At 62.1% G+C, this 50,101-nt stretch carries 49 protein-coding genes, 1 tRNA gene and 1 pseudogene (1 of these 51 running past the window's edge); 37 read left to right on the top strand and 14 right to left on the bottom strand.

What is annotated here, in order from left to right:
- The first annotated feature begins 245 nt into the window (after positions 1 to 245).
- From ACK41V_RS06225 to ACK41V_RS06135, 19 genes are all read left to right on the top strand, one after another.
- Positions 246 to 500, top strand: coding sequence for a hypothetical protein (locus tag ACK41V_RS06225; protein ID WP_409779330.1), 255 nt, complete (start codon positions 246 to 248; stop codon positions 498 to 500).
- A 139-nt stretch (positions 501 to 639) separates the two neighbouring features.
- Positions 640 to 948, top strand: coding sequence for a hypothetical protein (locus ACK41V_RS06220; protein WP_409779327.1), 309 nt, complete (start codon positions 640 to 642; stop codon positions 946 to 948).
- A 463-nt stretch (positions 949 to 1,411) separates the two neighbouring features.
- Complete coding sequence (locus ACK41V_RS06215; protein ID WP_409779324.1) at positions 1,412 to 1,690, top strand: hypothetical protein; 279 nt, start codon at positions 1,412 to 1,414, stop codon at positions 1,688 to 1,690.
- 124 nt (positions 1,691 to 1,814) lie between these two features.
- A complete protein-coding gene (locus ACK41V_RS06210) occupies positions 1,815 to 2,282 on the top strand; it encodes a Spy/CpxP family protein refolding chaperone (RefSeq protein ID WP_409779321.1) in 468 nt (155 codons plus the stop codon).
- A gap of 17 nt (positions 2,283 to 2,299) precedes the next feature.
- Positions 2,300 to 2,650 (top strand): hypothetical protein, encoded by a 351-nt coding sequence (locus ACK41V_RS06205; protein WP_409779318.1) that lies wholly within the window; start codon positions 2,300 to 2,302, stop codon positions 2,648 to 2,650.
- 17 nt (positions 2,651 to 2,667) lie between these two features.
- The gene (locus ACK41V_RS06200) at positions 2,668 to 3,354 is read left to right on the top strand and encodes a response regulator transcription factor (protein WP_409779315.1); all 687 of its coding nucleotides are present in this window, start codon (positions 2,668 to 2,670) and stop codon (positions 3,352 to 3,354) included.
- Positions 3,351 to 4,736: an ATP-binding protein gene (locus ACK41V_RS06195; RefSeq protein ID WP_409779312.1), complete on the top strand. Its 1,386-nt coding sequence runs from the start codon at positions 3,351 to 3,353 to the stop codon at positions 4,734 to 4,736. The genes ACK41V_RS06200 and ACK41V_RS06195 overlap by 4 nt, the downstream gene beginning before the upstream one ends.
- Before the next feature lie 448 nt (positions 4,737 to 5,184).
- Positions 5,185 to 6,150 carry an ABC transporter substrate-binding protein gene (locus ACK41V_RS06190; RefSeq protein WP_409779310.1) on the top strand — a complete coding sequence of 322 codons (966 nt, stop codon included), beginning with the start codon at positions 5,185 to 5,187 and terminating at the stop codon, positions 6,148 to 6,150.
- Between the two features lie 141 nt (positions 6,151 to 6,291).
- On the top strand, positions 6,292 to 7,128 hold the full coding sequence (locus ACK41V_RS06185; RefSeq protein WP_409779307.1) for an ABC transporter permease: 837 nt from the start codon (positions 6,292 to 6,294) through the stop codon (positions 7,126 to 7,128).
- A complete protein-coding gene (locus ACK41V_RS06180) occupies positions 7,125 to 7,904 on the top strand; it encodes an ABC transporter ATP-binding protein (RefSeq protein WP_176886225.1) in 780 nt (259 codons plus the stop codon). The genes ACK41V_RS06185 and ACK41V_RS06180 overlap by 4 nt, the downstream gene beginning before the upstream one ends.
- A gap of 6 nt (positions 7,905 to 7,910) precedes the next feature.
- Entirely contained in the window at positions 7,911 to 8,735 is an 825-nt protein-coding gene (hutC, locus tag ACK41V_RS06175; protein ID WP_409779304.1) for a histidine utilization repressor, read from the top strand.
- 53 nt (positions 8,736 to 8,788) lie between these two features.
- Complete coding sequence (gene hutH, locus ACK41V_RS06170) at positions 8,789 to 10,339, top strand: histidine ammonia-lyase (RefSeq protein WP_409779301.1); 1,551 nt, start codon at positions 8,789 to 8,791, stop codon at positions 10,337 to 10,339.
- Positions 10,340 to 10,378: 39 nt separating this feature from the next.
- Positions 10,379 to 12,115: a urocanate hydratase gene (gene hutU / locus ACK41V_RS06165; protein ID WP_409779298.1), complete on the top strand. Its 1,737-nt coding sequence runs from the start codon at positions 10,379 to 10,381 to the stop codon at positions 12,113 to 12,115.
- 47 nt (positions 12,116 to 12,162) lie between these two features.
- Positions 12,163 to 13,038, top strand: coding sequence for a phytanoyl-CoA dioxygenase family protein (locus ACK41V_RS06160; RefSeq protein WP_409779295.1), 876 nt, complete (start codon positions 12,163 to 12,165; stop codon positions 13,036 to 13,038).
- Positions 13,039 to 13,048: 10 nt separating this feature from the next.
- Positions 13,049 to 13,666, top strand: coding sequence for a HutD family protein (locus ACK41V_RS06155; protein ID WP_409779292.1), 618 nt, complete (start codon positions 13,049 to 13,051; stop codon positions 13,664 to 13,666).
- 123 nt (positions 13,667 to 13,789) lie between these two features.
- Positions 13,790 to 15,088, top strand: coding sequence for an imidazolonepropionase (hutI, locus tag ACK41V_RS06150; protein WP_409779289.1), 1,299 nt, complete (start codon positions 13,790 to 13,792; stop codon positions 15,086 to 15,088).
- Positions 15,078 to 16,484, top strand: a complete 1,407-nt coding sequence (locus ACK41V_RS06145; protein WP_409779286.1) for a formimidoylglutamate deiminase — start codon at positions 15,078 to 15,080, stop codon at positions 16,482 to 16,484. Before hutI ends, ACK41V_RS06145 begins: the two co-directional genes overlap by 11 nt.
- Before the next feature lie 32 nt (positions 16,485 to 16,516).
- Positions 16,517 to 17,344 carry an N-formylglutamate deformylase gene (gene hutG, locus ACK41V_RS06140; RefSeq protein WP_409779284.1) on the top strand — a complete coding sequence of 276 codons (828 nt, stop codon included), beginning with the start codon at positions 16,517 to 16,519 and terminating at the stop codon, positions 17,342 to 17,344.
- 130 nt (positions 17,345 to 17,474) lie between these two features.
- Entirely contained in the window at positions 17,475 to 17,684 is a 210-nt protein-coding gene (locus tag ACK41V_RS06135; protein WP_409779281.1) for a hypothetical protein, read from the top strand.
- A gap of 57 nt (positions 17,685 to 17,741) precedes the next feature.
- On the opposite strand, the gene asd is transcribed toward ACK41V_RS06135, so the two are convergent.
- From asd to ACK41V_RS06100, 7 genes and pseudogenes are all read right to left on the bottom strand, one after another.
- Positions 17,742 to 18,608 (bottom strand): archaetidylserine decarboxylase, encoded by an 867-nt coding sequence (asd, locus tag ACK41V_RS06130; RefSeq protein WP_409779278.1) that lies wholly within the window; start codon positions 18,606 to 18,608, stop codon positions 17,742 to 17,744.
- Between the two features lie 65 nt (positions 18,609 to 18,673).
- The gene (locus ACK41V_RS06125; protein ID WP_409779276.1) at positions 18,674 to 19,390 is read right to left on the bottom strand and encodes an ABC transporter ATP-binding protein; all 717 of its coding nucleotides are present in this window, start codon (positions 19,388 to 19,390) and stop codon (positions 18,674 to 18,676) included.
- 1 nt (position 19,391) lies between these two features.
- On the bottom strand, positions 19,392 to 20,165 hold the full coding sequence (locus ACK41V_RS06120; RefSeq protein WP_409779273.1) for an ABC transporter ATP-binding protein: 774 nt from the start codon (positions 20,163 to 20,165) through the stop codon (positions 19,392 to 19,394).
- Positions 20,158 to 21,156, bottom strand: coding sequence for a branched-chain amino acid ABC transporter permease (locus ACK41V_RS06115; RefSeq protein WP_409779270.1), 999 nt, complete (start codon positions 21,154 to 21,156; stop codon positions 20,158 to 20,160). The genes ACK41V_RS06120 and ACK41V_RS06115 overlap by 8 nt, the downstream gene beginning before the upstream one ends.
- Before the next feature lie 82 nt (positions 21,157 to 21,238).
- On the bottom strand, positions 21,239 to 22,102 hold the full coding sequence (locus tag ACK41V_RS06110) for a branched-chain amino acid ABC transporter permease (RefSeq protein WP_409779268.1): 864 nt from the start codon (positions 22,100 to 22,102) through the stop codon (positions 21,239 to 21,241).
- Positions 22,103 to 22,120: 18 nt separating this feature from the next.
- Positions 22,121 to 22,770, bottom strand: a pseudogene (locus ACK41V_RS06105) (LysE family translocator).
- A gap of 163 nt (positions 22,771 to 22,933) precedes the next feature.
- Positions 22,934 to 24,121 carry an ABC transporter substrate-binding protein gene (locus ACK41V_RS06100; protein ID WP_409779265.1) on the bottom strand — a complete coding sequence of 396 codons (1,188 nt, stop codon included), beginning with the start codon at positions 24,119 to 24,121 and terminating at the stop codon, positions 22,934 to 22,936.
- 477 nt (positions 24,122 to 24,598) lie between these two features.
- Between ACK41V_RS06100 and ACK41V_RS06095 the strand changes: the two genes are divergently transcribed.
- The 4 genes from ACK41V_RS06095 (at position 24,599) to ACK41V_RS06080 (ending at position 27,488) form a co-directional block, all read left to right on the top strand.
- A complete protein-coding gene (locus ACK41V_RS06095) occupies positions 24,599 to 25,834 on the top strand; it encodes an HPP family protein (protein ID WP_409779262.1) in 1,236 nt (411 codons plus the stop codon).
- 231 nt (positions 25,835 to 26,065) lie between these two features.
- Complete coding sequence (gene infA / locus ACK41V_RS06090; protein WP_300073985.1) at positions 26,066 to 26,314, top strand: translation initiation factor IF-1; 249 nt, start codon at positions 26,066 to 26,068, stop codon at positions 26,312 to 26,314.
- Between the two features lie 143 nt (positions 26,315 to 26,457).
- Positions 26,458 to 26,534: transfer RNA gene (locus ACK41V_RS06085), tRNA-Pro, on the top strand.
- Between the two features lie 147 nt (positions 26,535 to 26,681).
- Positions 26,682 to 27,488, top strand: coding sequence for a DUF1624 domain-containing protein (locus tag ACK41V_RS06080; protein WP_409779259.1), 807 nt, complete (start codon positions 26,682 to 26,684; stop codon positions 27,486 to 27,488).
- Between the two features lie 100 nt (positions 27,489 to 27,588).
- Here the strand turns inward: ACK41V_RS06080 and ACK41V_RS06075 are convergent, their stop codons facing one another.
- From ACK41V_RS06075 to ACK41V_RS06050, 6 genes are all read right to left on the bottom strand, one after another.
- Positions 27,589 to 28,374 (bottom strand): peptidylprolyl isomerase, encoded by a 786-nt coding sequence (locus tag ACK41V_RS06075; protein WP_409779256.1) that lies wholly within the window; start codon positions 28,372 to 28,374, stop codon positions 27,589 to 27,591.
- 67 nt (positions 28,375 to 28,441) lie between these two features.
- Complete coding sequence (locus ACK41V_RS06070) at positions 28,442 to 28,702, bottom strand: BolA family protein (RefSeq protein WP_409779341.1); 261 nt, start codon at positions 28,700 to 28,702, stop codon at positions 28,442 to 28,444.
- An 11-nt stretch (positions 28,703 to 28,713) separates the two neighbouring features.
- On the bottom strand, positions 28,714 to 29,253 hold the full coding sequence (locus ACK41V_RS06065) for a septation protein A (RefSeq protein WP_409779253.1): 540 nt from the start codon (positions 29,251 to 29,253) through the stop codon (positions 28,714 to 28,716).
- Positions 29,254 to 29,277: 24 nt separating this feature from the next.
- The gene (gene msrB / locus ACK41V_RS06060) at positions 29,278 to 29,691 is read right to left on the bottom strand and encodes a peptide-methionine (R)-S-oxide reductase MsrB (protein WP_409779251.1); all 414 of its coding nucleotides are present in this window, start codon (positions 29,689 to 29,691) and stop codon (positions 29,278 to 29,280) included.
- Positions 29,688 to 31,172, bottom strand: coding sequence for a protein adenylyltransferase SelO (locus tag ACK41V_RS06055; protein WP_409779248.1), 1,485 nt, complete (start codon positions 31,170 to 31,172; stop codon positions 29,688 to 29,690). Before ACK41V_RS06055 ends, msrB begins: the two co-directional genes overlap by 4 nt.
- A gap of 62 nt (positions 31,173 to 31,234) precedes the next feature.
- Positions 31,235 to 32,296: an AraC family transcriptional regulator gene (locus tag ACK41V_RS06050; protein ID WP_409779245.1), complete on the bottom strand. Its 1,062-nt coding sequence runs from the start codon at positions 32,294 to 32,296 to the stop codon at positions 31,235 to 31,237.
- A gap of 180 nt (positions 32,297 to 32,476) precedes the next feature.
- On the opposite strand from ACK41V_RS06050, the gene ACK41V_RS06045 reads away from it, so the two are divergent.
- Complete coding sequence (locus tag ACK41V_RS06045; RefSeq protein ID WP_409779242.1) at positions 32,477 to 34,183, top strand: carboxylesterase/lipase family protein; 1,707 nt, start codon at positions 32,477 to 32,479, stop codon at positions 34,181 to 34,183.
- Positions 34,184 to 34,211: 28 nt separating this feature from the next.
- Here the strand turns inward: ACK41V_RS06045 and ACK41V_RS06040 are convergent, their stop codons facing one another.
- Positions 34,212 to 34,898: a Crp/Fnr family transcriptional regulator gene (locus tag ACK41V_RS06040; protein ID WP_409779240.1), complete on the bottom strand. Its 687-nt coding sequence runs from the start codon at positions 34,896 to 34,898 to the stop codon at positions 34,212 to 34,214.
- 215 nt (positions 34,899 to 35,113) lie between these two features.
- On the opposite strand from ACK41V_RS06040, the gene ACK41V_RS06035 reads away from it, so the two are divergent.
- The 13 genes from ACK41V_RS06035 to ACK41V_RS05975 form a co-directional block, all read left to right on the top strand.
- Positions 35,114 to 36,757, top strand: a complete 1,644-nt coding sequence (locus ACK41V_RS06035) for a 3-(methylthio)propionyl-CoA ligase (RefSeq protein WP_409779237.1) — start codon at positions 35,114 to 35,116, stop codon at positions 36,755 to 36,757.
- A 139-nt stretch (positions 36,758 to 36,896) separates the two neighbouring features.
- On the top strand, positions 36,897 to 38,129 hold the full coding sequence (locus ACK41V_RS06030; protein WP_409779234.1) for a branched-chain amino acid ABC transporter substrate-binding protein: 1,233 nt from the start codon (positions 36,897 to 36,899) through the stop codon (positions 38,127 to 38,129).
- Positions 38,130 to 38,197: 68 nt separating this feature from the next.
- Positions 38,198 to 39,151 carry a branched-chain amino acid ABC transporter permease gene (locus tag ACK41V_RS06025; protein WP_409779231.1) on the top strand — a complete coding sequence of 318 codons (954 nt, stop codon included), beginning with the start codon at positions 38,198 to 38,200 and terminating at the stop codon, positions 39,149 to 39,151.
- Between the two features lie 4 nt (positions 39,152 to 39,155).
- The gene (locus ACK41V_RS06020) at positions 39,156 to 40,484 is read left to right on the top strand and encodes a branched-chain amino acid ABC transporter permease (RefSeq protein ID WP_409779228.1); all 1,329 of its coding nucleotides are present in this window, start codon (positions 39,156 to 39,158) and stop codon (positions 40,482 to 40,484) included.
- A 2-nt stretch (positions 40,485 to 40,486) separates the two neighbouring features.
- The gene (locus ACK41V_RS06015) at positions 40,487 to 41,284 is read left to right on the top strand and encodes an ABC transporter ATP-binding protein (RefSeq protein WP_409779226.1); all 798 of its coding nucleotides are present in this window, start codon (positions 40,487 to 40,489) and stop codon (positions 41,282 to 41,284) included.
- Between the two features lie 3 nt (positions 41,285 to 41,287).
- Positions 41,288 to 41,983, top strand: coding sequence for an ABC transporter ATP-binding protein (locus tag ACK41V_RS06010; RefSeq protein ID WP_409779223.1), 696 nt, complete (start codon positions 41,288 to 41,290; stop codon positions 41,981 to 41,983).
- Between the two features lie 190 nt (positions 41,984 to 42,173).
- A complete protein-coding gene (locus ACK41V_RS06005; protein ID WP_409779221.1) occupies positions 42,174 to 44,273 on the top strand; it encodes a 3-hydroxyacyl-CoA dehydrogenase NAD-binding domain-containing protein in 2,100 nt (699 codons plus the stop codon).
- A 41-nt stretch (positions 44,274 to 44,314) separates the two neighbouring features.
- Positions 44,315 to 45,490 (top strand): acetyl-CoA C-acyltransferase, encoded by a 1,176-nt coding sequence (locus tag ACK41V_RS06000; RefSeq protein ID WP_409779219.1) that lies wholly within the window; start codon positions 44,315 to 44,317, stop codon positions 45,488 to 45,490.
- A 122-nt stretch (positions 45,491 to 45,612) separates the two neighbouring features.
- The gene (locus tag ACK41V_RS05995; RefSeq protein ID WP_409779216.1) at positions 45,613 to 47,475 is read left to right on the top strand and encodes an acyl-CoA dehydrogenase; all 1,863 of its coding nucleotides are present in this window, start codon (positions 45,613 to 45,615) and stop codon (positions 47,473 to 47,475) included.
- Positions 47,475 to 47,684 carry a hypothetical protein gene (locus ACK41V_RS05990; RefSeq protein ID WP_409779213.1) on the top strand — a complete coding sequence of 70 codons (210 nt, stop codon included), beginning with the start codon at positions 47,475 to 47,477 and terminating at the stop codon, positions 47,682 to 47,684. Before ACK41V_RS05995 ends, ACK41V_RS05990 begins: the two co-directional genes overlap by 1 nt.
- Positions 47,685 to 47,871: 187 nt before the next feature.
- Entirely contained in the window at positions 47,872 to 48,663 is a 792-nt protein-coding gene (locus ACK41V_RS05985) for an SDR family oxidoreductase (protein WP_409779210.1), read from the top strand.
- Positions 48,664 to 48,816: 153 nt separating this feature from the next.
- Positions 48,817 to 49,248, top strand: coding sequence for a PaaI family thioesterase (locus ACK41V_RS05980; protein ID WP_409779208.1), 432 nt, complete (start codon positions 48,817 to 48,819; stop codon positions 49,246 to 49,248).
- A gap of 95 nt (positions 49,249 to 49,343) precedes the next feature.
- On the top strand, positions 49,344 to 50,101 hold the 5' portion of the coding sequence (locus ACK41V_RS05975) for an NADP-dependent oxidoreductase (protein ID WP_409779205.1). Its footprint extends 259 nt past the window's final position; the window shows 758 of its 1,017 coding nt (coding positions 1-758); its start codon is at positions 49,344 to 49,346; its stop codon lies off the right edge, out of view.

Below are 50,101 nucleotides of genomic sequence, written 5' to 3'. Positions count from 1 at the left end.
AATCAACAACTTGCGTTGTAAGGACGTGCTCAGTCAACCATGGGCATTCAAGGCAAAGCGGGGGAACAGATGGGGCAAAACCAGAAAATTTTCAACCGCGAGCCTATTGTTTCCGAGTTTTCGCTGGGGAATCGACCTCCCACTTGCTGTCCGGCGACCAGGTTGTACCGCCATGTATCAACTCTTGAGTCTTCCGAAGCAGCGTCTCACAATCCCCCCTCAACTAGCCGGAGGCCGACATGCCAATGGAGTATTTGCAGGGTTTGGAGCGTGATGATCTTCCCCTGATCGAATCAGATGTAGGCAACATCGACAAACTGCGCCTGCTGCGCGCCGCCGGGATGGTAGAAGTTCGATTGCCGCCCGTGGACGCGCAGCAGCCGAAAGCGCATGTGCTTTACATCACGGGATTGGGTTGCGCCACGTTGCGTGCCCATGGCGCAGGCCGGGCGGCGCCGCGGCTGCAAATGCGGTGTGACCTCGAGTCGTCTCTGGATTGAGGCACCGCCTACGGTGTTTGCGTGCGCCAGCGCGAATGCGTCCTACAAATTGATGCGCTGCACAAGAAGCGAAATTTCAGCCCCGCAAAAATACGATAGGCCATCCGTGTTACTGGCTTGGCCAGGTTGAAAGGCGCATATGAGCACTTGGTACAAGTTGGAACTGGGCAATGACGATCAGGCTTTTGAGCCCACGTTGCGCATTCAGCAGATGTTCATGTCGAAGTTTCTGATGTGCCCTCCAGGTTCTGGGCGTGCGTTGTTCTCTTGTTATGACAAGGAAAAAGACAACCTGTGCTTGTATTTCTCTCCCGCAGCTGCGGACATCGCACTGCGCGTGTACGCGGAACCATGTGACCCGCCCACTGCTTTGGACTGCATCGGCCTTTTGGCGGGGGAGGGTGATGCCTTGGGGATCGAGCCCCGGGAGTTTGCCAAAGCGGCTTGATATTCGCTCGGCACATTCTTGCAGTTGCGGCCTGCAATCATGAATTCAGCCGTTGAGAAATGGCTGTTTACCTATTCGCTCGGTTTTTGGCGGCGTGCGTTTGTATTCTTTCTCCTGCACATACGCATTACTGAATCTGACCCTCGGCGAATACGGCGTAAGCCCCAATGGAGTCGCAGCCTGCTCAGGTCAGCACTCACACTGCGAGGGTCATAGTATGTTTTCCTTTGAAAAAATATCGCACCACGTAGACACGTGGACCGACGGGCCATCGTTGCAGATGGGGCAGCCAGCAGCTAATGCAGAACAGCGACAGCTGAGTGATCGTGTGGACTTCTACCCAGGAGATAGCCATGGTGTGGACGGAGAGCTTCAGTTCGCAGACGGCGGTCTCCCGCAAGCGCAGGCTTTGGGCTGATGGACGTCCTGACCTTGTAGTTCCTCATCCAGCAAGGATTCAGTCGTGGTACTGACGCTGCATATCGGACACAAAGGGTCGCACCATTACTTGGCCAGGGTGTTTGACGGTCGAGAATTAGTAGGTGAGCCCACGGACCACGCCCGGATCGACGAAGCCATCGCCTACTACGGAGAACATGGAGCGCATCGTTTTCCAGGGGTTTCAGCGTTTGCCATCTGGTATGACGGGTGGAATGTCGGCGAGGTAGCGTTGGATCAAATGTGCGCCGATGCGCCTGATCTGGCCAATCGTCTGGTTGTGCTTTCAGCGGTTCTTCGCTGACCGATCCGGTGCCGTGTCGCTGGATACAAAGTGAAATAAACCGAAACTGCGTCGAGAAGACGCCTGCCGCTGCACTCGGCACCATCAGGGTCATGTTCAACACCGTCCTCGAAAGGACTGCATCATGAAACCCTGGATCAAGAGAACCCTCACGGGCTTGTTTGGCGCCACCATCGTGTTGGGCGGTTTGACGGCCTGTTCTAGCGGCCACCACCATCGCGGTCCCATGACTGCCGAGAAAATGTCCGAAGTGCGTGGCAAGGTGGTGGATCGGGTCAGCAGCAAGCTGGACCTGAACGACGCGCAAAAGCAAAAGCTCAATGTTTTGGCAGACAAGATGGAAGCGCAGCGCACGGCGTTTGTGGGCAAGGCGGCAGACCCGCGGGCCGAGATGCAGGCGATTGTGTCGGGTGACAAGTTCGACCGGGCGCGTGCGCAGAGCTTGCTGGAAGAGAAAACCCGCGCAGTTCAAACGAACAGTCCTGAAGTCATCACCGCACTGGCAGATTTTTACGACAGTCTGAACGCTGAGCAACAGCAAAAAGTGCGTGATCTCATGCAGCGCCGCAAGGGCTGGATGGCCCGCGGTTAATGTGGGTGGGTCGATCCATGTCTCCCACACTCGCACCGATTCATCAGCTCGCGCAAGGTGTGCGGGCGCATGGCCCCGCTTTGCTGGCGGGCATGGACGACCCCCATGACGAGCTCATGTCGCTGGTTTGGGGCCCGCGCTTTGACCGGGAACACGCGCTCGGTCTTCTGGCGCGGCAACCGCAGACCGCAGCCCACACCTTGCCCGCGTTGCTGGCGGCTGCCGACCACTTTGACGCGCTGCATGCCCCGGCACAAGGCCGGTTGCGTCGGCTGATCGTGCGTCACCGCGCATTGGGTGCGGTTGGCGTGCGTGTTGCAGTGGGCGATTTACACTGCACAGCCACTGAGGTCATCATCAACGCCTGACGGTGTAAGAATTGCTCATGCACCGCATTTTGCTTATTGACGACGACGCACAGCTTGGGCCCCCACTCACTGTTTACTTTCAGCGGTTCGAGCTGGAACTGGTTCATGCCCTCAAACCCAGTGACGGGTTGGCCCGGCTGGGGGCGGGTGGTTTCGATGCCGCCATTTTGGATGTGATGCTGCCCGAGATGGATGGTTTTGAGCTGTGTCGCACCATTCGCAAGCAAGGCGACCTTCCCATCGTGATGCTCACGGCGCGTGGCGAAGTCATGGACCGCGTGGTGGGGCTGGAACTGGGCGCCGACGACTATCTGCCCAAGCCATTTGAGCCGCGTGAGCTGGTGGCCCGGCTGCAGACCGTGCTGCGCCGCCGCCGTGCGCCAGGGCCGGGCGAGGCGCTGGCGTCGCTGCAATTTGAAGGACTGGTGATCGATGCAGCACGCCGCAGCGTGCTGCGACAGGGTGTGGTGGTCGAGCTGACGGGGACCGAGTTTGATCTGTTGCACTTGCTGGCGCGAGAGCCGGGCAAAGTGTTCAGCCGAGACGACATCCTGAACCAACTTCGCGGCCATGAGGCCGAGCTTTATACCCGTGCGGTTGATATCGTGGTCAGCCGCCTGCGCAAAAAGCTGGAACCGCTCGACTGCATCAAGACGCTGCGCAACGCGGGCTACTCGCTGGCGCTGCGAAAGGCCGTGCCATGAGGTTTTGGCACCTCCCAGCGCACCGGCTTGACGAACACGATTGTCCTTGGCACCTGCGTGCCCGCAATGCAGTGGGCTACTCGCTGCGTATTCGGCTGGTGCTTGTTTTTATGGCGCTTGCGGTGACCGTAGCGGTCACCTTCATGGGCGGTGTGCAAAAAGCGGTGTCGGTGGGCTGGCGCGAGGCCGCCCGCCCCCTGTTGATGGACTATGTCGACCGCCTCACGGCAGAGATTGGCAATCCACCCAGTGTCGAGCGTGCGCAGGCGGTTGCCAACCGTCTGCCCCTGACGCTGCGCATAGAGGGGCCCCAGGTCAACTGGGCCTCCCACCCCGACCAACCCCAGCCCGATTGGATGAGCGACAAGATTCGCAAAGACGATCACTGGGTAGGAGACGAGAACGGCAAGCGGCTTTTACAACGCACCACCGCCGATGGCCACACCATCGAGTTCGGGCTCAACGCGCTCTCCTGGGACCGGCGCCCGCGCATCGCATGGGGCACGCTCACCGTTTTGCTGCTGCTGACCGCGTTGGCATTTGTCTATGTGCGCCATCTTCTGCGCCCTTTGGACGACATCCGCAGCGGTGCGCAGCGATTTGGCAACGGCAACTTTGCACAACCCATACCGGTGCGGCATGCGCATCGGCCGGATGAACTCGGCCATCTGGCCGCCACCATCAACACGATGGGGGACGACATCCACCAGATGCTGGAGGCCAAGCGCGCCTTGCTGCTGGCCATGAGCCACGAACTGCGCAGCCCCCTGACGCGTGCGCGGCTGAACACCGAGCTTTTGCCCGAAACCGCCGATGTGCAGACCCAACGTTTGGCCCTGATGCGCGACCTGGGCGAGATGGCGGGCCTCATCACAGATTTGCTGGAGAGCGAGCGCCTGGCGGGCCGCCACGCCGCACTGCACCGCGAGCCCACGGACATTGCCGAGCTGGCGCGCGAAGTGATTGCAGACCTGCAATCGCGCCACGCAGGCGCTGCGTTGATCACGGTGCATGTCGCGCAAGCGGTTCCCTCTGTCCGGCTGGACCGGTCCCGCCTGCGGCTGCTGCTGCGAAATCTGCTGGACAACAGCCTGCGCCACAGCGACCCCAGTGCACCGCCGCCCGAACTGCACTTGCGGCTGGTGGATGGCGCGGTAGAAATCGAGGTGCGCGACCATGGCCCCGGTGTGCCGCCCGAGCATCTGCCGCATCTGGCCCAGGCGTTTTACCGGCCAGACACGGCCCGCCAGCGCACCACCGGCGGCGTGGGGCTGGGCCTGTACCTGTGCCGCCTGGTGGCCCAGGCGCACGACGGGCAACTGGACATGCGCAATGTAGAACCCGGCCTTTCCGTCACCGTGCGCTTGCCGGTGATCGAGTGACAGAAAGAGCAGGTGAGGGCGCCTGACCTCCACTGGATGGCTGGTTTGGCGGTGCAATCGTGGCGACGCGCAGGTACGGGTGCACCACCCAAGCACCCCTCTCACCGCCCATCCATGGTGCAAGCGCCTGCTGCGCGGGTTTTCATTCGCGAGAGGCGGCAAAAGCACCATTCAAAAAAATATGAGTCAAATTGGCCTCTAGCGCTTATCCATAAAGCGCTAGTAGCTATCAAATCGATAGTTTTCATCTGGTGGCGGTGTGTGCCGAATGGTTGGCTACCGCCCTGGCCCCGCTCTTGCTTAGCTAATGCACCTCGCCACATGAACCGGTGACTTTGGTGTTTACCCTGTATATACAGGTATGCTTCAACTGTCATCATGGCGGTCGGGATGCGGGTGCAGCCCGGCCGGGTGGGCCCAGAAATTTTTCTTCAAACAGGAGCAGATGATGACTCGATCGGTTGTGAAATGGACGTCGCTGGCAGCGGCAACAGCATGCATGTTGGCCTTGGCCGCACCGGCCCAGGCGCAGGACACCAAAATCGTGCTGGGCATGTCCGGCTGGACGGGCTTTGCGCCGCTCACCCTGGCCGACAAGGCGGGCATCTTCAAGAAGAACGGCCTGGATGTGGAGATCAAGATGATTCCGCAGAAGGACCGCCACCTGGCCCTCGCTTCCAAGTCCATCCAGTGCGCAGCCACCACGGTCGAGACGCATGTGGCGTGGAACGCCAACGGCGTGCCCATCGTGCAGATCTTCCAAATGGACAAGTCCTACGGCGCTGACGGCATCGCGGTGCGCGGCGACATCAAGAGCTTTGCGGACCTCAAGGGCAAGACGATTGGTGTGGATGCCCCTGGCACCGCCCCTTACTTCGGCCTGGCCTGGATGCTCAGCAAAAACGGCATGAGCCTCAAGGACGTGAAGACCACGACCCTGTCGCCCCAGGCGTCTGCACAGGCGTTTGTGGCCGGCCAGAACGACGCAGCCATGTCGTACGAGCCGTATCTTTCTACCGTGCGCGACAACCCGGCCGCGGGCAAGATTTTGGCCACCACGCTCGACTACCCCATGGTGATGGACACCGTGGGCTGCGACCCCACCTGGCTCAAGGCCAACAGCAAGGCCGCGCAAGCCCTGGCCAATTCGTACTTCCAGGCGCTGGACATGATCAAGGCAGACCCTGCCAAGTCCAACGAGATCATGGGCGCCGCCGTCAAGCAGACGGGCGAGCAGTTCGCCAAGTCGTCGTCCTTCCTGCGCTGGCAGGACAAGGCGGCAAATCAGAAGTTCTTTGCAGGCGAGCTGCAGGCCTTCATGAAGGACGCTACGGCCATCCTGCTGGAGGCCGGCATCATCCGCAAGGCGAATGAGGACTTGGCCGTGACCTTCGACGCGAGCTTCATCAAGTAAAAGGAGCGGCCAACACAACTCTTCTGGCGTCGTTGCTCCCTCTTGTCGTACTCACCGTACTGCCTGCGAGGAAGCGCCTAGCCAGAACCGCTTCGCTGAGTTGTCTTGGCCACTCCCAACCACCAGAAAAAAGAACGCACCATGTCCGCTGTGCAACCCCTGTCCGCTACCGAGCCAAAAGCCACCGTGCGCCATCGTTCGCTCGCTCCGTTGGAGCCCGTGAGCGCCCGTGCCCGCTGGATGCTGGGCTTTGGTTTTTTTGTGTTGTTTGTGCTGGTGTGGGCGTTCTTCACGCTGGGTGGCTACGTGTCACCCACGTTTTTGGCCAGCCCCGTCACCATGGCCAAGGAGGGCTGGCTGCTGTTTGCGGAGTACGGCTTTCACAAAGACATCGGCATGACGGTGTGGCGCGTGTTCGGTGGTTTCATCCTGGCCGCCGTGGTGGCCGTGCCGCTGGGCATTGCCATGGGTGCCTACAAAGGCATCGAGGCGTTCTTTGAACCCTTCATTTCGTTTTGCCGCTATCTGCCAGCCTCGGCCTTCATCCCGCTGCTCATCCTGTGGGCTGGCATCGGCGAGGCGCAGAAAATTCTGGTCATCTTCATCGGCTCGGTCTTTCAGATCACGCTGATGGTGGCCGTCACCGTGGGCAGCGCACGGCGCGACTTGGTGGAGGCTGCCTACACGCTGGGCGCGGGCCACAAGGGCATCGTCACGCGGGTGCTCATCCCCGGTGCCGCGCCCGACATTGCCGAAACCCTGCGTCTGGTGCTGGGCTGGGCGTGGACGTATGTGATCGTGGCCGAGCTGATCGGGTCGTCCAGCGGCATTGGCCACATGATCACCGACAGCCAGTCGCTTCTGAACACCGGCCAGATCATCTTCGGCATCATCGTCATCGGCCTCATCGGCCTAGTTTCTGACTTTGCCTTTAAGGCGCTCAACCACCGTCTGTTTGCCTGGAGTTTTGTGCGATGAGCCGCGTATCTATACAAGCTGTTTCCCGCATCTTCGAGACCGCCAAGGGCCAGCGCACGCAGGCCTTGCTGCCGGTCGACTTTGAAGTGCAGGACAACGATTTCGTCACCATCCTCGGCCCCTCGGGCTGCGGCAAATCCACATTGCTGCGCATCGTGGCGGGGCTGGACCATGCCACCAGCGGCCGTGTGCTGCTGGACGGCGCACCGGTAGAAGGCCCCGGCGCCGAGCGCGGCATGGTGTTTCAGAGCTACACGCTGTTCCCCTGGCTCACCATCGAGCAGAACATCCGCTTTGGCCTGCGCGAGCGTGGCATGCCCGAGGCGCAGCAAAAAGAGCGTGCCGACTACTTCATCGCCAAGGTGGGCCTGCGCGGCTTCGAGCAGCATTTTCCCAAGCAGCTGTCGGGCGGCATGCAGCAGCGCACCGCCATTGCGCGCGCACTGGCCAACGACCCCAAGATTTTGCTGATGGACGAGCCCTTCGGCGCGCTCGACAACCAGACCCGCGTGCTCATGCAAGAGCTGCTGCTGGGCATCTGGGAGGCCGAGCGCAAGACCGTGCTCTTCGTGACCCACGACATCGACGAGGCCATCTTCATGGCCAACCGCGTGGCTGTGTTCAGCGCCCGGCCCGGCCGCATCAAGACCGAGCTGGCGGTGGACCTGCCCCACCCGCGCCATTACACGATCAAGACCAGCCCTGAGTTCATGGACCTCAAAGCGCGTTTGACGGAAGAGATCCGCGCCGAATCCATGGCCGCCGATCTGCACTAAGACACCATGAGCGCCCGTCCTTCCCGCCGTCCCGCCGCTGCTCCGCGCAGCGTCCGCCCCGCTGCCGCATCCAACGCGGTTGCAGGCACGGCGGCGCCTGCGCCTGCGCAGGCGATGGCGCTGTACGAGCAGGTCAAGGACCACATTTCGCGCAAGATCCAGGAAGGCGTCTGGCGCGCGGGCGACCGCCTGCCGTCCGAGAACGAGCTGGTCACCCAGTTCGGCATTTCACGCATGACGGTGAACCGCGCCCTGCGCGAACTGGTGGAGCAGGGGCGCATCGTGCGCATGGCCGGTGTGGGCAGTTTTGTGGCCGAAGACAAGCCCCAGTCCACGCTGCTGCAGATCGCCAACCTGGCCAGCGAGATCCGCCAGCGCGGGCACGACTACCGCTGCGACGTGCTGGCGGTGGAACGCATCTCGGCCACGCTCGATATCGCTGCGGCGCTGGATCTGCGCACGGGCGAGTCGGTGTTTCATTCGCTGTGTATCCACCGTGAAGACGGCCTGCCGGTGCAACTGGAAGACCGCCACGTCAACCCGCGCCAGGTCCCGCAGTTTGCGGCGCAAGACTTCACGCTGCTGCAGCCGTCCGAATACCTAGTGCGCAACGTGCCGTTCGACCAGATCGAGCATGTGGTCGATGCCGTCATGCCCACCGCCGAGCAGGCCACTTTGCTGGAGATGTCTCCGCAGGAACCCTGCCTGCTGCTCACCCGCCGCACCTGGTCGCGCGGCGTGCCGATCACCGTGGTGCGTTGTTTGCACCCGGCCACCCGTTACCGCCTGGGCAGTCGCTTCCGAGCCGACGGCAACCCCGTCGCTGGCTGAGAGCAGCGACCGCTGCCAAATTGTTTTCGCTAGTGCCAACTTGTATATACAGGATGAACCTCATGACCCCATCTTCTACTTCTTCCCTGACGCTGCGCCCCGGCCATGTGTCGCTGGCCGACTTGCGCAGCATTTACGCCGCGCCCGTTCAGCTGTCGCTTGACGCATCTGCTCGTGCCCTCATGCAGGCGTCGCTGGCCACGGTGCAGCGCATCGTGGACGAAGACCAGGTGGTCTACGGCATCAACACCGGCTTCGGCAAACTGGCCAGCACCAAGATCGCCCACGAGCGCCTGGCCGAGCTGCAGCGAAACCTGGTGCTGTCGCACAGCGTGGGCACGGGCGATGCGCTGGCGGACGATGTGGTGCGCCTCATCCTGGCGACCAAGGCCATCAGCCTGGCGCGCGGGCACTCCGGCATCCGGCCTGAAATCGTGGATGCGCTGCTGGCCATGGCCAATGCCAACGTGCTGCCTGTGATTCCGGCCAAGGGCTCGGTGGGCGCTTCGGGCGACTTGGCGCCGCTGGCGCATCTGGCCTGTGTGTTGATTGGCGAAGGCCAAGCCAAGGTCAACGGCGCCGTGGTGTCGGGCGCAGAGGCCATGCGCTCCATTGGTTTGCAGCCATTCGTGCTGGGCCCCAAGGAAGGGCTGGCGCTGCTCAACGGCACGCAGGTGTCCACCTCGCTGGCGCTGGCGGGGCTGTTCGGCGCAGAGAGCGTGTTCGCGGCCGCGCTGGTGGCAGGCTGCCTGTCGCTGGAGGCCATCAAGGGCTCGGTCAAGCCGTTTGACGCACGCATCCACGAAGCGCGCGGCCAGGCCGGGCAGATCGCCGTGGCGGCCGCCGTGCGCGCCTTGCTAGACGGTAGCGCCATCGACACCTCGCACCCGAACTGCGGCCGCGTGCAGGACCCGTACTCCATCCGCTGCGTGCCGCAGGTGATGGGCGCGTGCCTGGACAACCTGCACCACGCCGCGCGCGTGTTGACCATCGAGGCCAATGCGGCCTCGGACAATCCTTTGGTGTTCGACAACGGTGATGTGATCTCCGGCGGCAACTTCCACGCCGAGCCCATTGCCTTCGTTGCGGACATCATCGCCCTGGCCGTGGCAGAGATCGGCGCCATCTCCGAGCGTCGCCTGTCTTTACTGCTCGACCCGGGCCTCTCGGGTCTGCCGGCCTTCCTGATCCGCGACAGCGGCGTGAACTCCGGCTTCATGATTGCGCAAGTCACCGCCGCCGCGCTGGCGGCCGAGAACCAGTGCCTGGCCAACCCCAGTAGCGTGACCAGCCTGCCCACCTCGGCCAACCAGGAAGACCATGTCTCCATGGCCACCTACGGCGCACGCCGGTTGGGCGACATGGTGCGCAACGCGGCCGTGATGGTCGGCATCGAGGCCATGGCTGCAGCGCAGGGCATGGAATTCGACCGTGCACTCAAGAGTTCTCCTCTCATCGAAGACCAGTTCGCTGCCATCCGCCAGCGCGTGGCCTACCTGGAGCAAGACCGCTTCCTCGCCACCGACATCGAAGCCATGCGCGAGTGGGCCATGCAGACGCCATGGCCTGCGCCGCTGCTGCAGTGCCTCCCCAGCCACGCCTGATCTCATTCATTTACACCCATTGATTCACAGGAGCCCACCATGAACGCCAACGACGCCATCATTGCTGCCGCAGCTTCCTCCACCACCAGCACCGACCCCCGCCACGACGCCAGCCGCGTGATCCGCGCGCCGCGCGGCAACCAGCTCACCTGCAAGAGCTGGCTCACCGAGGCCGCCTACCGCATGATCCAGAACAACCTGGACTCTGAAGTGGCCGAGCGCCCGCAGGACCTGGTGGTATACGGCGGCATCGGCCGCGCCGCGCGCAATTGGGAGTGTTATGACCAGATCCTCGCTTCGCTCAAGGACCTGAACGACGACGAAACCCTGCTCATCCAGTCCGGCAAGCCCGTGGGCGTGTTCAAGACCCACGCCAACGCGCCCCGCGTGCTGCTGGCCAACTCCAACCTTGTCCCTAAGTGGGCCAACTGGGAGCACTTCAGCGAGCTGGACCAAAAGGGCCTGTTCATGTACGGCCAGATGACCGCCGGCAGCTGGATCTACATCGGCACGCAGGGCATCGTGCAGGGCACGTACGAAACCTTTGCCGAGGCCGGCCGCAAGCACTACGGCGGCTCGCTCGAGGGCAAGTGGATACTGACCGCGGGCCTGGGCGGCATGGGCGGCGCGCAGCCACTGGCCGCCACGTTTGCGGGCGCGGTGTCGCTCAACATCGAGTGCCAGCAAAGCAGCATCGACTTTCGCCTGCGCACGCGCTACGTGGACAAGCAGGCGCGCGACATCGACCACGCGTTTGAACTGATCCAACAGCACACGGCGGCCAAGGAGGCCATCTCCATCGCGCTGCTGGGCAATGCGGCCGATGTGCTGCCTGAACTGGTGAAGCGTGCCCAGGCCGGTGGCCTGAAGCCCGACCTGGTCACCGACCAGACCTCCGCCCACGACCTCGTCAACGGCTACCTGCCCAGCGGTTGGACGGTGGATCAATGGCGCGCCGCGCAGCAGGACGTGGCGCAGCACGACGCCCTGAAAAAGGCCGCAGCCAAGTCCTGCGCCGTGCACGTGCAGGCCATGCTCGACTTCCAATCGATGGGCATCCCCACGGTGGACTACGGCAACAACATCCGCCAGGTGGCGTTCGACGAAGGCGTGAAAAACGCGTTCGACTTCCCTGGCTTCGTACCCGCCTACATCCGCCCGCTGTTCTGCGAAGGCAAGGGTCCGTTCCGCTGGGTGGCACTCTCGGGCGACCCTGAAGACATCCGCAAGACCGACGCCAAGATCAAGGAGCTGTTTCCTGAGAACAAGCACGTGCACCGCTGGCTCGACATGGCGGGCGAGCGCATCGCCTTCCAGGGCCTGCCCGCACGCATCTGCTGGCTGGGCCTGGGTGAGCGCCACATCGCGGGCCTGGCCTTCAACGAAATGGTGAAGAGCGGCGAGCTGAAGGCCCCCATCGTGATCGGCCGCGACCACCTGGACACTGGCAGCGTGGCCAGCCCCAACCGCGAAACCGAAGCCATGAAGGACGGCACCGATGCCGTCAGCGACTGGCCGCTGCTCAACGCGCTGCTCAACACCGCAGGCGGCGCCACTTGGGTCAGCCTGCACCACGGTGGCGGCGTGGGCATGGGCTACTCGCAGCACTCGGGCATGGTCATCGTGGCCGATGGCACCGATGACGCGGCTGAGCGCTTGGCGCGTGTGCTGGTCAACGACTGCGGCAGCGGCGTGATGCGCCATGCGGACGCGGGCTACGAGCTGGCCGTGGAAACCGCCAAGAAGCAGGGCCTGAAGCTGCCCATGGTGAAGTAACCGGCGCGCTTTTTGTCTTGAAGAGACCTTGTTGAGTGGAGCCCACCATGACGACGCTTCCCACCCCAGAAGCCCTGCAGCAACGGGTTGCGCAGCGCCTGACGGCAGACGACATCGCCCGCTTTGCCCGCGACGGCGCGCTGTGCATCCAGCAGCTGCTCACGCCCGATGAAGTGGCCTTGCTGCGCGATGGCATCGACGCCAACCTGGCCGCGCCCAGCCCGCGCGCCAAGGTGGCCAGCCGCCCGGACGACCCGGGCCGGTTCTTCGAGGACTTCTGCAACTGGCAGGACATCCCGCAGTTTGGCCGCTTTGTGCGCGAGACACCGCTGGCTCTGGCCGCACAGCGGCTGATGCAGTCGCGCACGGTGCGGCTGTACCACGACCACGTGTTGGTCAAGGAGCCGGGCACACGCCAGCGCACGCCATGGCACCAGGACCAGCCGTACTACAACATCGACGGCATGCAGAACGTGAGCATGTGGATTCCGGTGGACCCGGTGTCCCGCGCGGCCACGCTGGAGTTTGTGGCGGGTTCACACAAGGGCCCGTGGCTGATGCCCCGCACATTTATGGACAACCAGGCCAAGTGGTTCCCCGAAGGCAGCCTGCAGGACCTGCCCAACGTCGAGGCCGACCGCGACGCCTTCCCCATCGTGGGCTGGGAGATTGAGCCGGGCGATGTGGTGTGTTTTCACATGCTCACGCTGCATGCAGCGGGCGGGGTGGAGGGGCCCAACCGTCGGCGCGTGTTCTCTGTGCGATTCCTCGGCGATGACACCCGCCATGCGCCCCGGCCGTGGAAGACCTCGCCCGAGTTTCCGGGTCTGGCCGATGAGCTGCCCGCAGGCACTGAGATGAACCACCCGCTGTTCCCGCTGCTGGTGGACGGTGAACCGATGGCGGGCGGCCATGCTGCATGAATGCCTCGGTATGCTGGAATTTTTTGATCTGGCCGCAGCCCCCAGCGTGCCCTGGAAAAACGGTGGCGGCAGCACGCAGGAACTGGTCTGCTGGCCGCCCGGTGCGGGCATGAATGGTTTTGAGTGGCGCGTGAGCGTGGCCACCATTTCCACGCCCGGGCCGTTCTCTGCGTTCCCGGGGGTGGATCGGCAGATCATGCTGCTGGGGGGCGATGGCGTACAACTGACTGGCAAGGCCGGTGGGTGGGAGCACACGCTGGACCAGGCGGGCGTGCCCTTTGCCTTCGCGGGCGAGGAGCCGGTGGATTGCCAAATGCTGGGCGGCACCTCGACCGACTTCAACCTGATGGTGCGCCGCGGCGCCTGGCGCGGTGCGCTGCAGGTGGTGCGCCAGGCGCAGTCGCTGGACGGGATCGGCGCTGGTCTGTGCATGGTGCTGCAAGGCACGTGGCGCTGGAGCGATGGCGCGTCCACACGCACACTGGCTGCGGGGCAGGGCGTGTGGTGGGTGAACGACGAGCACCAGGATGAGCACAGCCGGGTAGAGCCGATGGGCGCTGCGTTCACCACCGGAGTCGGCGGGCAGTCCGCGACACTCGCGTGGATCGCCCTGGAGCCGACGCGTTGAGTCTGCGGGGCGCCTCTTTCGAGAAAATATGAGTCAAATTGGCCTCTAGCGCTTTATCTATAAGCGCTAGTAGCTATTATATTTATAGTAAATGAGTCAATAAAGACAATGGCTGCCAACAAGATGCGTGACGAACAACACCGGGTTTTGTCGGCCCCCAATGCGGATGGCGTGTGGACGGGCCTGCGCCCAGTGGCTGAGTTGATGGTGGCCGACGTGCCGCTGCCGCCCGATGAACGGGTGTGCGTGGCGGTGCAGGCTGGCATGGTCCGCTGGGTGGGGCCGCAAGACCGGTTGCCAAGCTCGTTGGCTGCGCTGCCGCGCTTTGAAACGCAAGGCGCGCTGGCCACGCCGGGCCTGGTGGATTGCCACACCCACCTGGTCTACGGCGGCCAGCGTGCCAACGAGTTTGCGATGCGCCTGGCCGGGGCCACGTACGAAGAGGTGGCGAAGGCCGGTGGTGGCATCGTCTCGTCGGTGCGCGCCACCCGCGAGGCGACGGAAGATGAGCTTTTCGCCCTGGCGGCGCCGCGCCTGCAAGCCCTGCTGGATGAGGGCGTGTGCGCCATCGAGATCAAGTCGGGCTACGGGCTGGCGCTGGAGCACGAGTGCAAACAACTGCGCGTGGCCCGCCGCCTGGGAGATGCTTTTGGCGTGACGGTGCGCACTACATTTTTGGGCGCCCACGCGTTGCCGCCTGAATACGCAGGTCGCAGCCAAGACTACATCGACCTGGTCTGCAACCAGATGCTGCCCGCGCTGGCCGCCGAAGGGCTGGTGGATGCGGTGGACGTGTTCTGCGAACGCATCGCCTTCACGCTGGCCGAGACCGAGCAGGTCTTCCAGGCCGCGCAAAAGCTGGGCATCCCCGTCAAGCTGCACGCCGAGCAGCTGTCGGACATGGGCGGCGCGGCCCTGGCGGCGCGCTACGGTGCGTTGTCGTGTGATCACATCGAGCACCTGTCGGCCGACGGCATTGCCGCCATGCAGGCCGCGGGCACCGTGGCGGTGCTGCTGCCCGGCGCCTACTACACGCTGCGCGACACGCACCTGCCGCCCATTGCGCAACTGCGCGCAGCGGGGGTGCCCATGGCCGTATCTACCGACCACAACCCCGGCACGTCGCCCGCGCTGAGCCTGCTGCTGATGGCCAACATGGCCTGCACGCTGTTTCGCCTGACGGTGCCCGAGGCACTGGCAGGCATCACCACCCACGCAGCGCGGGCGCTGGGGTTGCAGGATTCGCACGGGGTCATCGCATCGGGCCGGCCTGCCAACTTTGTGCTGTGGCCGGTGGCCGAGGCCGCCGAGCTGGCATACTGGTTTGGCCACAAGCCAGCGGCCACCATCGTGCGCCAGGGCCGTGTGGTGGCCGATGGCCTGGGCCTCTTTAGCGAACAAGGAGCCCACCATGGTGTTTGAGCCCAATACCGCTGGCCGCAGCCTCTTTGCGGCAGATGCCTTGTTGCCCACCGGGTGGGCGCGCAACGTGTGGGTGCAGTGGGATGGGGCAGGGCGCATTACCCACCTGACTGCCGACTGCGTGGCGCCAGCGGGTGTGCCCGTGGCGAAAGGGCCGCTGCTGCCGGGCATGCCCAACCTGCACTCGCATGCGTTTCAACGCGCGTTTGTGGGCCTCACGGAATACCGCGGAGAAAGCCAGGACAGCTTCTGGAGCTGGCGCAATCTGATGTACCGCTTTGCGTCGCGCATCACGCCCGAATCGCTGGAGGCGATTGCCACCTGGCTGTACGTGGAGATGCTGGAGGCAGGCTACACCTCGGTCTGCGAGTTTCACTACGTGCACCACGACCAGGGTGGCACACCCTATGCCGATGACGCCACCTTGTCGCTGGCGCTGCTGCGGGCGGCGCGCAATGCGGGCATTGGCATCACCTTGCTGCCGGTGCTGTACCAGACCAGCGGGTTTGGCGCCAAGCCGCCGCGCGCCGACCAGGCCCGCTTCATCCGCAACACAGACAACATGCTCTCATTATTAGAGCGCCTGGCGCCCGCTACACAAGCGCAAGGGGCTGTTTTTGGCTTGGCCCCGCACTCGCTGCGCGCCGTGCCGCCCGACAGCCTGGCGATCGCGGTGCAAGGCTTGACCGCGCTGAACCCAGAGGCGCCCATCCACATCCACATCGCCGAACAGACGCAGGAGGTGGATGACTGCATCACCTGGAGCGGCCAGCGCCCCGTGCAATGGCTACTGGACCATGCCCCCGTGGATGCCCGCTGGTGCCTGGTGCATGCCACGCACATGACCCCCGATGAGTACGCTGCTGCCGCTCGCACGGGGGCTGTGGCAGGCATCTGCCCCACCACAGAGGCTAATCTGGGCGACGGCATCTTCGACATGCTTTTGTGGCTGCAGCACGGCGGCGGCTGGGGTGTAGGTTCGGACAGCCACGCCTGCGTGAACGCGGCCGAAGAGCTGCTGATGTTGGAGTACAGCCAGCGCTTGTCGCGCCGCCAGCGCAATGTGCTGGCCAGCGCTGCGCAGGCCGAGGTGGCCACCGCCATGACTCTGCAGGCTGTGGCGGGCGGTGCGCAGGCCGCAGGGCGTGCCGTTGGCGGCATTGCGCTGGGCCAGCAGGCTGACATGGTGGTGCTGGATGCCCACCATGTGGCGCTGTGTGATTTGCCCGCGCACAGCATGCTCTCGGCCCATGTGTTTGGCAGCCACCGCACCTCGGCCATCGACAGCCTGTGGGTGGCAGGTGTCCGCCGGGTGGCTGACGGCCAGCATGTGCTGCACGACGCAGCGGCCCAGGCCTTTGTGGCCGCACGTTCAGCCACCATTGCGCCGGATTGAACTTGTCTCTGTTTTGCTTTTCTGAGCCCGCCATGACCGATACCTCTCCGCCCCCGTTTCTCTTTCACCAGGGCACCCAGCCCTTGCTGATTTCCATGCCCCACGCGGGCACCTATGTGCCACCCGCGTTGGCGGCCCGCTTTACCGAAGAAGCCCGCCACGTGCCCGACACCGACTGGCACATGGAACGCCTGTACGGGTTCGCCAAAGACCTGGGCGCCTCCATCCTGGTGGCCACCCATTCGCGCTATGTGGTGGATTTGAACCGCCCGCCCGACGGCGCCAGCCTGTACCCCGGCCAGAGCGTCACGGGCCTGTGCCCGGTCGATACCTTTGCCGACACGCCCATCTACGCCAACGGGGACGTACCCGATGACGCCGAAGTGGTTGCGCGCCGAGATGCGATCTGGGCGCCTTACCACGCGCAACTGCGCACCGAGCTGGACCGCATCCGCGCCCAGCATGGCGTGGCGGTGCTGTGGGACGCACATTCGATCCGCTCGGTGCTGCCGCGCTTTTTTGAAGGCAAGTTGCCCGACCTGAACCTGGGCACAGCCAATGGCGAAAGCTGCGACCCCGCGCTGGCGCAAGAGCTGCTGTCCATCGCCAAGCAAGCCAGCGGCTACACGGCAGTGCTCAATGGCCGCTTCAAAGGGGGGCACATCACGCGCCAATACGGCCAGCCAGGGCAGGGCGTGCACGCCATCCAGCTGGAGATGACGCAATGCAGCTACATGCAGGAAGCACTGCCGTTTGACTACCTGCCCAAGGTGGCCGCAGGGGTGCAACCGCACCTGCAGCGTATGTTGAAAGCGGCACTGGGCTTTGCTGCGGCGGCATCGGCTGCATCGACTGCTTGAGGGAGCCGCGTTGTCATGGGGTGTAATTGGCCACCATGAGCGCGCCTTCGGTGCTAGTATGAGCTTACAGTCTGTCACAGACTGCCGTGTGGGTCCGTGTTGACCCACCCTGCGGAAGGAGCCGCACTGTATGGATCCCACCGCTTATTACTACATGCCCCATTTCAAGCCCGGCGTTGCCGTGCGGTGGAATCAGCAGCGCGAAACGGTGAGCCACGTCGTCATCCGCCGCAATATGCTGATGATCTATCTGGTCGGCAATGACATCCCGGTGTACCCCGAAGCCTTGCAATTGGCCCCGACGGCCTTCCATCTGACCCGCGTGCCAGACCGGGAGTAACGCTGATCTGGGCGACGCTCCCTCAGCGTGAGGGGGCGTGGAGCAGGGGAGCGGAATTCAATTTTCTGGAGTTGACGAAGGCACACGCTGCCCCATGGCCTCGCCCAGCTGAATCGCCCGCGTGGGGGCCCATTGCGAATTGAACTGCAGCGGGCCTTGGGGGAACAACATCACCACGGTCGAGCCGAGCAAGAAGCGGCCCATTTCTTCGCCCTTTTGCAGTTGAACTTGCCCTTGGGCGTAGTCCCACTGCCGCAAGGTGCCGCTGCGTGGCGGGTTCACCTGGCCATGCCATACGGTGGCCATGCTGCCGACGATGGTGGCGCCCACCAAAACCAGTACGAACGGCCCGTCGGCGGATTCAAAAAAGCACACCACGCGCTCGTTGCGCGCAAACAGGCCGGGCACACCCCGTGCCGTGGTGGGGTTGACCGAGAACAGATCCCCGGGCACATGCACCATGCGCGTCAACTCGCCCGCGCACGGCATGTGGATGCGGTGGTAGTCGCGCGGGCTCAGGTACAACGTGGCGAAGTGGCCGTTGTCGAAACGCGCGGCTGCGGCGGCGTCACCGCCGACCAGTGTGGTGGTCGAATAGCTGTGGCCTTTGGCCTGAAAAATCTGGTCCTTCTGGATGGGGCCAAACTGGCTGATGGCCCCATCGACGGGGCAAATGAGGTCGGCGTGGGCGAGTGGCCGTGCCCCGGGTTGCAGCGCGCGAGTGAAGAAGTCGTTGAACGATGCGTAGCTGGTGATGTCAGGGTTAGCGGCCTCGGCCATGTTGACGTTGTAGCGGGCCACAAAGCGGCGGATCACCGAAGTGGTCAGACCCCCCAGCTGGGCCGAAGCAAACTTGCCCGCCAGGGTGGTCAGGGCCTGCTTGGGCATGAGGTATTGCGGCAGAACTGCCAGGCGATCAGACACGGGCGAACCCCTCAAAGACGAAAGCGGACGATTCTATCGGCGCAGCGACGCGAGCCGCCGCGGTCTCACACACCCAGGTACTGCTCCAGCAACTGCGGCTGCGCGTGCAGGGCGTCGGAGCTGCCTTCAAACACCACCTGGCCTTTGACCAGGATGATGTTGCGGTCGGTGATCTGGGTGACGTGTTTCCAGTTCTTGTCCACGATCACGCTGCTGATGCCGCTCTCCTTGATCAGGCTGCAGATGCGCCAGATCTCGCGCGCGATCAGCGGCGCCAAGCCTTCGGTGGCTTCGTCCAGGATGAGGACATCCGGGTTGGTCATCAGCGCGCGGCCAATGGTCAGCATCTGTTGCTCGCCACCGCTCAGTTGCTGGCCGCCGTGGCCCAGCCGTTCTTTCAGGCGCGGGAAGGTTTCCAGCACCCGGTCATACGTCCAGTCGCGCTGGCCCCGTGTGCCGGCGCGTGCAGCCATCTGCAGGTTTTCGACCACGCTGAGGTTGCCAAAGATGCCACGGCCTTCGGGCACATACGCAATGCCCAGCCGAGCCACCTCGTAGGGCGGTTTGCCGGTCATGTCACGGCCCGACATGGTGATGCTGCCGGAGCGCGGCTTGACCAGCCCCATCAGCGACTTGAGCAAGGTGCTTTTGCCCATGCCGTTGCGGCCCATCAGGCCGATGGTTTCGCCCTGACCGACGGTGAAGTCCACCCCGTGCAGGATGTGGCTGGCGCCGTAGAAGGTGTGGATGCCCCGGGCATCGATCCAAGGTGTGTCTTTCATCTCAGTGGTCCTCGCCCAGGTAGGCGGCTTGCACCGTGGCATCGGCACGTACCTCGGGGGGCGTGCCATGGGCAATCACTTCGCCATTGACCATCACGGTCAGGTGATCGGCCAGCGCAAACACGGCGTCCATGTCGTGCTCGACCAGCATGATGGCGTGGGCGGGCTTGAGGCGTTGCAGCAGCTCCACCATGCGTTCGGCCTCTGCCACCCCCATGCCCGCCAGGGGCTCGTCAAGCAGCAGCACCTGGGGCTCTGTCGCCAGGGTCATGGCGATCTCCAGCTGGCGCTGTTCGCCGTGGCTCATGGCGCCAGCAATGGCAGTGCGCCGATCTTTTAAGCCAGAAAGCTCGATAGCGCTTTCCAGACGGGCGTTAGTAGCTCTGTTTTTGATAGTGTTTTTGCGCGTGTCCAACCACCACCGCAACGGGTTCCAGGGTTGCTGCGCATCGCGCGACTGGGCCGCCAGGCGCACGTTTTCATGCACGGTGAGCGGCAGGAAGATGTTGGTCTTTTGGTAGCTGCGCCCCAGGCCCTGGCGCGAGATGCGTTCGGGCGCCCAGCCTGTGACGTTGGTGGTGCCCACGTGGACCTGGCCCGAGGTGGGCACCAAGTCGCCAGAGAGCAAGTTGGTCAACGTCGACTTGCCAGCGCCGTTGGGCCCGATCACGGCGTGGATGCGGCCCCGCCACAGATCCACCGACACGCCATTGACAGCAGCCAGACCACCAAACCGCTTGGTCAATTGCCGGGCCGAAAGCAGTACATCAGCCATGGGGGGTGTCCTCCTGCGCTTTGCTGGCGGTGCGTTGCCCCAGCATGCCCAGCAGCCCGCGCGGTGCAGCCACCACCACCAGCACAATGAACCCGCCCATCAGCAACTGCCAGTGTTTGGTGACGTCCTTGAACACATGGAGCAGGTATTCGAACGCGAACGCGCCCACGATGGCCCCCGCAAAGTTGCCCATACCGCCCAGGATGACCATCATGATGGCGTGTGCGCTCATGTGAAAACCCATCAGCTCCGGGTTCACGTAGCCGGTCTGCGCCCCCCACAGATAGCCTGCCAGGCCTGCGAGGGCGCCCGCCACCGTAAAGGCCGTGAGCTTGTAGCCGCGGGTGCCGAAACCCATGGCACGCATGCGGTGCTCGTTGATGCGAATGCCTGCCAGCGCACGGCCGAGGGGGCTCCACAGCAAGCGACGCAGCAACACGTAGACCAACACCACCAAGGCCAGCGTGAAGTAGTAGAAGGTTTTGCGGCCTTCCAGGTCGAACGGCATCCAGCCGAACACCGAGGCGTCGGGCCGGAAGTTGATGTACAGCCCATCCGATCCGCCGAGCACTTTGTTGTCAAAGAACAGATAGAACACCATCTGCGCGAACGCCATGGTGACCATGATGAAGTAGATGCCGTGCGTGCGAACGACGAAGAATCCGATGATCAAGGCCACCAACCCCGCCCCCGCCACGGCCAGCGGCAGTGACCACCACAGGCTCACCGGCGTATCGGCCGGTGTGAGAAAGGCCAGCGCGTAGCCTGCCACGCCAAAGTAGGCGGCGTGGCCCAGCGACACTAGGCCTGTGACGCCCTGCAGCAGGTCCAGGCTCATCGCGAAGATGGCCATGATCATCATGCGTGTGACCATCTGCACATAAAAATCGCTTCCCACCACAGGGAACAGCAGCAGCGCGGCCATTCCCAGTGCCAGGGCGAACTGCACGCTGCGCGGCAGCACTTCGATATTGGCGCGGGGTGTGCTCATGAGTTGCCGCCGGTGCGCCCCAAGGCGGCGAATGCCCCCTCGGTGGGCAACGAAGTACAGGAAGTGACGGGCATGGGGGCAGTCATTGTTTAAAGAGACCTTCAGGTTTCCAGAGCAGCACGGCGGCCATCAGCATGTACACCAGCATGCCGGACATCGATGGCAGCAGCACTTTGCCAAAGGTGTCCACCAAGCCCACCAGCAGCGCCGCAATGAGCGCGCCACGAACGGACCCGATACCACCAATCACCACCACGACAAAACACATGATCAGCACCGACGACCCCATGTTGGGGTACACGCTGGAGACTGGCGCTGCCACCATGCCCGCGACGGCGGCCAGGCCCACGCCGAGTGCAAAAACGATGGCGTGAATCAACTTGATATTCACGCCCAGCGATTCCGCCATGTCGCGGTTGAAAGCGCCAGCGCGGATCTTCATGCCCAGGCGGGTCTTGGAAATCAGCAAGTACAGGCCAATCGCCAACGCAATACAGACGGCTGAGATGAACAACCGGTACGCGGGGTAGGAGAGGTTGTCTGTGAGCGGGATGGACCATTCCAGCAGGGGGGGAATCGCGACGCCATGCACGTCGTCTCCCCACAGGATGGAGCGCAGTTCTTCAAAGATGTAGATCAGGCCGAAGGTCAGCAGCACCTGGTCGAGGTGGTCTCGGTGATAGAAATGGCGAAACAGCAGCCATTCCAGTGCCAGGCCAAACACCACGGCGATGGCGGCTCCTCCGAGAATGGCCAATGTGAGACTGCCGAAGTACGCGGACAGCGAATAGGCCAGGTAGGCACCCAGCATGTAAAAGCTGCCGTGCGCCAGGTTCACCACTCCCATGATCCCGAAGATCAGCGTCAGGCCAGCCGCCAGCATGAACAGCAGCAGGCCGTACTGCACACTGTTGAGCAGCTGGATCAGAAAGGTGGCGAAGTCCATGGAGGTCGGTTGAATGGTTTATGCGGCGCGGCGCGTGGCGAGAAGCAAGGTGCCCATCAGCGCGAACAACCCGCCGCAGACGCGGTTGAACCACCGCATGCGGGTGCCGGAACGCAGCACCGGGGCCAGGCGCGCCACACCCAGCGCGCACAGCGTGAGTACCGTGAATTCAAACGCAACGAAGGTGCTGGCCAACACGGCAAACTGCGGCGCCCAGGCGGCGGCAGGGTCGAGAAACTGCGGAAAGAACGCGGTGAAAAACAAGATTGCTTTGGGGTTGCTTCCCCCAACGATCAGTCCTTGCACAAACAGCTTGTGTGCAGGGACGGGTGCCAGCGCTTTCGCAGCTTTCCCATCTTGCTCGGGTAGCTCGTCGAACACGGTGGCACGGCTGCGAAAGGTCTTGATGCCCAGCCATATCAGGTAGGCGGCGCCTGCAGCCTTGAGCACCCAGAAAGCAGTTTCGGAGGCCGCCAGTAGTGCCCCCAGACCCAGTGCGGACAGCAGCATGGTGCCGAGCACAGCGGTCACACTGCCAGCCGCCGCTGCGAGCGCCTTGCGAGGGCATGCTGCAGGGAAGACGTCATGCACATGAGCATGGTGGGGCCCGGTGACAAAACCAGCAGGGCCACTGCGGCAAGGTAAAGCAGGTAGGTACTGAGCGACATGGGGTTGCGTAAAGAGGGATGGTTGGCCGCAGCGCGCGGACGCGCGATGGGACCGCCCGCCAAAATGGCAGACGGCTTCTCCATTGTGTCAAAACCTGCAGCATGCCAAAGGCACTCGGACGGTGCCGATGCCTGATGGCAGCCTAGCCTGCGCTACGGTGTATCAGCCCATGCGGCAACCGGCGCCACTGTCGGCCAGGGCCTTGGCGGCAATGCCAATGACCTTGTTTTCCTTGTTTTCAACCTGCCGCAGGTAAATATCCTGCACCGGGTTGTGTGACTTGCTCATCGTCCATTTGCCGCGGGGGCTGTCGATGACGGCACTTTCCAGCGCCTTGTAAAGCGCGGGCTTGGACGACATGTCGCCTTTGACCGCATTGGCGCCTTGCACCAGCAGCAAGCCAGTGTCATAGCCTTGCACCGCGTACACGTCGGGCTGGCTGCGGAACGCCTTGGCGTATTCGAGGCGGAATTGCTTGTTGCGCGGCGTGTCCAGCGAATCGCTGTAGTGCATCGTGGTGATGATGCCGTCGGCGGCAGGACCAGCGGCGTCCAGCACGCCTTCAGTGAGGAAGCCCGAGCCATACAGCGGAATCTTGTCCTTGAGGCCCGCCGCTGCGTAGTCGCGGATGAACTTTGCGGCACCGCCACCAGCGAAGAAGCAAGCGACAGCGTCGGGCTTGAGCGCCGCGATCTCGGTGAGCAGTGCCTGGAACTCGACGTTGGGGAAGGGCAGGCCCAACTCTTTCACGATGGTGCCGCCGGCGGCGGTGTAGCTTTGCTTGAAACCTTCAAAGGCTTCGTCGCCAGCGGCGTACTTCCAGGTGATCCACACGGCCTTTTTGTGGCCTTTGTCGACCATCGCCTTGCCCAGCGCTAAGGTGGGTTGGGAGTTGCTAAACGATGTGCGGAACACATTGGGGGCGCAGAGTGCGCGGGTCGCCGCGTGTACGCCCGCGTTGGGAATCAGGCTGAGCACCCCGGTGTCACGCGCCACCTTTTGGATTCCCATCTGCACACCGGAGTGCACAGTGCCAATCAGCACATCGACTTTGTCGCGCTGAACCAGCTTGCTGGCGTTTTCGACGCCTTTGCTGGGCTCTGATTCGTCATCTACCTTGAACCACTCGATCTCGCGTCCACCCAGCTTGCCACCTTGCTGGTCAATCGCCAGCCGCACCCCGTTTTCAATCGCAACGCCCAGTTGGGCAAAGGTGCCGGTGTAGGGCAGCATGAAACCTACGCGGACTTTGCCGCTTTGCGCACGCACGATGGAGGGCAGCAACAGGCCCGTGGAGGCGGCGCCTACGAGGGCGGCACTGCGGCTGATGACGAGGCGGCGTGTGGTCATGGGAAGGGACTCCTTTGTTTAGGCTTAAAGTAATTTACTCCAAGCCTCCTGTGGTGAAAACCTATGGCTTACCCGTACCGATGGCATGGGGGTGCATGTTGGACCGCATTCCTGAGTCGGTCGTATTTCGATGAACACGCCAAGAAACCAAAGCTGTGATTTGCTGAGCTTGTAGGAACCTGAAAGCATCGAATGTGAATTAAAATGCATCAATTCTTGCTTGATGCAGTATAGATCATGAATTTGATCCGTTGGTGGGCCATGCGGTGCTGACGCATAGGTAGTTTCCAGAATTTGCGGTTCAAAATGACCGGTAGATTGATCGTCACCCTGTTGATATCCAGTCAGAGGCGGTCTCAAGATACCCATGCAAAATGCTCTCTCTGGGTTAACGCGTTGTCAGCCCGCGTCTGCCTTGAGTTTTTGATTTCGCCATGCTTTTAGGGTGTTCACGCCGCTGCGCCCCTCGAATCTCCCATGCCCTTTTCATCGCCGCCTTCGTCATCGTCGTCCCCTTCAGCGTCGCTTTTTGGGAGGCTGGTGGGGTGGCTGCGGCATTTCTGGCCCGCTCCGCTGGGCATCGATGGTCGAGAGCGGCTTCGTTTTATCGCAGGCGCCGTGGTGGGGGTGCTGTTGACGGCCTTGATCAGCCGGTGGTGGGCGGGCGAGAGCGAAACTGGCCCCTGGATGGTGGCGTCGCTGGGAGCCAGCGCGGTGCTTGTTTTCGGGATGCCTTCCAGTCCGTTGGCACAACCTTGGCCTGTGCTGGGTGGCAGTACGCTGTCGGCGCTGGTGGGGGCGGGTTGCTCGGCCCTTGTGCCAGACACCACATTGGCGGGCGCCCTGGCGGTGGGGCTGGCCATCGCGCTCATGGTGCCATTGCGCTGTCTGCATCCGCCGGGCGGGGCGATGGCGCTGTATGTGGTGCTGGGTGCAGGCGATGGGTGGCGATTGGCGGCATTTCCCATTCTGTTCAACGTGCTGATACTGCTGCTGGCTGCGGTGGTCTACAACAGTCTCACTGGCCGCAGGTATCCGCATCCGCAGCGTGCGCGGGCCAGTGGCGACATCGCCGCGAGGGCGTTTACGTCCTCGGATGTGGATGCCGCGCTTTCGCATTACAACCAGGTTCTGGATGTGAGCCGGGCCGACCTGGAGGGGCTTTTGCACCTGGCGGGGCGCGCTGCTTTCCAGCGGACATTGGGGGATTTGCGCTGCGCTGACATCATGTCTAAACCCCCTTTTGCCGTGGAGGCGGGTGTCTCGCTCAAAGACGCGTGGACGCTGATGCGTGCTGAACAGATCAAGGCGCTGCCCGTGGTCGATGCGCAGCGTCTTGTCCTCGGCATCGTCACTGTTGCCGACTTCATGCGCTTGGCCAACCTTGACCTGCATGAAGGGCTGGGGCAGCGATTGCGCACGCTGGTCATGGGGCGCAGCGGTCAACCCGCAACGGTCGGCGAGATCATGTCGCACCCCGTGCAAACAGCCCATGTGGAGCAGCATGCGATGGACTTGGTTCCCTTGTTTTCGCATGGCGGGCACCACCACATACCGATTGTGGACCCTGAGGCGCGGTTGGTCGGGGTGATTACGCAGACCGATTTGGTACGCACCCTGGCAATCACCGTCCAGGGGCGTGAGGATGATGTTTCGTCTGGCACTCCCAGGGGGCAAATCGCACCTGTGGTAGCAGCCAAAGCCGGGCCATAGTTAAAAACAGGCACATCGCGGTACAATCAACAGGCTATGCACAGTGCTCAAGCCTGTCCATTGAAGCCGTCTCCCCGGCCTTCTGCCTGATCTGCGCCCCGGGTGCAGCGACTCCCACCGCCCGCAACGCACCGTGTGTCGAGCCCGACCACGCTGCATTGGCCGTGGTGGATGCCCCAGCGTTCAGGCGCTGATCATCAGATTTTTTGATTTTTGAAAAGACAAGAGAACATGGCCAAAGAAGAATTGATTGAAATGCAAGGCTCCGTGACCGAAGTGTTGCCCGACTCGCGCTTTCGCGTGACGCTCGAGAACGGTCACCAGCTGATTGCCTACACCGGCGGCAAGATGCGCAAGCATCACATCCGCATCTTGGCCGGAGACAAAGTGTCTTTGGAAATGTCTCCTTATGACCTGTCCAAGGGTCGCATTACCTTCCGCCATCTGGCAGGCCGTGGCCCTGGTCCGTCGAGTCGTTAATTGACGCTGAGTGTTCAGCCAGCCGGGCTGAATCGTTTTCGTAGTCTTTCTGTTCCCGCGGCTTGTTGGTCGCTTTAAAAAAATTTCAAAAAGTGACCATCGAGCTAAAAAACACAAATTTGACGGGTTAGAATACGAGCTGTCGGAGCGTAGCGCAGCCTGGTAGCGCATCTGCTTTGGGAGCAGAGGGTCGCGAGTTCGAATCCCGCCGCTCCGACCAATGTTTGAAGGCCTTGCAGCAAATGCTGCAGGGCCTTTTTTCTTGTCCGCATGCGATATGCGCCCGCGAGGGGCACTAGACTTTCGTACGATGCGTCTGTCGCTTCGGGCCAAACAAAACCCGATGGTCATTCTGACTGGTCCGTCAATGAGCGCCCCATCGTCCATTTCATCTCCCGTGTCGTCCTTGCCATCACGCGATGGCGTGTCCCATCGCTCCGGCCGCTATGAGTCGGTGGACACATTGCGTGGGCTGGCCATGGTGTGGATGACCGTATTCCATTTCTGCTTCGACCTTAGCCACTTTGGCTTCTGGCCTCAGAATTTTCGTGTGGATCCGTTCTGGACGATGCAGCGGACGGTCATCGTCAGTCTGTTTCTGTTTTGCGCGGGCCTGGGGCAGGCGATTGCTCTGCACCAGGGGCAAGGCTGGCACCGATTTGGTCGACGGTGGGCGCAGATTGTGGGCTGCGCCTTGCTGGTCAGCGCAGGCTCGTTCGCCATGTTTCCCCAGAGTTTTATTCACTTTGGCGTGCTGCACGGCATGGCGGTCATGCTGCTCATCGCAAGGTGCACCGTTGGTTGGGGCACCTGGCTGTGGTTGGCAGGGTTGATCGCCTTGGCTCTGCCGCCTCTGGCCCAACATCTTTTGACATCAGCCTGGGGCGACGTCGCGCCCTTGTTCAATAGCCGCGCGCTCAACTGGCTGGGGTTGGTGTCACGCAAACCCTTCACTGAAGACTACGTGCCCGTGCTGCCGTGGCTGGGTATGTTGTGGTGGGGCTTGGCGTTGGGCCAGTGGACGTTGGGCCGTCGCAACCATTGGATGTCGGTGTCCATGCCACGGTTTTTGAAACCATTGGGAATACTGGGCCGTTGGAGCCTGAGCTACTACATGCTCCACCAGCCGGTAATGATCGGACTGCTGATGTTGGTGGTCTGGGTGGTGCGCTGAGGCGCGGCTGAATAACCTGCGGGGTTGGCCGGTCCATAAAAAACGCGGCCTTGGCCGCGTTTTCCTTGTGACCTCACATCGAGGCCTTCATCAGACTGACTTATTGGATCTTCGCTTTGGCGCGCAGACCTTCCTGGAACTTCACCAGCTTTTGCTGTTGCAGTTGCTCTGCCACTTGGGGCTTGACGTCGTCCAGCTTGGGCAATTCGGCCTGCCGCACATCGTCCAGGCGGATGATGTGGTAACCAAACTGGCTTTTCACCGGGGTTTCGGTCATCTTGCCTTTTTCGAGCTTCACCATGGCTTCGGTGAATTCGCTTACGTAGTTGGCAGGGGCTGCCCAGTCCAAGTCACCACCCTTGGCACCGGAGCCTGGGTCTTTCGACTGCTTCTTGGCGATGTCTTCAAACTTGGCGCCCTTGCTAATGGAAGCGATGATGGCCTTGGCCTCGTCTTCGTTCTCCACCAGGATGTGGCTGGCCTTGTATTCCTTGCCGCCGTTGGCAGCTACAAATTTGTCGTATTCGGCTTTGATCTCGGCGTCTGTTACAGGGTTCTTCTTTTGGAAGTCAACGCGCAATTCCTGAATCAGGATGCCCTGGCGTGCCAGTTCCATTTGTGCCTTGTAGTCGGCACTAGCTTCCAGGCCGCGTTTCTGCGCCTCTTGCATCAAGATTTCGCGTGCGATGACTTCTTCTTTGATCTGGCCTTCCATTTCAGGCGTCACAGGACGGCCTGACCGCTCCAGTTGCTTCTTGAGCACTTCAGCGCGCTCTTTGGGCACGGCCTTGCCATTCACGATGGCGAGGTTCTGGGCGGAAACGGGGAGGGCCATCGTGCCCAGCACGGCGGCGGCCACGAGGCCGGACAGGAGCTGTTTCTTCATGCGAAATCCAAAAAATGAGGGGGTTGGTGCCAGCTGAGATCCGGCAAAGAAGGACATGGGGGCCGGTTCAGAGAACTTCAATGGCGAGGGCGTGGACGCCTTGGTCAATAAATTCTTGCAGCGCATCATACACAAGACGATGCCGTGCGACCCTTGACTGGCCGGTAAACAAAGGTGACGAAATGCGTACCCGGAAATGGGTGCCAAATCCAGTGCCGTTCGCGCCGACATGGCCCGCATGGGCGGCACTTTCATCCAGCACCTCCACGTGGTTGGGGTTCAGCCGAATGGTCAACGTGTCGTGCATGCGCTGTGCAAGATCGGTCATGGGCAGCTCGTTCATGCGGCAGGCTCGTCACTTTTGAGGTGTGGTGCTATGTAGATCCCCTGGGCAACCAGGAACACCAGCGGGAACGCATACCCCCAAAGCTTGAAGTCCACCCAGGCCTCGGTGCTGAAGTTCATGACGACATAGGCGTTGAGCGCGGACATGAAGGCGCAATACGCAATCCAGGCCACGTTCAGGCGCAGCCACACCGCGTCCGGAAGCTCCAGTTGGCTACCCAGAAGCATCTTGAGGAAGTTTTTCTTCATCGCCCACAGCGCCACCGCCAGCGCCACTGACATCGCGCCGTACAACACGGTTGGCTTCCACTTGATGAACCGATCGTCCTGCAGCACCAGGGTGAGCGTGCCAAATAACAGGATCAGCACCAAAGTGACTTTGTGCATCGTCTGCAGGCGCCGGTCGATGGCGTAGATGAGGCCCATCTGCACCACTGTGGCTGCCATGAGCACTGCCGTGCCCACATAGATGCCGTAAAACTTGTACGCCCCAAAGAACAGCAGGATGGGGAAGAAGTCGATCAGAATTTTCATGGAGTGAGAAAAGAGTCCCGGCTATCAACTTGCATCGGACTCGAAGTCCAGCGATGCCGAGTTCATGCAATAGCGCAGGCCGGTGGGCGTGGGGCCATCTTCAAAGACATGACCCAGATGAGCCCCGCATTGTGCACACACCGTCTCGGTGCGGACCATGCCATGGCTGCGGTCCACGATGTCGGTGATGGCGCCGGGGATGGCTTCGGAGAAACTGGGCCAACCACAGCCCGCGTCAAATTTGGTGACGGAATCAAACAATTTGGCCCCGCAGCAGACGCAGTGGTAACTGCCGTCGGCCCAGTGGGCTTCGAATTTTCCGGTGAACGGCCGCTCGGTGGCGGCATGGCGAGTGACCTGCAGGGCCGCCGGTTCAGCGCCTTTTTCGCGCAGGATGGCTTGCCATTCGGCATCGGTCTTCTGGACAGGGTAGGTCATGATGAACAGCTGATCTCGATGGAAGAAGCCCATTCGGGCGGGAAGGCTGCGTAGGTGTCGTGCCCCGGGTGCTCGTCAAAGGGGTGCTCCAGCAGCCGCTGAAGGGTTTGGAGTTCGCTGAAGTCGCCAAGTTTCGCAGCCTGGATGGCCTGCTCGCCCAGATGATTGCGCAACACAAATTTGGGATTAGTTTTTAGCATCAAATTGGCCGCTAGCGCTTTATCATCAAGCGCTATTAGCTCTGAATATGATAGCAACCACTGGTCAAAGCCTGCGCGGTCGGCAAACAGGTCACGCACCGGCTCGAAGTGGTTGCTTTGCACAGCCTGCGAAAGGCGGCGCCAGAAGATGGTGTAGTCCACACCGTTCTGGGCCAGCAGCAGCAGGATGCCGTCTATCAACTCGGCGTCTTCTGCGCGCGACTGGAGCAGCCCAAGTTTGCTGCGCATGCGGGCCATGAACGCTGCTGGGAACACGGTCTTGTAGGACTCCAGGGCTTCCTTGGCAATCTCCTGGTCCTTTATCAGCGGCAGCAAGGCCTGGGCCAGACAGAACAGGTTCCAGTACGCAACATTCGGCTGGCGGTTGTAGGCGTATCGGCCCTGAGTGTCGCTGTGGTTGCACACGTGGCCGGGTACAAATGCATCGAGAAACTGAAAGGGGCCGTAGTCAATCGTCAGGCCCAGAATGCTCATGTTGTCGGTGTTCATCACCCCGTGGCAAAAGCCCACTGCTTGCCACTGGGCCATCAGATTGGCGGTGCGCTCGCTCACGGCCTGCAACAGGGCGGCGTAGGGGTTGCCGCCCAAAGTGCTGGCGGACCGGCATTCCGGGTAGTACCGGTCGATGACGTAGTCGGCCAGTGTCTGCAGTTGTGGTTCTTGGTCGTTGGCGGAAAAATGTTCGAAGTTACCAAAGCGCACAAAACTCGGCGCGACCCGTGTGACCACGGCGGCTGTCTCGATCTCCTCGCGCCGCACATGCGCGGGTGAGCCGGTGATGCACAGAGCCCGTGATGTCGGAATGCCCAGCCCCTGCATGGCCTCGCTGCACAAAAATTCGCGGATGCTGGAGCGCAGCACCGCGCGCCCGTCGCCGCCCCGGGAATAGGGTGTGCGACCAGCTCCCTTGAGTTGAATCTCCAAGCCACCTTCCGTCTCGCCCAGGAGGATGGCCCGCCCATCACCCAACTGGCCTGCCCACACACCAAACTGGTGGCCGCTGTAGACACTGGCCAGCGGTCGAGCGCCTGGGAGCAACGTGTTACCGGTAAACGCCTGCAACGCCTCGTCACTGTGCAACCAGGATTCGTCCAGACCCAACAGCTTTGCTACGTCGCTGCTGGTGCCCACCCAATGCGGAGACGGCAGCGGGGTCGGGCGTAGCTCGGTAAAGAAATCCGGGCCCAAGGCGGAAAATCCGTGGTTCCAGGCCAAGCCGACGGGGCCGGTGGTGGGGTCGCTTTCGGCGGGCAAGTTCATGGGCCGGATTGTCTCGCACCGCGGATGCCCCGGCGTGTGCAGGGCCTTGGGGCGGGCGCGGCCTAAGCCGGGTGAGCGACCGCCCTGTGGTCCGCTTCGGGCTGCAGCAGTTGCGCGCGGTATTGGCCGGGAGGCATGCCAAACCAGCGTTTGCACGCGCGAAACATGTTGCTTTGGTCTGCGAACCCCAGCAAGTCAGCCACTTCGGTCAGGTTGCGGCGCGGATCTGAAAGGTACTGGCGGGCCAGCTCGCAGCGCGTGTCATCCAGTAGTTGCTGGTAGGTCGTCGATTCCGCCTGCAGCCGACGTTGCAGCGTGCGATCCGTCATGTGCAGGCGTTCTGCGATGTCGTCGCGGCGCGGTTCGCCTTTGTTCAAGATGCGCGCAATTTCGGTGCGCACGCGCGTGCTGGTCAGTGCTTGGCCCAGGTGGACGAGTTCGGTTTCGACCAGACGCTCGTGCATGGCCCACAGGCTGGGGTTGTGCGTGGGAATGTCCGCCAGCACATCGCCTTCGGCCAGTAAAAAGCGGTTGCTGGGCTGGTCAAAGCGGGGCAGCAAACCAAACGCTGCCTGGTACCGTGCATCGTTGTTGCCGGATGGTTGCGGTGTGATCAGCTCCACCGCCAGCGGCTGCAACTCGCGCCGGGTGAGCCAACAGCACAGCGTAAAGAGGGTGAGCAGGGCGTATTCCACGCGTTGGCGTGGGATGGGTCGGGTTGCGCCGATGTGGGCGATCGACAGCCAGTAGCCCCGTGAGTCGCGCTCCAGGTCGAACGTGGTGCAGTCGGATATCACCGCCATGTGGCGCACAAGATGCTGAAAGCCCACCAGAAGATTGGGGCCCGAAGCCAGCGCGTAGCCCACCAGGTCCACATTGCCAAAGCGGGCCGTGAGTTGTGGGCACAGACCCAGGTCGACCTTGCCCGAGCGTTCCACGGCCAGCTCCCACAGACGGCTGACCCGATCTACCTCGACACGGGCCTGCGGGTGCTGCAGTGCTCCCAAATCAATTCCCGCCTCACTGCACAGTTCAGCCGCGGGCAAGCCTTCGGCGGCCAGCATATCGGCAATGCCGCGCACCCAGGCGGCAGAACTTGTGCGGGGATTGGTAGGGGCTGTCATGCGATCAGGGTTTACGCCAAGGGGTGCTCTGAAGTCAGTGTTTTGGCAAGGTTGCGATAGTAGCCAAAGCGCCGCCCGTTCACACAATCGGTCCCGAGGTCGCGCCCTGGATTCTTTGTGTCAAGTGTGACGTGAGTCAGAGGCGTGACCCATTCCTGAAAACCCCCAAGGAGACAAGACATGATCGATTCGCGCTGGCGTTTGCATTGGTTGGGAGCGGCGGTTTCCGTGCTGGCAATGGCGGGCTGTGGCGGAGGTTCTGGCTTGGTCCCCGAAGTGCGCGAGACCACGTACGGCAGCGTGCGCGGCGTGGACGACAGCACCGTCAACGGCACCTACGCCTGGAAGGGCATTCCGTTTGCCCGGCCTCCGGTAGGTGACCTGCGCTGGCAGCCGTCCGTGGCTCCAGTGGCCTGGTCTGGCGAGCGCGACGCGACGCGTTTTGGCAATGCTTGTTTGCAGATGGGGCGCTTGTACGGGCCTGGCGCCAACAACCGCTTTGACAACACCATCGGCGAAACGCTGGGGACGCCGGTGGGCAATGAAGATTGCCTGACGCTCAACATCTGGCGCCCCGCGAACACGCAGGACAACTTGCCCGTGCTGTTGTTCCTCCACGGCGGCAGCGCCATCTCGGGTTACACGGCCGATCCGGTGTATGACGGCGCCGCGCTGGCGCGCGCGGCCAATGCCGTGGTCGTGACCGCCAACTACCGGCTGGATGTGCTGGGTTTTCTGCAGATGCCGCAGCTGCACAGCGGAAAAGACGCCTACACCGGCAACTATGCGCTGCTGGACAACGTGCAGGCGCTGCACTTCATCAACCGCAACATCGGCAAATTCGGTGGCAATGCGGGCAACGTGACGCTGATGGGACAGTCTGCAGGCGCCATCAATGCGCTGGCATTGCTCACCGCGCCCCAGGCTGCGGGGCTGTTTCACAAGATTCTGCCCATCAGTGGCGGCATATCTCTGCCGAGCAACCTGCCCGCGGGCACTATCCCCACGCTCAACCCGGCGACGAAATACGCCGCCCAGTCGGGTGCATTGCTGGCGGCATTGGCGCTTGCCGATGGGCTCGCGCCAGACGCGGCCGCGGCCGCAGCTTTGGTGGCAGGCTGGACGCCGGTCCAGACGGCGACCTATCTGCGCGGCAAAGATGCGCGCGTGGTGTTGCAGACGGTGCTGCAAAAAGGTCTCACTGGCTCGGGGCCCATTCCGGACGGTGTGGTGGTGCCTGCCAACCCGGTGAATGAGATCGCGGCCGGCCGCTACCACAAGGTCCCCGTGCTTGCTGGCTACACAGCCGACGAGGCCAAGCTCTTTGCGCCTTTCCTGGCGCTGCTGGGGGGCAAGCCCGGCATGAAGATCACCGACGCAGAGCGTTTTGCGATGACACAAAGCTTCAATCCGGACGCGCCTGTATCGCTCACGGTGGCGGACATCCTGGACCCTTCCTACCTGCCCGTCACTACCCCTGTCACGGGCTACAACGCCCGTATGAAGCTTTTGGGCAGTTTGTTCATCGACCCGAGCCGCGATAACTTGCTGGGCACCTTGCGCACGCAACAGTCCAATGTATGGAGCTACCAGTTCGATTGGGCCCAACAGCCCGCACCCTGGGCCGATGTGTACGGCGCGGCGCATGGTTTTGATTTGCCCTTTGTGTTTGGGAACTTTGGCCCCTCCCTGCTGGCCAAAGCGGCCAACAGCACTGCCAATCAACCGGGCAGGTTGGCACTGTCCAAGGCCATGATGGACAGCGTGCGCGCGTTTGTGCACACAGGCGATCCCAACAACACGACGGTCAACCTGAACTGGCAACCCTGGCCCAGCAAGCTGCGGTTTGACGCGGACCAGAAGTCCGTGCGCCTGAGCGTGCAGTAAACAAGGCCGCTGTGCGACAACCGCAGTTTTATGAAGCCGCCGTGGCGACGAGGTATGCGTTCAGCGCCTCATCGTCCACGATGGCGACACGGCCAAAGTCGAGTGACACGATGCCGATGCCTTCGAGTGCGCGCAGCACCTTGTTCACGGTTTGGCGCGAAAGGCCCACCAGCTGGCCCAGTTCATCCTGTGTGAGATTGAGGCGGCGCGTGCTGCGCCAGAACAACCGGCTGAGGTACAGCGCCACGCGGTGCTCGGGCGATTGCGTGCGACCCGCTTCAATGATGGTCATGGCCTGGCCCAGCCGCATGTTCAGGTGCAGGACCAGAAACTGGTTGAAGGCCATGCTGGTCTCGCGCAGCGTTGTAAACAGGGGCAAGGGCAGACACAGCAGTGTGGTGGGGCGCAATGCCACCACGTTGTACCTACGCGGCTCGGGTTTCAAGGCCGAGCCCTCGCCAAACCAGTCGCCGTCTGGCACGCCGATGAAGGCTGAGGACCGTCGGAGGCTGGTGGGGCTTTGCAACATGACTAGGCCAGACAGCACGGCATACCAGCCGTCCACCGCGCTGCCAGCGGGCAGCATCACGTCACCTTTTTCGCCGTGCACCGCTAGCACCTCTGCACGCAGGCGTTCCTGCATCGATGCGGAGACGCTGGCGAACCACGGTTGTGCAGCAATGAATCGCGAAGCGGAGGGGGCGGAGTCGAGCATGTGGTCCATTGTCGCTGCGCCTTTTGGGTCTTTGCAGGGTATTCCCTTGGCTTGTGTCAATCGGACGACACGTGTTGGCAGCCATGATGGCCAGGCGCACACTGGCGCCCTGTGGGTGATGGTCGCGGCTGATGGGCATGACCCTGGAGACAGTTCAATCCGCTGTCCCGCGCTACGATGATCAATCCATTTACTACAACATCCAAGGAGCACACATGCTGGGCCTGATGCAGAGCCAACCGTTGCTGATCTCGTCGCTGATGGAGTTCGCCGAACGCCACCATGGCGACGCCGAAATCGTCTCACGCCGGGTCGAGGGCGACATCCACCGCTACACCTACCGCGACCTCGGTGCCCGTGCTCGCCGCCTGGCCAACGCACTGGATGAACTCAAGCTGCAATTCAGCGACCGCGTGGCCACTCTGGCCTGGAACGGCTACCGCCACATGGAGATGTATTTTGGTGTGAGCGGATCGGGCCGTGTCCTGCACACCGTCAACCCACGCCTGCACCCCGACCAGATCGCGTGGATCATGAACCACGCCGAAGATCAGGTTCTGTGTTTTGACCTCACCTTTCTGCCGCTGGTGCAGGCGGTGCACGCCAAGTGCCCTACGGTGAAAAAATGGGTTGCGCTGTGCGATGCGGACAAGCTGCCTGCGGATTCCGGCATTCCGGACCTCGCCAGCTACGAAGCCTGGATTGGTACGCAATCGCCTGCCTACGCCTGGCCTGAGTTCGATGAAAACTCGGCATCGAGCATGTGCTACACCAGCGGCACCACGGGCAATCCCAAGGCCGCGCTGTACAGCCACCGCTCCACTACTTTGCACGCTTATGCCGCTGCACTGCCTGATGTGATGTGCCTCTCGGCCCGCGACTCGGTGCTCCCCGTGGTGCCGATGTTCCACGTCAATGCCTGGGGCATTCCTTATTCGGCCGCCCTCACGGGCTGCAAGCTCGTGTTCCCCGGTCCTGCGATGGACGGCAAGTCCATCTACGAACTCATCGAGGGCGAGAAGGTCACGTACGCTGCGGGTGTGCCCACCGTGTGGCAGATGATGCTGGGCCACATGAAGCCAACGGGCCTCAAGTTCTCCACTTTGCGCCGTACGGTGATTGGTGGCTCAGCCTGCCCGCCCGCCATGATCCATGCTTTCAAGGAAGACTATGGCGTCGAAGTGCTGCACGCCTGGGGCATGACAGAGATGAGTCCGCTGGGCACACTGTGCACGCTGAAGAACAAGCACCTGGCCCTGCCCAAGGACGAACAGATGAAGGTCCTGCAAAAACAGGGCCGGGCGATTTACGGCGTGGACATGAAGATCGTTGGCGGCGACGGCAAGGAGCTGCCCTGGGACGGCAAGACCTACGGAGACCTGCTGGTCAAGGGCCCGTGGATTGTGGACAGCTACTTCAAGGGTGAAGGTGGCCATCCACTCGTCAAGGACGAACAAGGGCGCGGCTGGTTCCCCACGGGCGACGTGGCCACCATTGACGCCGACGGCTTCATGCAGATCACCGACCGCAGCAAGGACGTGATCAAGTCCGGCGGCGAATGGATCAGCTCCATCGACATCGAGAACATTGCGATGGCGCATCCATCCATTGCGATGGCGGCCTGTGTGGGCATGCCACACCCCAAGTGGGACGAACGCCCGATTGTTGCGGTGGTCAAGCGCCCCGGCACCGAGGTCACGCGCGAGGAATTGCTGGCCTTTTATGAGGGCAAAACGGCCAAGTGGCAGATCCCGGACGACGTGGTGTTTGTCGACGCCATTCCGCTGGGGGCCACCGGCAAGATGCTCAAGACCAAACTGCGCGAACAGCTCAAGGATTACAAGCTGCCGGGTCTTTGAGTCGGGGCAATGCACCGTGGTGGTGCTCGGGGGAGCACCGCCGCAGTCACGTGGGCGACGCTGCTAGGGGCAATCCCTGAGCATCGCTTTGTTGCAACGCGGTACGCTGCGTTGTGTCGATTTACAAGGAGACAAGACCATGAAATTCGCTATTAAGGCTATAGCAGCCTCGGTAATGTTGGTAGGCGCTAGCGGCGCATTCGCTCAAAAGGGCGAGACCGTGAAGATCGCCTGGCTCGACCCCCTTTCGGGCCTCATGGCCGCGGTGGGAACGAACCAGCTCAAGAGCTTCCAGTTCATCGCTGAAGAGTTCAACAAAAAGAACCCTGCGGGCGTCAAATTTGAAATCATCGGCATCGACAACAAGCTCAGCCCCCAAGAAACCACCAGCGCCCTGCGCTCGGCCATGGACCAAGGCGCGCGTTATGTTGTGCAGGGCAATGGCTCGGGCCCTGCGCTCGCCATCATGGATGCGCTGGAAAAGCACAACGCACGCAACCCTGGCAAAGAAGTTCTGTTCCTGAACTACGCTGCGGTGGACCCAGACCTGACCAACAGCAAGTGCAGCTACTGGCACTTCCGTCTGGACGCGGACACCTCCATGAAGATGGAAGCGTTGACCACGTTTATGAAGGACCAGGCCGACGTCAAGAAGGTCTACCTGATCAACCAGAACTACGCGCACGGACACCAAGTCTCCAAATACGCCAAGGAGATGCTCCAGCGCAAGCGCCCCGACGTACAGATCGTGGGTGACGACCTGTCGCCACTGGCCCAGGTGCGTGACTTCTCGCCGTACATTGCCAAGATCAAGCAGTCTGGCGCCGACACGGTGATCACCGGCAACTGGGGCTCCGACCTGGCGCTGCTTATCAAGGCGGCCAATGATGCAGGCTTGAACAACGTCAACTTCTACACCTATTACGGCTCGGTCACGGGCAGCCCTACCGCCATGGGCGCAGCAGCTGCAGGCCGTGTGTACATGGTGGCTTACGCCCACATGAACCTGCCAGGGCCGCTGAACCAGATCATCCTGGACTACAAGAAGAAGTTCAACGACGACATGTACACCGGTGCCGTGTACCACGCGTTCACCATGCTGTCGGAAGGCTTTGTCAAAGCCAAGTCCACCGACCCGGTCAAGGTGGCTTCGGTGTTTGAAGGCATGAAGTTCAAGAGCTTCAATGGCGAGGTCGAGATGCGCAAGACCGACCACCAGCTGCAGCAAGGGCTGTTCATTTCGAAGTGGGAAAAAGCGAACGCCAAGTACCCCATCGACTCGGAAAGCACCGGCTACACCTTTGTCCCTGTGAAGTACTACGAGCCCTACGTGGCCAGCACGCCCACGTCGTGCCAGATGAAGCGTCCATAACGCCTGTTGTAGACCTTCGAGGCCCGACCTACTCGGGCCTTTTTTTTACCTTGTAATGAAAAATTCCAATGAATTCTGAGTTTTTCGTGATCTCTTTGCTGAACGGCGTGAGCTACGGGCTCCTGCTGTTCATGCTGAGCTCCGGCCTCACGCTGATCTTCAGCATGATGGGCGTGCTCAACTTTGCGCACACCAGCTTCTACATGCTAGGTGCTTATTTTGCGTTCACCATCTCCGGGGTGGTGGGCTTTTGGGCAGCACTGGTGCTAGCACCCCTTGCCGTATTTGCGCTGGGCGCAGTGTTTGAGCGCTATTGCCTGCGCCGGGTTCACAAGTTTGGCCACGTGCCCGAGCTATTGGTGACCTTTGGCTTGTCTTACCTGATTCTTGAACTGGTGCAACTGGTGTGGGGCCGCTCCACGGTGCCTTATGGCTTGCCAGAGCAACTGCAAGGTCCGCTGTTCTCTCTGTATGGCACGCAGTTTCCCAAGTCCCGCTCATTTGTGATGCTGGTGGCGCTGTTGATGCTGGTGTCGGTGTGGCTGCTGCTCACACGCACGCGGATTGGCCTGGTGATCCAGGCAGCGCTCAAATACCCCGCCATGGTGGAGGCGCTGGGCCACAACGTGCCGCGCGTGTTCATGCTGGTGTTTGGCGGTGGTGCGGCGCTGGCTGGGCTGGCGGGCGTGATTGGTGGCAACACCTACATCACCGAGCCTGCCATGGCCGCTTCGGTGGGTTCCATCATCTTTGTGGTGGTGGTGGTGGGCGGCATGGGCTCGCTGGCAGGGGCTTTTCTCGCGTCGCTGCTCATCGGCCTTGTGCAAACCTTTGCGGTGGCGCTGGACTATTCGCTCATTCATGTCTTCAAGGCCGTGGGTGTGGCGGTCACCGACCAGACCTTTGGCTACCCCTTGCTCAAACTCACGATCTCTCAGGTGGCGCCGATCCTGCCGTACCTGTTCCTCGTGCTGATCCTGATCTTCCGCCCCAAGGGCCTTCTGGGCACGCGGGAGGACTGATGCCATGAATTCCACTACGACAACCATTGCCGATTCCGGCGCCACGTCTTACTACCGGTTCAAGCCTTTCAATGTGGGCCGGGTCGTCATCTGGACGCTGTTTGCCGCCATGCTCATCGTGGCACCCATGGTGTTTCGCAGCAGCCTGGCGTTGACCATGCTCTCGCAGATCGGCTACCTCATCATCATCTGCCTGTCCTACAACATCCTGCTGGGGCAGGGCGGCATGCTGAGCTTCGGCCATGCGGTGTACACGGGCCTGGGCTCGTTCATTGCGATACATGCGATGAACATGGCCACCAAAGGCTCGGTCAACATCCCGCTGGTGCTGATTCCGCTGGTCGGCGGCTTGGCGGGGGCATTCTTTGCCATCTTGCTCGGCTTCGTGACCACCAAGAAGTCAGGCACCACGTTCGCCATGATCACGCTGGGCATTGGAGAGCTGGTCGCGTCCATGGCGCTGATGTTCCCCGAGTTCTTTGGCGGCGAAGGCGGTATCACGACCGACCGCGTGTACGGCACCGCGTTTTTCGGCATCAGCTTTGGCCCGGCCATTCAGGTGTACTACCTGATTGCTGTGTACTGCTTTGTGTGCACGGCCGCCATGTTTGCCTTCACGGGCACACCGCTGGGCCGTATCCTCAACGCTGTGCGCGACAACCCGGAGCGCGTGGAGTTCATTGGCTACAACACGCAGCGCGTTCGGTATTTCGCCTTCATCATCGCGGGCTTTTTTGCGGGTATTGGCGGCGGGCTGGCTACGATCAACTTCGAGATCGTCACCGGCGCTGACAGCCTGAGCGTGATCCGTTCTGGCGGCTACCTGCTGTTCACCTTCCTGGGCGGGGCCACGTTCTTTTTCGGGCCCATCATTGGTGCGGTGTTGCTGGTGCTGGCGTCGGTGCTTTTGTCTGAGCTGTCGATGGCCTGGCTGCTGTACCTGGGCCTCGTGTTCCTGTTCATGGTGATGTATGCCCCCGGCGGCATTGCCAGCCTGATCATGATGAACCTGCGCCTGGCCAAGTACGGCAAGCTGCGCCCGCTCTGGGGCTCGTACCTGGCTCTGGGTGGCACCGCCCTGGTGGGTGTGATGGGCGCGGCCTGCATGATCGAGATGACTTACCACCTGCAGCTCAATGCGGCCCTCGGGTCTGAGTTGAAGTTCCTGGGGGCCACGCTCAATGCCAAGGGCTTTACCAGCTGGTTTGGCGCCATCTTTGTGATGGTGACGGGCTTCGCCTTGTTCGAGCTCTGCCGCCGCCAGTTTTTGCGCCAGTGGAGCACGATCCAGGAAGAGATTGAACATGAAATCAAGCGTGGGGAGGCGCTGTAAAAATGGCGGCTGACAACGCAACCAACAACAACACTTACGCTCTCGAACTGCGTGACCTGCGCAAGAGTTTTGGCAAGACAGAAATCATCCGTGGCGCCAACCTGGTGGTGGCACCCGGCGAACGTGTGGCCATCATCGGCCCCAACGGCGCGGGCAAATCGACACTGTTCAATTTGATCAGCGGGCGCTTTGCGCCCACCAGTGGCGACGTGATCCTGAACGGTCAGCGCATCAACGGCCTGGCACCCTACGAAATCAATCGCAAGGGTTTGTCGCGCAGTTTTCAGATCACGAACATCTTTCCGAAGCTGTCCGTGTTTGAGAACCTGCGCTGCGGCGTGCTCTGGAGCATGGGCTACAAGTACACGTTTCTGCGGTTTCTTTCGAACCTGCACGACGCTAATGAGCGCGCCAAAGAGCTCATGGAAATGATCAAGCTCGACAAGAAGCGTGACACGCTGGCGATGAACCTCACATACGCCGAACAGCGGGCGCTGGAGATCGGCATCACCATCGCCGGTGGTGCCAATGTGATCCTGCTGGACGAACCCACTGCGGGCATGAGCAAAAGCGAGACCACGCGCTTCATTGGCCTCATCAAGGAGGTGACGGAAGGCCGCACGCTGCTGACAGTCGAACACGACATGGGTGTGGTATTTGGCCTGGCCGACAAGATCGCCGTGGTGGTTTATGGCGAGGTGATCGCTTTCGATACCCCTGACAAGGTGCGCGCGAATGCGCGTGTGCAGGAGGCCTATCTGGGATCGGCAGTGGCCGACGAACAGAGCGGGGGACACTGACTTATGCTGAAAATCGAAAACCTTCACGCCTACTACGGCAAAAGCCATGTGCTGCATGGCGTCACGTTCGACATCCAGCCCGGTGAAATTGTGGCCTTGCTGGGCCGCAATGGATCAGGCCGCTCCACCACTGCCAAAGCCATCATGGGGCTGGTGGACTGGGAGGGCACTGTGCAATGGAAAGGGCAAGAACTCAGCGGCAAAAAAGCCTATGAAATTGCCCACCTGGGCCTTGGCTACGTGCCAGAAAGCCGCGACATCTTTCCCAACCTGACGGTGCACCAGAATCTGCTGCTGGGCCAAAAGGGCAAAGGCAAGGGCAGCCGCTGGTCGTTTGATGACATGTACGAGATGTTCCCGCGTCTCAAGGAGCGTCAGCACACCGAGGCGGGCGTGATGTCGGGCGGCGAGCAGCAGATGCTGACGCTGTGTCGCACGCTGATGGGTGACCCGGACCTCATCATCATCGACGAGCCTACTGAAGGTCTGGCGCCCAAGATCGTGGAGCTGGTGGGCCAGTACCTGCAGACCATCAAGGGCCGTGGCATATCGGTGTTGCTGATCGAACAAAAGCTCACCATCGCCATGAAGATCTCGGACCGCGCGCTGGTGATGGGCCACGGCGCCATCGTGTTCCAAGGGACGCCGGACAGCCTGCGGGCCGATAATTACATTCGCAAAGAATGGCTTGAAGTCTGACGACTTCCGGCAAATCAAGATCAAGAGAGGCGCCCGATAGTTGACGGCGCCTCTTTTTTTGCCCCGCGGGATGCTGCGCTGCAAACCCCCTTGTCCCGCCCGGGACAAATTGACACGCCAAACTGGTTTGAAGTCTCTACAATAAAAACGCACGATCGTTCTTTTTCACTTTCCAAGGAACAACAGCACCATGACCGCTGAATACAAAGTCCACGGCTCCGTTGCCGTGATCACCATGGCCAACCCTCCCGTCAACGGACTGGGCCTGGCGACCCGGCAAGGCATCGTGGACGGCCTCAGCCGTGCCAATGCCGATGCAGCGGTCACGTCCATCGTCATCACCGGGGCTGGCGGCGCCTTCTCCGGCGGCGCCGACATCAAGGAGTTCGGCACCGACAAGTCGCTGCAAGAACCCAACCTGCTGTCGGTGATTGCTGCCATCGAAAACTCGGCCAAGCCTGTGGTGGCCGCCATGCACAGCGTCGCCATGGGCGGTGGGCTGGAGCTGGCCCTGGGCTGCCACTACCGCATCGCAGCGCCTGGCTGCTCGATTGCGCTGCCTGAAGTCAAGTTGGGCCTGATCCCCGGCGCAGGCGGCACGCAGCGCCTGCCACGAGTGATTGGTGTCGAAGCCGCGCTCAACCTCATCGTGAGCGGCGAGCCCGTCAAGAGCGAAATGATTGCCGGCGTGCCCGGCCAGAAGCTGTTTGACAAGTTGGCGGCGTCTGCTGAATCTCTGGCGGCCGAGGCCCTGGCCTTTGCACAGAGCGTGGCGGATGCCCGCCCACTGCCGCTGGTCCGCAACTTCCCTTGCAAGCACCCCGAAGGCGACGCGTACTTCCAGTTCGCGCGCAACATGGTCAAAGGCATGGCCAAGAACTTCCCCGCGCCTGCCAAGTGCGTGGACGCGGTCGAAGCCGCCACCAAGAAGAAGTTTGCCGAAGGCATGCTGGTCGAGCGCGAGATTTTCATCAACCTGATGTGGACGCCAGAGTCGCGCGCATTGCGTCATCTGTTCATGGCAGAGCGCGCAGCGAGCAAGATCCCTGACGTGCCATCGGACACCCCCAAGCGCGACATCAAGCTGGTCGGCGTGATTGGCGCGGGCACCATGGGCGGTGGCATTTCCATGAACTTCCTGAACGCGGGCATCCCCGTCAAGATTCTGGAAATGAAGCAGGAAGCCCTGGACCGTGGCATCGCCACGATCAAGAAGAACTACGAAGCCCAGGTCAAGAAAGGCAAGCTCAAGCAAGACAAGTACGACCAGCGCATGGCCCTGCTGTCCACCACGCTGAGCTACGAAGACTTCAAGGACTGCGACCTCATCATCGAGGCTGTGTTTGAAGAGATGGGCGTCAAGGAAGCCGTGTTCAAGCAACTGGACGCCGTGGCCAAGCCCGGTGCCATCCTGGCTTCCAACACCTCCACACTCGACGTGGACAAGATCGCCGCCTTCACCAAGCGTCCGCAAGACGTGGTGGGCATGCACTTCTTCAGCCCTGCCAACGTGATGAAGCTGCTCGAAGTGGTGCGTGGCAAAGAGACCGCCAAGGACGTGCTGGCCACGGTAATGGCCATTGGCAAGAAGATCAAGAAGACCTCGGTGGTGTCGGGCGTGTGCGATGGCTTCATCGGCAACCGCATGATCGAGCAGTACAGCCGCCAGGCCGGCTTTCTGCTGGACGAAGGCTGCACGCCCCAGCAGGTGGACAAGGCGGTCGAGAAGTTTGGCTTTGCCATGGGCCCGTTCCGCATGGGCGACCTGGCTGGTAACGACATCGGCTGGGCGATCCGCAAGCGCCGTTCCGTCGAGCGCGCCGACATGAAGTACAGCCGCACCGCCGACAAGTTGTGTGAGCTGGGCCGCTTCGGCCAGAAGACCGGCGCAGGCTGGTACGACTACCAGGCCGGCAAGCGCGACGCGATTCCTAGCGATCTGGTCAACAAGATGATCGAAGACCACCGCTCGGCCCTGGGCATCACGCCGCGCAAGATCTCGGACGAAGAAATCGTGCAGCGCCTGGTGTTCTCACTGGTCAACGAAGGCGCGCACATCCTGGAAGACGGCATCGCCAGCAAGTCCGGCGACATCGACATGGTCTACCTGACGGGCTATGGCTTCCCCATCCACCGCGGCGGCCCCATGCACTACGCCAGCGAAGTGGGCCTGTTTAACGTCGTGCAGGCCATGGACCGTTTCGCCAAGAACCCCAACGACGACGCGGAGTTCTGGAAGCCCGCTCCGCTGCTGGCCAAGCTCGCCGCTGAAGGCAAGTCCTTCCAGTAAGCCGCAAGCGCGCACCCATCTACCGAATACAAGGAATTCACATGACCTCCGCAGTGATTGTTTCCACCGCCCGCACCCCGCTCGCCAAGAGCTGGAAGGGTTCCTTCAACATGACCCACGGCGCCACGCTGGGCGGCCATGCCGTGCAGCACGCCGTGTTGCGCGCTGGCATTGATGGCGCTGACGTGGACGACGTCATCATGGGCTGCGCCACGCCCGAAGGCGCTACCGGCAGCAACATCGCGCGCCAGATCGCGCTCAAGGCCGGTTTGCCCATCACGGCCTCCGGCGTCACCGTCAACCGCTTTTGCTCGTCGGGCCTGCAGACCATTGCCATGGCTGCCCAGCGCATCATCGCGGGCGAAGCCGATGTGTATGTGGCTGGGGGTGTCGAAAGCATCTCGTGCGTGCAGCAAGAGATGAACCTGCACATGATCCAGGACCTGGCCCTGGCCAAGCAAAAGCCCGAGATCTACTGGAGCATGCTGCAGACCGCCGAGCAAGTGGCCAAGCGCTACAACATCGGCCGCGAAGCCATGGACGAATACGGCGCCGCCAGCCAGCAGAAGGCCTGCGCTGCGCAAGCCGCTGGCTTGTTCGATGCCGAAATTGCACCGATCACCGTGACGGCTGGTATTGCCGACAAGACGCTGGGCCTGATCACCAAACAGGTGACCGTGAGCCGTGATGAAGGCACCCGTGAAGGCACCACCGTAGAAGCGATCAGCGGCCTGCGCTCAGCATTGCCCGGCGGCTTGATCTCTGCCGGTAACGCCAGTCAGTTCTCCGACGGCGCAGGCGCTTGTGTTGTGACCAGCGAAGAGTACGCCAGCAAGAAGGGCCTCAAGCCCCTGGGCCGTTTCCTCGGCTTTGCCGTGGCGGGTTGCGAGCCTGACGAAATGGGCATCGGCCCTGTGTTTGCCGTGCCCAAGGTGCTGAAGAAGCTGGGCCTCACCGTGCAAGACATTGACCTGTGGGAGCTGAACGAAGCCTTTGCCGTGCAGGTGCTGTACTGCCGCGACAAGCTGGGCATCCCCGCGGATCGCCTCAACGTGAACGGCGGCGCCATCGCCGTGGGCCACCCCTATGGTGTGTCGGGCCAGCGCCTCACGGGCCACGCGCTCATCGAAGGCAAGCGCCGCGGCGCCAAGAAGGTGTGCGTGACGATGTGCATCGGCGGCGGCATGGGCGCTGCGGGCATTTTTGAAGTGCTGTAAGCGATGAAGAGAAAAGCCTCGACGGCGCGAACCGCTGTCGGGGCTTTTTTTGTTTACTCCTGTTTCAATAGCTGCTAGCGCTTATTGCATAAGCGCTAGAGGCACTTTTAGCTTGAAATGTTATGAGCCTACGTCCCACCGTTGACTTCCTGCTGTACCAGTGGCTTCAGGCCGAAAAGCTGCAAGAACGCAACCGCTTTGCCGACCACTCACGCGAAACCTTCGACGCAGTGATCGACACCTGCGAACGCATTGCGCGCGAAAAATACGCGCCCTTCAACCGCACGGTCGATACGCAAGAGCCGCACTTTGACGGCGAGAAGGTCACGCTGCCCCAGTGCACGCACGATGCGCAGAAGGCGTACGCCGCGTCGGGCATGCTGAGCGCTGCGCAGGACTACGACATCGGCGGCATGCAGCTGCCTTACACGGTGGAGGCGGCAGCCAACAGCTTTTTTGCAGTGGCGTCGATTAGCATGGGCTCAGGCCTGCTCACGGTGGGCAATGCCAACCTGTTGATGGTGCACGGCACCGAGGCGCAGCAGAAGGTGTTTGCGCTCAACGAATTCTCGGGCCGCTTCTCGGGCACCATGTGCTTGAGCGAGCCGCAGGCGGGCTCATCGCTCAGCGATGTGGCTACGCGTGCGGTGCCCGATGGCGACGGTTTTGAGAGCGACTCGTTGGGCCCGCGCTACCGCCTTAAAGGCAACAAGATGTGGATTTCGGCTGGCGAGCACGAGCTGACCGAGAACATCATCCACCTGGTGCTGGCCAAGATCCCCGGGCCGGACGGCAAGCTGGTGCCCGGCACCAAAGGCATTTCGCTGTTCATCGTGCCCAAGAAGATGGTGGACACCGACGGCAATCTGACCGGCGTGCGCAACGACGTGGCGCTGGCGGGCCTGAACCACAAGCTGGGCTGGCGCGGCACCACCAACACGCTGCTCAACTTTGGCGAAGGCAAGTACCCAGTGGATGGCGAAGCAGGCGCCGTGGGCTACCTCGTGGGCCAGGCGGGCAAGGGCCTGCACTGTATGTTCCACATGATGAACGAGGCGCGCATCGGCATTGGCATGGCAGCGACCATGCTGGGCCTGGCGGGCTACTACGCCAGCCTCGACTACGCCAAGAACCGCCCCCAGGGCCGCCCGGTGCAGGGCCCCAAGGACAAAGATGCCGCTGCCGCTGCCGTGGTCAAGGACGTGGCGCAGCCGCAGGTGCGCATCATTGAACACGCCGACGTCAAGCGCATGTTGCTGGCACAGAAGTCGTACTGCGAAGGGGCGCTGGCGCTCAACCTGTTCTGCGCGCGCCTGGTGGACGAGCAGGCCACGGGTGATTCGGCCGCGGCCGACGAAGCCCGCCTGCTGCTGGAGGTGCTGACACCCATCGCCAAAAGCTGGCCCAGCGAGTGGTGCCTGGAGGCCAACAGCCTGGCCATCCAGATCCACGGCGGCTATGGCTACACGCGCGACTTTCCCGTGGAGCAATACTGGCGCGACAACCGCCTGAACATGATCCACGAAGGCACCCACGGCATCCAGGCCATGGACCTGCTGGGCCGCAAAGTGTTGATGGAAAACGGACGGGGCCTGCAATTGCTGGCTGGGCGCATCAACGGCACCATCGAGCGCGCCATCCAGGTGCCCGCGCTGGCAGCGCACGCCAATGCCTTGGGCAGCGCGCTGCAGCAGGTGGGTGCTGCCACCAAGGCCGCGTGGGCCACCGGCCAGCCCACCGATGCGCTGGCCAATGCCGTGCCCTACATGCAGGCGTTTGGCCATATGGTGCTGGCCTGGGTGTGGCTGGATGTGGCGCTGGCCACCTTGCAGGCCGATGCAGCGCTGGCGCAGCCCGCCAGCGTGGGGCGCATGGGCGCCATGCGGTTCTTCTTTCACTACGAATTGCCAAAAATTGGCGCGTGGTTGCAGGTGGTGAGTGCGCGCGATGCGACCTGCGCCACCTTTCCCGAGGAGGCTTTCTGATGGCCAGCGCACAAAAGCTGCAGCGCCTGCACAAAATCATCTGGGCGCTGATCTACGGCGGCCTGCTGGCACTGGTGCTGGGCATTGCCACCGCGCGCACCGACAACACCACCGGTTGGGCGCTGATGGTGGTGGGCGGCATGGTGGCCGTGGCGGGTGTGGTGCTGATCGGTGTGCGGGCGCGTTTGCAGCCTGACGTGGAGCGGTGACGGCTGCGGTACTTTCGATGTCACTCGCGGCTGATGATGGGCGGTTGATCGCTCAGGAGACACTGAAGGCCCGCGTTGCGTCGCACAATCATCGTTTGTGCACAGGGTTGAGCGGCAGACACCGATGCCATTTCAGTGTCCCCCGAGCACCCCTTACAACCCATAAATTCTGAAGGAGACACAACACATGACACGCACCATCCAACAACTGTTTGACCTGTCCGGCAAGACGGCTTTGGTGACCGGCGGCTCGCGCGGCCTGGGCCTGCAACTGGCGCATGCGCTGGGCGAGGCGGGCGCCAAGATCGTGCTGAGTTCACGCAAAGCATCTGACCTGGAAGAGGCCGCAGCCGACCTGCAGGCCGCTGGCATCGATGCACGCTGGATTGCCGCCGACTGCTCCAACGAAGCCGACATCCGCCGCCTGGCCGACGAAACCCTGGAACGTCTGGGCCACGTGGACATTCTGGTGAACAACGCAGGCGCCGCCTGGGGCGCTCCGGCCGAGGACCACCCGGTGGAAGCCTGGGACAAGGTGATGAACCTCAATGTGCGCGGCTACTTCATCCTCAGCCAGCACATCGCCAAGCACAGCATGATCGGCCGCCGCAGCGGCAGCATCATCAACGTGGCGTCCATCGCTGGCTTGGGCGGCAACCCCAAGGGCATGAACACCATTGCTTACAACACCTCCAAGGGCGCGGTGATTAACTTCACCCGTGCGTTGGCCGCCGAATGGGGCGCGTACAACATCCGCGTCAACGCGATCTGCCCTGGGTTCTTCCCCAGCAAGATGACGGTGGGCACCTTGAAGGCCATGGGCGAAGAAGCGCTGGCCGCGCACGCCCCGCTGGGCCGTCTGGGCGATGACGAAGATCTGAAGGGCCTGTGCGCGTTGTACGCGTCGGATGCAGGCAAGCACATCACCGGGCAGTGGCTGGCGGTGGATGGTGGCGTGAGCATCGTGACGGGTGGTTGAATGATTGGGTCAACATCTCGAATTTGAAACACCTGTTCGGGCTGAGCTCGTCGAAGCCTCGCGCAGCGCTTTGACAAGCCTTTCCTGAGCCTGTCGAAGGGCTCAGCGTGAACGGTTTTAGGTACGTTGGTGCCCGTGTACTGAGGAAATCCCTTGAAAAGTTTTGGTGTCGAAATCCCCTTTGTCAGCCACCTCGGCTTCACGCTGCACCGCATGGAGGGCGGAGAGTCCGAGCTGCGGTATGAGGCCAAGCCCGAACACCTGAACTCGTTTGACGTGACCCACGGCGGTGCGTCGATGACGCTGCTGGATGTGACCATGGCCACGGCGGCGCGCAGCGATACGCCGGACATGGGCGTGGTCACCATTGAGATGAAGACCAGCTTCATGCAGCCTGCGCGGGGGCCGCTGGTGGCCAAGGGGCGGCTCATCCACCGCACGGCCACCATGGCGTTTACCGAGGGCACGGTGTACGACGCGCAGGGCAAGGTGTGTTGCCACGCCACCGGCACGTTCAAGTACGTGCGGCGCCTGCCAGTCGATGGGCGCAATGTGAATGACCTCAAGGTCATTTCCACCGATTGAGTTAAATTTTTAAGCCAAATTGGCCTCTAGCGCTTTATTCATAAGCGCTAGCAGCTATTGAATTCATAGTGACAGACATTCTGAAGGAGCCTTACATGCCACGCAATCAACAAATCGTTCTCGACAACCGCCCGCAGGGCGAGGCCGTGGCCAGCAACTTCAAGCTGGTGGCGGTGGACACGCCTGCGCTCAAGGACGGTGAGGTGCTGGTGCGCCACCACTTTCTGAGCCTGGACCCCTACATGCGCGGCCGCATGAACGAGAGCAAGAGCTACGCCGCATCACAAGGCCTGGGCGAAGTCATGATCGGCGGCACCGTGGGCGAGGTGGCTGAAAGCAAGCACCCCAAGTACGCCGTGGGCGACAAAGTGGTGGGCATGGGCGGCTGGCAGGAATACAGCGTGGTCGACGGCAACGCCGTGGGCGCGCTGCGCAAGGTGGACACCACGCACGTGCCGCTGTCGCATTACCTGGGCGCCGTGGGCATGCCCGGCGTGACGGCCTGGTACGGCCTGGTCAAGATCATTGCGCCCAAGGAGGGCGAGACCGTGGTGGTGAGCGCCGCCACAGGCGCCGTGGGCAGCGCGTTTGCCGCGCTGGCCAAAGCGCGCGGCTGCCGCGTGGTGGGTATTGCGGGCGGGCCTGACAAGTGCAAATACGCGGTCGAAGAGCTGGGCTTTGACGTGTGCATTGACCACCGCGAGCATGGCGACCTCAAGTCCATGTCCAAGGCACTGAAGGAAGCCTGCCCGAAGGGCATCGACGGCTATTTTGAAAACGTGGGCGGCTACATCTTGGATGCTGTGCTGCTGCGTTCCAACGCGTTTGCGCGCGTTGCGGTGTGCGGCTTGAT

This window comes from Acidovorax sp. (assembly GCF_046291265.1).
Classification (GTDB): domain Bacteria; phylum Pseudomonadota; class Gammaproteobacteria; order Burkholderiales; family Burkholderiaceae_C; genus Acidovorax.
The sequence above is the reverse complement of the archived record's forward strand: the minus strand, read 5'-3'. Positions and strand labels throughout refer to the sequence as shown.

What these genes read in the sequence shown, in the direction of transcription:
- ACK41V_RS06225 (WP_409779330.1), top strand. Translation starts at nt 246, where the DNA reads ATGGAGTATTTGCAGGGTTTGGAGCGTGATGATCTTCCCCTGATCGAA.
- ACK41V_RS06220 (WP_409779327.1), top strand. Translation starts at nt 640, where the DNA reads ATGAGCACTTGGTACAAGTTGGAACTGGGCAATGACGATCAGGCTTTT.
- ACK41V_RS06210 (WP_409779321.1), top strand. Translation starts at nt 1,815, where the DNA reads ATGAAACCCTGGATCAAGAGAACCCTCACGGGCTTGTTTGGCGCCACC.
- ACK41V_RS06205 (WP_409779318.1), top strand. Translation starts at nt 2,300, where the DNA reads ATGTCTCCCACACTCGCACCGATTCATCAGCTCGCGCAAGGTGTGCGG.
- ACK41V_RS06200 (WP_409779315.1), top strand. Translation starts at nt 2,668, where the DNA reads ATGCACCGCATTTTGCTTATTGACGACGACGCACAGCTTGGGCCCCCA.
- ACK41V_RS06195 (WP_409779312.1), top strand. Translation starts at nt 3,351, where the DNA reads ATGAGGTTTTGGCACCTCCCAGCGCACCGGCTTGACGAACACGATTGT.
- ACK41V_RS06190 (WP_409779310.1), top strand. Translation starts at nt 5,185, where the DNA reads ATGACTCGATCGGTTGTGAAATGGACGTCGCTGGCAGCGGCAACAGCA.
- ACK41V_RS06185 (WP_409779307.1), top strand. Translation starts at nt 6,292, where the DNA reads ATGTCCGCTGTGCAACCCCTGTCCGCTACCGAGCCAAAAGCCACCGTG.
- ACK41V_RS06180 (WP_176886225.1), top strand. Translation starts at nt 7,125, where the DNA reads ATGAGCCGCGTATCTATACAAGCTGTTTCCCGCATCTTCGAGACCGCC.
- hutC (WP_409779304.1), top strand. Translation starts at nt 7,911, where the DNA reads ATGAGCGCCCGTCCTTCCCGCCGTCCCGCCGCTGCTCCGCGCAGCGTC.
- hutH (WP_409779301.1), top strand. Translation starts at nt 8,789, where the DNA reads ATGAACCTCATGACCCCATCTTCTACTTCTTCCCTGACGCTGCGCCCC.
- hutU (WP_409779298.1), top strand. Translation starts at nt 10,379, where the DNA reads ATGAACGCCAACGACGCCATCATTGCTGCCGCAGCTTCCTCCACCACC.
- ACK41V_RS06160 (WP_409779295.1), top strand. Translation starts at nt 12,163, where the DNA reads ATGACGACGCTTCCCACCCCAGAAGCCCTGCAGCAACGGGTTGCGCAG.
- ACK41V_RS06155 (WP_409779292.1), top strand. Translation starts at nt 13,049, where the DNA reads ATGCTGGAATTTTTTGATCTGGCCGCAGCCCCCAGCGTGCCCTGGAAA.
- hutI (WP_409779289.1), top strand. Translation starts at nt 13,790, where the DNA reads ATGCGTGACGAACAACACCGGGTTTTGTCGGCCCCCAATGCGGATGGC.
- ACK41V_RS06145 (WP_409779286.1), top strand. Translation starts at nt 15,078, where the DNA reads ATGGTGTTTGAGCCCAATACCGCTGGCCGCAGCCTCTTTGCGGCAGAT.
- hutG (WP_409779284.1), top strand. Translation starts at nt 16,517, where the DNA reads ATGACCGATACCTCTCCGCCCCCGTTTCTCTTTCACCAGGGCACCCAG.
- ACK41V_RS06135 (WP_409779281.1), top strand. Translation starts at nt 17,475, where the DNA reads ATGGATCCCACCGCTTATTACTACATGCCCCATTTCAAGCCCGGCGTT.
- ACK41V_RS06125 (WP_409779276.1), bottom strand. Translation starts at nt 19,390, where the DNA reads ATGAAAGACACACCTTGGATCGATGCCCGGGGCATCCACACCTTCTAC.
- ACK41V_RS06120 (WP_409779273.1), bottom strand. Translation starts at nt 20,165, where the DNA reads ATGGCTGATGTACTGCTTTCGGCCCGGCAATTGACCAAGCGGTTTGGT.
- ACK41V_RS06115 (WP_409779270.1), bottom strand. Translation starts at nt 21,156, where the DNA reads ATGAGCACACCCCGCGCCAATATCGAAGTGCTGCCGCGCAGCGTGCAG.
- ACK41V_RS06110 (WP_409779268.1), bottom strand. Translation starts at nt 22,102, where the DNA reads ATGGACTTCGCCACCTTTCTGATCCAGCTGCTCAACAGTGTGCAGTAC.
- ACK41V_RS06100 (WP_409779265.1), bottom strand. Translation starts at nt 24,121, where the DNA reads ATGACCACACGCCGCCTCGTCATCAGCCGCAGTGCCGCCCTCGTAGGC.
- ACK41V_RS06095 (WP_409779262.1), top strand. Translation starts at nt 24,599, where the DNA reads ATGCCCTTTTCATCGCCGCCTTCGTCATCGTCGTCCCCTTCAGCGTCG.
- infA (WP_300073985.1), top strand. Translation starts at nt 26,066, where the DNA reads ATGGCCAAAGAAGAATTGATTGAAATGCAAGGCTCCGTGACCGAAGTG.
- ACK41V_RS06080 (WP_409779259.1), top strand. Translation starts at nt 26,682, where the DNA reads ATGAGCGCCCCATCGTCCATTTCATCTCCCGTGTCGTCCTTGCCATCA.
- ACK41V_RS06075 (WP_409779256.1), bottom strand. Translation starts at nt 28,374, where the DNA reads ATGAAGAAACAGCTCCTGTCCGGCCTCGTGGCCGCCGCCGTGCTGGGC.
- ACK41V_RS06070 (WP_409779341.1), bottom strand. Translation starts at nt 28,702, where the DNA reads ATGACCGATCTTGCACAGCGCATGCACGACACGTTGACCATTCGGCTG.
- ACK41V_RS06065 (WP_409779253.1), bottom strand. Translation starts at nt 29,253, where the DNA reads ATGAAAATTCTGATCGACTTCTTCCCCATCCTGCTGTTCTTTGGGGCG.
- msrB (WP_409779251.1), bottom strand. Translation starts at nt 29,691, where the DNA reads ATGACCTACCCTGTCCAGAAGACCGATGCCGAATGGCAAGCCATCCTG.
- ACK41V_RS06055 (WP_409779248.1), bottom strand. Translation starts at nt 31,172, where the DNA reads ATGAACTTGCCCGCCGAAAGCGACCCCACCACCGGCCCCGTCGGCTTG.
- ACK41V_RS06050 (WP_409779245.1), bottom strand. Translation starts at nt 32,296, where the DNA reads ATGACAGCCCCTACCAATCCCCGCACAAGTTCTGCCGCCTGGGTGCGC.
- ACK41V_RS06045 (WP_409779242.1), top strand. Translation starts at nt 32,477, where the DNA reads ATGATCGATTCGCGCTGGCGTTTGCATTGGTTGGGAGCGGCGGTTTCC.
- ACK41V_RS06040 (WP_409779240.1), bottom strand. Translation starts at nt 34,898, where the DNA reads ATGCTCGACTCCGCCCCCTCCGCTTCGCGATTCATTGCTGCACAACCG.
- ACK41V_RS06035 (WP_409779237.1), top strand. Translation starts at nt 35,114, where the DNA reads ATGCTGGGCCTGATGCAGAGCCAACCGTTGCTGATCTCGTCGCTGATG.
- ACK41V_RS06030 (WP_409779234.1), top strand. Translation starts at nt 36,897, where the DNA reads ATGAAATTCGCTATTAAGGCTATAGCAGCCTCGGTAATGTTGGTAGGC.
- ACK41V_RS06025 (WP_409779231.1), top strand. Translation starts at nt 38,198, where the DNA reads ATGAATTCTGAGTTTTTCGTGATCTCTTTGCTGAACGGCGTGAGCTAC.
- ACK41V_RS06020 (WP_409779228.1), top strand. Translation starts at nt 39,156, where the DNA reads ATGAATTCCACTACGACAACCATTGCCGATTCCGGCGCCACGTCTTAC.
- ACK41V_RS06015 (WP_409779226.1), top strand. Translation starts at nt 40,487, where the DNA reads ATGGCGGCTGACAACGCAACCAACAACAACACTTACGCTCTCGAACTG.
- ACK41V_RS06010 (WP_409779223.1), top strand. Translation starts at nt 41,288, where the DNA reads ATGCTGAAAATCGAAAACCTTCACGCCTACTACGGCAAAAGCCATGTG.
- ACK41V_RS06005 (WP_409779221.1), top strand. Translation starts at nt 42,174, where the DNA reads ATGACCGCTGAATACAAAGTCCACGGCTCCGTTGCCGTGATCACCATG.
- ACK41V_RS06000 (WP_409779219.1), top strand. Translation starts at nt 44,315, where the DNA reads ATGACCTCCGCAGTGATTGTTTCCACCGCCCGCACCCCGCTCGCCAAG.
- ACK41V_RS05995 (WP_409779216.1), top strand. Translation starts at nt 45,613, where the DNA reads ATGAGCCTACGTCCCACCGTTGACTTCCTGCTGTACCAGTGGCTTCAG.
- ACK41V_RS05990 (WP_409779213.1), top strand. Translation starts at nt 47,475, where the DNA reads ATGGCCAGCGCACAAAAGCTGCAGCGCCTGCACAAAATCATCTGGGCG.
- ACK41V_RS05985 (WP_409779210.1), top strand. Translation starts at nt 47,872, where the DNA reads ATGACACGCACCATCCAACAACTGTTTGACCTGTCCGGCAAGACGGCT.